The organism is Amphritea atlantica (assembly GCF_018860855.1).
Taxonomy (GTDB): Bacteria; Pseudomonadota; Gammaproteobacteria; order Pseudomonadales; family Balneatricaceae; genus Amphritea; species Amphritea atlantica_A.
Map to the genome: position 1 here is coordinate 1 of NZ_JAHKQE010000038.1, position 57,671 is coordinate 57,671.

Annotated in this window: 45 protein-coding genes and 6 tRNA genes (1 of these 51 running past the window's edge); 15 read left to right on the forward strand and 36 right to left on the reverse strand. The window is 48.1% G+C overall.

Translation table 11 applies throughout. The features are described 5' to 3' along the window. The 5 genes from KO512_RS15945 to recQ all read right to left on the reverse strand — a co-directional run. Positions 1-255, reverse strand: a 255-nt coding sequence (locus tag KO512_RS15945) for a hypothetical protein (RefSeq protein WP_215953345.1), incomplete at its 3' end; no start/stop codon positions are given. Continuing rightward, entirely contained in the window at positions 221-1,432 is a 1,212-nt protein-coding gene (locus KO512_RS15950; RefSeq protein WP_215953346.1) for a retention module-containing protein, read from the reverse strand. The genes KO512_RS15945 and KO512_RS15950, both read right to left, overlap by 35 nt. Positions 1,433-1,900: 468 nt before the next feature. Next, complete coding sequence (locus KO512_RS15955; RefSeq protein WP_215953347.1) at positions 1,901-2,686, reverse strand: hypothetical protein; 786 nt, start codon at positions 2,684-2,686, stop codon at positions 1,901-1,903. Positions 2,687-2,777: 91 nt separating this feature from the next. Then, positions 2,778-3,137 carry a YqaA family protein gene (locus tag KO512_RS15960; RefSeq protein WP_215953348.1) on the reverse strand — a complete coding sequence of 120 codons (360 nt, stop codon included), beginning with the start codon at positions 3,135-3,137 and terminating at the stop codon, positions 2,778-2,780. 62 nt (positions 3,138-3,199) lie between these two features. Beyond that, the gene (gene recQ, locus KO512_RS15965; RefSeq protein ID WP_215953349.1) at positions 3,200-5,341 is read right to left on the reverse strand and encodes a DNA helicase RecQ; all 2,142 of its coding nucleotides are present in this window, start codon (positions 5,339-5,341) and stop codon (positions 3,200-3,202) included. Between the two features lie 128 nt (positions 5,342-5,469). On the opposite strand from recQ, the gene KO512_RS15970 reads away from it, so the two are divergent. Continuing rightward, entirely contained in the window at positions 5,470-6,063 is a 594-nt protein-coding gene (locus tag KO512_RS15970) for a YecA family protein (RefSeq protein ID WP_215953350.1), read from the forward strand. Positions 6,064-6,234: 171 nt separating this feature from the next. On the opposite strand, the gene KO512_RS15975 is transcribed toward KO512_RS15970, so the two are convergent. The 6 genes from KO512_RS15975 to KO512_RS16000 form a co-directional block, all read right to left on the reverse strand. Next, the gene (locus KO512_RS15975) at positions 6,235-6,696 is read right to left on the reverse strand and encodes a glycine zipper 2TM domain-containing protein (RefSeq protein ID WP_252735073.1); all 462 of its coding nucleotides are present in this window, start codon (positions 6,694-6,696) and stop codon (positions 6,235-6,237) included. A 133-nt stretch (positions 6,697-6,829) separates the two neighbouring features. Next, positions 6,830-7,954 carry a phospholipase D-like domain-containing protein gene (locus KO512_RS15980; protein WP_215953352.1) on the reverse strand — a complete coding sequence of 375 codons (1,125 nt, stop codon included), beginning with the start codon at positions 7,952-7,954 and terminating at the stop codon, positions 6,830-6,832. 35 nt (positions 7,955-7,989) lie between these two features. Next, positions 7,990-9,774, reverse strand: a complete 1,785-nt coding sequence (locus KO512_RS15985; RefSeq protein WP_215953353.1) for an ABC transporter ATP-binding protein — start codon at positions 9,772-9,774, stop codon at positions 7,990-7,992. Positions 9,775-9,847: 73 nt separating this feature from the next. Next, positions 9,848-10,165: a BolA family protein gene (locus tag KO512_RS15990; protein WP_215953354.1), complete on the reverse strand. Its 318-nt coding sequence runs from the start codon at positions 10,163-10,165 to the stop codon at positions 9,848-9,850. 17 nt (positions 10,166-10,182) lie between these two features. Next, positions 10,183-11,520 (reverse strand): DUF3422 family protein, encoded by a 1,338-nt coding sequence (locus tag KO512_RS15995; protein WP_215953355.1) that lies wholly within the window; start codon positions 11,518-11,520, stop codon positions 10,183-10,185. Between the two features lie 93 nt (positions 11,521-11,613). Next, the gene (locus tag KO512_RS16000; RefSeq protein ID WP_215953356.1) at positions 11,614-11,967 is read right to left on the reverse strand and encodes a hypothetical protein; all 354 of its coding nucleotides are present in this window, start codon (positions 11,965-11,967) and stop codon (positions 11,614-11,616) included. A 65-nt stretch (positions 11,968-12,032) separates the two neighbouring features. On the opposite strand from KO512_RS16000, the gene KO512_RS16005 reads away from it, so the two are divergent. Continuing rightward, positions 12,033-12,770: a hypothetical protein gene (locus KO512_RS16005; protein WP_215953357.1), complete on the forward strand. Its 738-nt coding sequence runs from the start codon at positions 12,033-12,035 to the stop codon at positions 12,768-12,770. A 48-nt stretch (positions 12,771-12,818) separates the two neighbouring features. Here the strand turns inward: KO512_RS16005 and KO512_RS16010 are convergent, their stop codons facing one another. From KO512_RS16010 to ycaO, 4 genes are all read right to left on the reverse strand, one after another. Then, a complete protein-coding gene (locus KO512_RS16010; RefSeq protein WP_215953358.1) occupies positions 12,819-16,253 on the reverse strand; it encodes an SbcC/MukB-like Walker B domain-containing protein in 3,435 nt (1,144 codons plus the stop codon). Further along, positions 16,250-17,080 (reverse strand): DUF4194 domain-containing protein, encoded by an 831-nt coding sequence (locus KO512_RS16015; protein WP_215953359.1) that lies wholly within the window; start codon positions 17,078-17,080, stop codon positions 16,250-16,252. The genes KO512_RS16010 and KO512_RS16015 overlap by 4 nt, the downstream gene beginning before the upstream one ends. Then, on the reverse strand, positions 17,080-18,486 hold the full coding sequence (locus tag KO512_RS16020) for a Wadjet anti-phage system protein JetA family protein (RefSeq protein WP_215953360.1): 1,407 nt from the start codon (positions 18,484-18,486) through the stop codon (positions 17,080-17,082). The genes KO512_RS16015 and KO512_RS16020 overlap by 1 nt, the downstream gene beginning before the upstream one ends. 218 nt (positions 18,487-18,704) lie before the next feature. After that, a complete protein-coding gene (gene ycaO, locus KO512_RS16025) occupies positions 18,705-20,432 on the reverse strand; it encodes a 30S ribosomal protein S12 methylthiotransferase accessory factor YcaO (RefSeq protein ID WP_215953361.1) in 1,728 nt (575 codons plus the stop codon). A 284-nt stretch (positions 20,433-20,716) separates the two neighbouring features. Here ycaO and KO512_RS16030 point away from each other — a divergent pair. From KO512_RS16030 to rnr, 8 genes are all read left to right on the forward strand, one after another. Beyond that, positions 20,717-20,792: transfer RNA gene (locus tag KO512_RS16030), tRNA-Asn, on the forward strand. Between the two features lie 25 nt (positions 20,793-20,817). Then, positions 20,818-20,893, forward strand: a tRNA-Asn gene (locus KO512_RS16035). A gap of 11 nt (positions 20,894-20,904) precedes the next feature. Next, a tRNA-Pro gene (locus tag KO512_RS16040) sits at positions 20,905-20,981 on the forward strand. A gap of 80 nt (positions 20,982-21,061) precedes the next feature. Beyond that, positions 21,062-21,138: transfer RNA gene (locus tag KO512_RS16045), tRNA-Pro, on the forward strand. 49 nt (positions 21,139-21,187) lie between these two features. After that, positions 21,188-21,264, forward strand: a tRNA-Pro gene (locus KO512_RS16050). A gap of 48 nt (positions 21,265-21,312) precedes the next feature. After that, positions 21,313-21,389, forward strand: a tRNA-Pro gene (locus tag KO512_RS16055). Positions 21,390-22,030: 641 nt separating this feature from the next. Next, a complete protein-coding gene (locus KO512_RS16060) occupies positions 22,031-23,173 on the forward strand; it encodes a GGDEF domain-containing protein (protein WP_215953362.1) in 1,143 nt (380 codons plus the stop codon). 794 nt (positions 23,174-23,967) lie between these two features. Further along, positions 23,968-26,316 carry a ribonuclease R gene (gene rnr, locus KO512_RS16065; RefSeq protein ID WP_215953363.1) on the forward strand — a complete coding sequence of 783 codons (2,349 nt, stop codon included), beginning with the start codon at positions 23,968-23,970 and terminating at the stop codon, positions 26,314-26,316. Between the two features lie 120 nt (positions 26,317-26,436). Here rnr and KO512_RS16070 read toward each other — a convergent pair whose 3' ends face one another. The 3 genes from KO512_RS16070 to KO512_RS16080 are packed head-to-tail and all read right to left on the reverse strand — an operon-like array spanning position 26,437 to position 30,314. Further along, positions 26,437-28,197, reverse strand: a complete 1,761-nt coding sequence (locus KO512_RS16070; protein ID WP_215953364.1) for a sugar phosphorylase — start codon at positions 28,195-28,197, stop codon at positions 26,437-26,439. 1 nt (position 28,198) lies between these two features. Then, positions 28,199-29,425, reverse strand: coding sequence for a glycosyl transferase (locus tag KO512_RS16075; RefSeq protein WP_215953365.1), 1,227 nt, complete (start codon positions 29,423-29,425; stop codon positions 28,199-28,201). Beyond that, positions 29,418-30,314: an HAD-IIB family hydrolase gene (locus KO512_RS16080; RefSeq protein WP_215953366.1), complete on the reverse strand. Its 897-nt coding sequence runs from the start codon at positions 30,312-30,314 to the stop codon at positions 29,418-29,420. Before KO512_RS16080 ends, KO512_RS16075 begins: the two co-directional genes overlap by 8 nt. A 771-nt stretch (positions 30,315-31,085) precedes the next feature. On the opposite strand from KO512_RS16080, the gene KO512_RS16085 reads away from it, so the two are divergent. The 4 genes from KO512_RS16085 (at position 31,086) to KO512_RS16100 (ending at position 35,709) form a co-directional block, all read left to right on the forward strand. Further along, entirely contained in the window at positions 31,086-32,186 is a 1,101-nt protein-coding gene (locus KO512_RS16085) for an ABC transporter ATP-binding protein (protein WP_215953367.1), read from the forward strand. 123 nt (positions 32,187-32,309) lie between these two features. Next, entirely contained in the window at positions 32,310-33,404 is a 1,095-nt protein-coding gene (locus KO512_RS16090) for an ABC transporter substrate-binding protein (RefSeq protein WP_215953368.1), read from the forward strand. A gap of 177 nt (positions 33,405-33,581) precedes the next feature. Next, positions 33,582-34,853, forward strand: a complete 1,272-nt coding sequence (locus KO512_RS16095; protein WP_215953369.1) for an ABC transporter permease — start codon at positions 33,582-33,584, stop codon at positions 34,851-34,853. A 4-nt stretch (positions 34,854-34,857) separates the two neighbouring features. Beyond that, positions 34,858-35,709: an ABC transporter permease gene (locus KO512_RS16100; protein WP_215953370.1), complete on the forward strand. Its 852-nt coding sequence runs from the start codon at positions 34,858-34,860 to the stop codon at positions 35,707-35,709. Positions 35,710-35,789: 80 nt separating this feature from the next. On the opposite strand, the gene KO512_RS16105 is transcribed toward KO512_RS16100, so the two are convergent. Continuing rightward, a complete protein-coding gene (locus KO512_RS16105; RefSeq protein ID WP_215953371.1) occupies positions 35,790-36,470 on the reverse strand; it encodes a type 1 glutamine amidotransferase domain-containing protein in 681 nt (226 codons plus the stop codon). Positions 36,471-36,559: 89 nt separating this feature from the next. After that, positions 36,560-37,570, reverse strand: a complete 1,011-nt coding sequence (locus tag KO512_RS16110; protein ID WP_215953372.1) for an NADP-dependent oxidoreductase — start codon at positions 37,568-37,570, stop codon at positions 36,560-36,562. A gap of 107 nt (positions 37,571-37,677) precedes the next feature. Between KO512_RS16110 and KO512_RS16115 the strand changes: the two genes are divergently transcribed. Further along, positions 37,678-38,616, forward strand: coding sequence for a LysR family transcriptional regulator (locus KO512_RS16115; protein ID WP_215953373.1), 939 nt, complete (start codon positions 37,678-37,680; stop codon positions 38,614-38,616). A 113-nt stretch (positions 38,617-38,729) separates the two neighbouring features. On the opposite strand, the gene KO512_RS16120 is transcribed toward KO512_RS16115, so the two are convergent. The 16 genes from KO512_RS16120 to KO512_RS16195 all read right to left on the reverse strand — a co-directional run. After that, complete coding sequence (locus tag KO512_RS16120) at positions 38,730-39,320, reverse strand: HupE/UreJ family protein (protein ID WP_215953374.1); 591 nt, start codon at positions 39,318-39,320, stop codon at positions 38,730-38,732. A 122-nt stretch (positions 39,321-39,442) separates the two neighbouring features. Then, positions 39,443-40,090, reverse strand: coding sequence for an urease accessory protein UreG (gene ureG, locus KO512_RS16125; protein ID WP_215953402.1), 648 nt, complete (start codon positions 40,088-40,090; stop codon positions 39,443-39,445). Positions 40,091-40,142: 52 nt separating this feature from the next. Continuing rightward, on the reverse strand, positions 40,143-40,823 hold the full coding sequence (locus KO512_RS16130) for an urease accessory protein UreF (protein ID WP_215953375.1): 681 nt from the start codon (positions 40,821-40,823) through the stop codon (positions 40,143-40,145). Further along, entirely contained in the window at positions 40,801-41,247 is a 447-nt protein-coding gene (gene ureE / locus KO512_RS16135; RefSeq protein WP_215953376.1) for an urease accessory protein UreE, read from the reverse strand. Before ureE ends, KO512_RS16130 begins: the two co-directional genes overlap by 23 nt. A gap of 43 nt (positions 41,248-41,290) precedes the next feature. Continuing rightward, the gene (gene ureC / locus KO512_RS16140; protein ID WP_215953377.1) at positions 41,291-42,997 is read right to left on the reverse strand and encodes an urease subunit alpha; all 1,707 of its coding nucleotides are present in this window, start codon (positions 42,995-42,997) and stop codon (positions 41,291-41,293) included. Continuing rightward, entirely contained in the window at positions 42,994-43,320 is a 327-nt protein-coding gene (locus tag KO512_RS16145) for an urease subunit beta (protein ID WP_215953403.1), read from the reverse strand. The genes ureC and KO512_RS16145 overlap by 4 nt, the downstream gene beginning before the upstream one ends. A gap of 12 nt (positions 43,321-43,332) precedes the next feature. Continuing rightward, a complete protein-coding gene (locus KO512_RS16150) occupies positions 43,333-43,635 on the reverse strand; it encodes an urease subunit gamma (protein WP_215953378.1) in 303 nt (100 codons plus the stop codon). A 53-nt stretch (positions 43,636-43,688) separates the two neighbouring features. Beyond that, entirely contained in the window at positions 43,689-44,594 is a 906-nt protein-coding gene (locus tag KO512_RS16155; RefSeq protein WP_252735074.1) for an urease accessory protein UreD, read from the reverse strand. After that, positions 44,595-45,290: an urea ABC transporter ATP-binding subunit UrtE gene (urtE, locus tag KO512_RS16160; protein ID WP_215953379.1), complete on the reverse strand. Its 696-nt coding sequence runs from the start codon at positions 45,288-45,290 to the stop codon at positions 44,595-44,597. Further along, entirely contained in the window at positions 45,287-46,120 is an 834-nt protein-coding gene (urtD, locus tag KO512_RS16165) for an urea ABC transporter ATP-binding protein UrtD (protein ID WP_215953380.1), read from the reverse strand. Before urtD ends, urtE begins: the two co-directional genes overlap by 4 nt. Next, positions 46,117-47,310, reverse strand: a complete 1,194-nt coding sequence (urtC, locus tag KO512_RS16170) for an urea ABC transporter permease subunit UrtC (protein ID WP_252735075.1) — start codon at positions 47,308-47,310, stop codon at positions 46,117-46,119. Before urtC ends, urtD begins: the two co-directional genes overlap by 4 nt. Beyond that, positions 47,307-48,902, reverse strand: coding sequence for an urea ABC transporter permease subunit UrtB (gene urtB, locus KO512_RS16175; RefSeq protein ID WP_215953406.1), 1,596 nt, complete (start codon positions 48,900-48,902; stop codon positions 47,307-47,309). Before urtB ends, urtC begins: the two co-directional genes overlap by 4 nt. Before the next feature lie 233 nt (positions 48,903-49,135). Then, complete coding sequence (urtA, locus tag KO512_RS16180) at positions 49,136-50,422, reverse strand: urea ABC transporter substrate-binding protein (RefSeq protein WP_215953381.1); 1,287 nt, start codon at positions 50,420-50,422, stop codon at positions 49,136-49,138. A 461-nt stretch (positions 50,423-50,883) separates the two neighbouring features. Continuing rightward, positions 50,884-53,196, reverse strand: coding sequence for an MSCRAMM family adhesin SdrC (locus tag KO512_RS16185; protein ID WP_215953382.1), 2,313 nt, complete (start codon positions 53,194-53,196; stop codon positions 50,884-50,886). A gap of 659 nt (positions 53,197-53,855) precedes the next feature. Then, positions 53,856-54,752 (reverse strand): response regulator transcription factor, encoded by an 897-nt coding sequence (locus tag KO512_RS16190; protein WP_215953407.1) that lies wholly within the window; start codon positions 54,750-54,752, stop codon positions 53,856-53,858. 68 nt (positions 54,753-54,820) lie between these two features. Further along, positions 54,821-57,671 carry the 3' portion of an ATP-binding protein gene (locus KO512_RS16195; RefSeq protein ID WP_215953383.1) on the reverse strand. Its footprint extends 590 nt past the window's final position, so the window shows 2,851 of its 3,441 coding nt (coding positions 591-3,441); the start codon falls outside the window, past its right edge — the gene reads right to left on this strand; it ends in the stop codon at positions 54,821-54,823.

Sequence of the window (57,671 nt, forward strand, 5' to 3'; positions counted from 1 at the left end):
GGGGAGGGTCAGCGTGGTGCCATCACTCGCACCGCCCACGACGGTCACGGTCATTGCATCGGTGTAGTCGGTGCCTGCGGTTGCAGAGACAGGGTTAGAGTCACTCAGTCCCAGATCCACATCGTAATCGATGGCAGAAGAGCCTGTCAGCGTCGCTTCAAAGGTCAGCGTGCTGCCCTCTTCCATGCTCGCATCGGCAATGCTGATCACTGGAATATCGTTATCCAGATCGGAGCCCTGGGCCGGTGCCATCATCCACGATGGTAGCAACCGCTTCCGCGTCAGAAATATTACTGCCAGCAGAATTATTTTCGAGAGTGACCGTAAACGTTTCACTACCTTCAAAAACATTATCCTGAGTCGTCTGTACCGTAAATGTTTTACTCGTCTCACCTGGAGCAAAGGTTAACGTACCAGATTCAGGTGTGAAATCATTAACTTCAGCACTATCCCCAGCTTCAATACTCGTCGAAAAATCAACGGACTGTGAACTTTCTGCATCACCGGTACGCGTCACGGTGAAGGTTATTAAGCCGCCTTCACTGACACTCATGTCACCAATACTGAAGCTAGTTGTGTCGTCGTCTGGATTCGAACCGGGGCCCGTGCCGTCATCAACGATGGTGCCAGTGGCTGTTCCATCGACAATCTCACCACCGTTACTCGGATCACTCAGATTAACACTAAAACTTTCTTCACCTTCAAAGACATCATCTTGCGTAGTCTGCACCGTGAAGGTTTTACTCACTTCACCTGCCGCAAAAGTTAATGTACCTGTTGAGTCTGTAAAGTCATTAGTCTCAGCATTATCACTCGATCCGATACTGGTTGAGAAATTAATGGTTTCTTCGCCGGTGCCGCCAGTACGAGTGACCGTAAAGGTCATCAGACCACCTTCACTAACACTGACATCAAAAACACTGTATTCAGAAGGAAGCACAAACAGCTCACCTTCGTCATCAACATAAGGTTCACGCTCCCAGTTTTCGGGATTTGTGTCGTATCCAGCACGAGCTAGTACTTCTTCAGCGGTACGATCGACTGCCTGAAATTCAGAAAAACCAGAACTGGTTGGGGGGGTGTTACCAGCGGCAGTTTCTTCCAGTATCTGGGTAGGATCCTGGCCCGCAAGGATAGCGGCCTGGATATCAGCAACATCCAGCGCTTCAGCATTAACAGAATGGAAAACGAGCGTAATTTCTCCGGTAGTCGGATCCACCTCAAGGATAGCGGTTGTATCCTCTGGCACAGTTTCTGGCTCAGCCTTACCTAGGTCTACTTCTGCTTGACTGTTCGCACGAACAATTAGCATATCACCAGGATTTACTTGCTCACCAGATTGCAAGGCGCGTTCAACACCTTCGCTATCAACGACTACGACTTCACCGGATACACTAACCACTGTTCCTTTGGCTGTCTCTACATTTTCCATAACTTCCCCCCAGAAGATGTTTTCCTGATCTTGAGTACTCTTTGAGCCTCATGCATCAAAAAATGATGTATTTATTGCCTGATGGGGTGGCGCATAACGCTTCTCGCCAACAAAACCACCAACACATAAACTTGTTTAAAATTTTTAAGATATTAGCACAACAACACTTAGCTAAATAGCCATGAAACAAGGTTTTATACCCATTATGGTTAAAAAACAAACATACTAAATATGTTTAAATTTCGACAATAGATAAGCTGAATATAACCTGACCCATTAACTGTTTAAGCTTACCATGACAACATGACAGTTAAAGTTTTAACGTTTTTGCCGTGCTAGAATAACCAGATACCACCCTATTAGTCTAGTGGGTATATCTATATCCAACCAATAACCATACTCATCTTGTGTATTTATTTTACTCTCTCAGTAATACACCACGGTCAGTCTAGATATAAAGTAACAAGCCTAGTGGGGAAACCAACCAATTTCCCTGGCTGTTTTTGGCCCGACAATGACATTGTCAAGAGTTTGCGGCATCAGCAGCCAGCTCGGTGATACTTTTATCCGCCCAGACATTACCTCAGCCCTAGTTTGTGGCAAGAGTGGTTTTTGCTGAGGATCGGCATAGCCATCAGGATAAATCGGCTCATTTGTCTCCAAGTCATACTTATCTGAAGCCCCAAAGGTGTGTAGCAACTCATGGGCAATGACAAAATTAGTCATCCCCCGGTAGTCAACACCAGCAAAACCATTAACCAGCCCTATCATCCCTTTTTGCAACCCTAAAGAATGGGACAACGGGCGATCTTCTTGGGGAGAAAAATAACGTAGATAAATCCTTACATCCGGTTCCAAACCCTGCCAACTATCATGTCGCCATGACCACCAACGCATATGAAGACTCCAGAACACTCTATCCAGTAATCCCGCCCCCACCTCAATTTCAGGCGGTTGTGCATAAAGCTCTGGCGCTAAATAAAACTCTGCTAAAGGATTCTGCTCAACGTGATAGCGAGATGCCTCTCGCTGTAAGAAAGCACCGATTTCGGTAAAGTGATCTACACGCAACGCATCGATGTAAGCCTCAGTATCTGTCCGCCCATCAGCATTAATCGGATACAGCACGACCCAGACCGGCCGCTCCCAGGCCTGTATTCGCACATCCGTTAACCAAGTATTCATGGCGACGACAAACAGCACAATCAGTAACAGGATAATCCGTAATAAACGAAAGCGAGACGATTTCAGCATAGTGCCTCCACTCTTAATGCTGACATTTACCCCCTACACATACATTTAACAACTTAGTGAATGGTGTAACTCGGGGCATAGGCCAATCATATTAGTGAATAGCTAAAACGATTAATAGGTAGCGCAGGGTTTTACCCATGACAATCAACAGCACCGATAGCCATAGACGACAACGAATCCAACCGGCCACAAGACAGAGAGGATCACCAATGAGAGGCAACCATGAAAACAACAGGGTAATGACCCCAAACCGCCTTAATACAGCCAACGCTCGCTGCTGGTTTCTTTTGTGCGGCGGAGGCGACCAGCGCCGACTGATCCACCACCCCATCAAGTAAGTCAGGACGCCACCTAGGCTATTTCCTAAGCTGGCCACCAGTAGCAACTGAATAGGCTGCGCATCCGGCTGAGTTAAAAGGTAACCCAACAATACTTCTGAGCCGCCCGGCATCAATGTTGAAGCAATAAAACTACTGAAGAACAATCCCCATATCGCAGGATCGATAAGCGCGATTAACGGTTCGATTCAAGACGCTCCATATCAGCCCGAATACAGCGCAGCACACCAAATTCATAAAGTCCGTCTAACGCCTCATGGACCGGCTTCAGAGATACACCAAAAGATGCCATACATTCACACATCACATTTTGCACCTGCTCTAGCTGTTCTGCCGTTAGCACTACCACATCCGTCAGCCCCAACTCCCCAGAAGCGATACCATCCGCCAAGTGGTTATAGATTACATTTTCAGACAGGTGCTGCTGTCTCGCCACTTGCGCAACCGTCATGCCGGAGCGATACAGGGCAACGGATTGCTGCACCTGTAGGTCTTTACTCTGTGGCTGCTGCTGTTCGGTTTGGTATTCACGGATAAGTTCCAAAAACTGATCACCGTAGAGCTCCAATTTACGCTCACCGATACCGTTCAACCGCCCCATCTGCTGATGCGTCAATGGGCGATACATCACCATTTCCATGAGGGTTGCATCATGAAAGATTACATAAGGCGGTACATCCTGCTCTTTCGACAACGCCATTCGCAGCGTTTTAAGCGCATTCCACAAGCCATAATCTTCAACATCAAGCTTTTGCTGGGGATCATTACGCTTACTGAACGATTCCTGCTTACGCTTATCTTGGCGCATCTCAATTTGTAACTGGCCTTTTAGTAAAGGTCGACAACTATCGGTCAGATAAAGTACACCGTGGCTATTCGCCGCCACACTAAGATAACCACGCGCCACTAGTTGACGAAAGACTGAACGCCATTGATTACGATCCAGCTCTTTACCAATACCGAAGGTGCTCAACTCATGATGCTTAAGCTCCTTCACCCGATCGCTGCTTTTACCCAAAAGCACCTCGATCACATGATTAACGCCAAAGCGCTGACCACAGCGATATACGGCCGACAACGCTTTACGAGCCGACTCAGTGGCATCCCATACCGGCACTGGTTCCAAACAGGTATCACAATTACCACAGGGCTCCGGCAGTGGCTCACCAAAATACGTCAATAATGTCTGTCGTCGACAACTAGTAATTTCGCACAACCCTAGCATCGCTTCGAGTTTTTGCCGTTCAATGCTTTTATGCAGCTCATCGGCCTGCGAGCTTTCGAGCATCTGCCGCAGGAAGATAACATCTTGCAGACCATAGACCATCCACGCATCAGCTGGCAGACCATCACGCCCCGCCCGCCCGGTCTCTTGATAATAGGCTTCGACGCTTTTTGGTAGATCGAGGTGGGCAACAAAACGCACATTTGGCTTATCGATCCCCATACCAAAAGCCACCGTTGCCACCATCATAATATTCTCTTCGGTTAAAAACCGATGCTGATTATGACGACGCAGCTCAGGATGCAAGCCTGCATGATAGGGCAAGGCATTAAACCCCTGCTCCTGCAGCCACTGAGCCGTGTCTTCGACTTTTTTACGCGATAGACAATAAACAATGCCTGAGTCGGTGGCATGTTCCGCTTTCAGAAATTTCAGTAACTGCTCTTTAGCACGGTGCTTTTGGCCGATGCGATAACGAATATTGGGCCGATCAAACCCTTGAATAAATTTTCGTGCATTCTGCAGCCCTAACCGTTCGCAGATCTCATCCCGAGTGCGTTCATCGGCGGTCGCAGTCAAAGCAATGCGAGGCACCCCAGGAAAACATTCCTGCAGGTAGCTGAGCTGCAAATATTCAGGTCGGAAATCATGTCCCCACTGGGAAACGCAGTGGGCTTCATCAATCGCAAACAGCGCTAACTTGCATTCTGACAGCATTTTCAACGTGCGTGGTTGCAGCAAGCGTTCCGGCGCAACATAGAGTAGATCCAACGTGCCGCTGCGCAGTTGGTGTTCCACCTCCTGCGCCATACTGTAATCCATGGATGAGTTCAGATAGCCCGCACTAATACCCCATTGAGACAATGCCTGCACCTGATCCTGCATCAATGCAATCAGCGGTGATACCACGATGGCAACCCCGGGACGAATCAATGCCGGCAGTTGATAACAGAGCGATTTACCGCCCCCAGTTGGCATCACGACCAGTGCATCACCATCACCAAGCAACGTCTCAATCACGTCTTGCTGCGGATGCCGAAACTGGTCATAACCAAAGATTTGTTTTAAGAGTTGTTGCGCCTTTTCTATCATGCTCGGCATTATCCGGCATGAATTGCAGACTGTCATCCAGATTTATAAGATTCGGGCAGATTAACACTACGATCAAAGCCCTTTCACTGATAGAATCGGCTCACACTTTATTAGCCGGACCCGAACCTATGCAAAATGCGATGCTGAATACACCACTCACCGATGAGGAACTGGATGAGCTTGAAGCGTTTTTGTTCTCAGAAACTGTGTCTGAGGATGCTTTGGATCTGATAGGGACTCATGGCTATTTTTGTGCACTGAACATCAGCCCCGTTAAAATCACTGAGAAACAGTGGCTACAAGAACTGTTTGACGGCACCCCTGAATACCGATCAGAAACAGAAAAAGCACGTATTGAAGGCCTGCTGCGTCGACTCTATTTTAGCATCGGCAGCGACCTCTATAACGATCAAGATATGCTGCTGCCTTGCGATCTGACCCTCGTAGCCGAGGATGACGAAGAACAAAGCGCCCTGACAACCTGGTCACAAGCCTTTATGGAAGGTGTTTTCCTAAAAGAAGACGAATGGTTTAATCATCAGGCCGAAGAGGAAGTCGCTGAGCTGATGCTACCGATCATGATCGCGTCGGAACTATTTGATGATGAAGAGTTCGTTAAAATGCGCGCCGATACACCGCTATGCGATGAGATGTGCCGTACTATCCCAGATCTACTGGTAGATCTGTATTTGCTGTTCCACGCGCCTGCCGATAAAAAATAATCGCCAAAGCAGACGACGCCTCAACATCAAATAAACATATTTAGCGACAACGTCAAAAAAGCCCGCAATCGATTCCTCGACTGCGGGCTTTTTACATTCTAATCCAGATGCTTAATCCAATAAACAGATCACTTTACGCACTTAAACCACAACCGTTAGCCATCGATTTGATTAACGGACGACACGGGCGGTTGAACCTTGGCGCAACACACGTACCCGTTCGCCTGGCTGGAAGAAACCATCACTATCGACTTCTTGAACAACAGAGATCGTCCGCCCATTTTCCAGCGTCACGGTCACTTCCTGCCCCTGTTTGCGGGTAGAATTCTCTTCCACTTTCTGGCCCACAATACCACCGGCAATAGCACCTACCACAGCCGCAATACTGCTACCTTTACCACCACCCACTGTACTACCGGCAATACCACCGACGATGGCACCCGCACCAGCACCTAACGGGCTGTCTGAGCGCCCCTCAATGACAACCGGCTTCACCGCATCAACCCAGGCATATTCAACATTTTGAACCTTTCGAGCCTCGCCTCGAGAATAGGTATCGCCCGACAATGAAGAAGCGCAACCCTGAAGCATCAGCATTGCCGCCGTAAATACAATAATGGTCATTCTGTTCATATCATTCATCCTAAACTTTCGTTGAAAATATTAAATGCAGGTTGCTTATCAACGTCTATCACCACGCACAGCACTATCACTCGAAAACAGCCCAAAACCCGACGTACTAAACAAAAACATAGCAGCTATCAGCTTAACGTATCTTTAACAGTAACTGACAGACTAGCGACCAGCTCACCTCTCGGAGTTTTTGATACCACGGTCGTTGAGACCATTGATCATAACAAATCTCGCAACTTCGTTGCATATCGCTCATCAGCAGCTGTTCGACCGCCGCTGTTAACTTCGGTTCCACTACTTCGAGGTTGGCTTCAAGATTCCAACGCAGATTCCAGTGATCCAAGTTACAAGAGCCAACCGAGACCCATTGGTCACACAAACCGAGCTTGGTATGCAAAAAAGAGGTCTGATACTCATAAATCTTTACCCCAGCCTGCAGTAATCGTCGGTAATAGCGTTTAGAGGCATGATAGACCCAAGGATGATCCGTATTGGGACCTGCAACAATCAAGCGTACATCAATACCCCGCAAAGCGGCCTGCCGCAAACTACGACGCACCGACAGAGCCGGTAGAAAGTACGCGGTTTCCATCCAAACCCGCTCACTTGCGCGATTAACATGATGCACAAAACTGCGTTTAATCTGCTGTATTTTCAGCCCTTCGACTTCGGTAATCCTTGCCAACGCATCCCCGTGACGCACCGAATCAGGAAAGCTAATAGCAGGCATGACGCCGCCACTTTTAAACCATTGCCGAGAAAACAGCTGTACCATATCCGCCACGACCGCGCCATGTACCTGTAACATCACTTCATGCCAAGCAAGCGCGCCATGAACAGGAACGCTCCGAAGGTATTCGTCACTGATCCCCGTGCCGCCAATAAAACCGGTGCGCTGATCGGCAATCATCAATTTGCGATGATCTCTGGCTAAATTACCATCCAGCTTAAATAACCGAATGGGGTTATAGCGCAATACCTGAACCCCTGCCTGTTTTAATCTTTCGCTGTCTTGTTTTTTAAATCGACGACCACCAAAATCATCGATCAGCCAACAAACCTTCACTCCTCGCCGTGCCGCGCCGATTAACGCGGCGATAAACTGATCGGCAACCGCACCAGAGCTAACCATATAAAACTCCAGCAGCAGCGTTTCACGCGCATCATCAATGGCTTGCAACATGCGGGGGAAGAAATGCTCGCCCTGAACCAGTAGCTCAACCCGATTACCACCGGACCAACGATATCGCCCCCTCATAGGTTACTCCCTTTATACCAACATTAGCGCAAACATCAGTGTTGATGCTGGCCATATAACCGAGCGTATAATCCATTCTGCTGTAACAACTCAGCGTGATCGCCCTGCTCAGCCACCTGACCATCTTCAAAAACATACACATGGTCAGCCTGCTTCACGGCGCTTAATCGATGGGCAACGATAATGGTCGTTCGCCCCTGTAAGAAGTGCGCTAAATCTCGGTGTAAGTGATATTCAGTTTCAGCATCTAGGGCTGAGGTCGCCTCATCCAAAATCACCACCTTAGGATCGGTCAACACCATCCGTGCGATCGCTAAACGCTGTCGCTGACCACCGGATAACCTCACGCCTTGGCGACCCACCATGGTATCTAGCCCCTCATCTAACTGACGGACAAAAGGCTCCAACTGCGCCACCTCGAGTGCTTGCCACAGTTGTTGGTCGCTGAAGTCACGCCCAAGTGTCAGGTTGCCCCGAATTGAATCATTAAACAGTGCGGGATGCTGCAAAACGGTGGCGACATTTTCCCGCACCCGGTCAAGGCCGATCTGTTCCACCGGTACATCATTAAATAGCACCTGCCCGCGTTCCGCCTGATAAAGCCCCAGCAACACCTGCACCAATGTCGACTTACCCCCACCGCTCGCGCCAACTAAAGCAATCTTCTGCCCTGCGGGAATTTTAAGCGATAGACCTTTGAGTATTTCCTGCCCGTCAATATAACTAAAATGAATATTTTGTAGCTCGATGGACACCGATGCAGAATCAGAGAAAGGATTTTTCTGGTGCGGATAATCGGGTTCTTCATCCAGCTCCGTCAACCGGTTGATACGCTGCAAGGCCGCTTTCGCGCCATAAAAAGCATACTGGATACCCAACACCTCTTGTACTGGCCCCATCATAAACCAGAGATAGCCAAATACCGCCATCATCTGACCGATACTAAGATCGGAAAACACCACCATCCCCATTGATAGCGCTCGAAAGAGATCAAACCCGACCAAAAACACCATAAAACTAAAGCGGTTGGCCGCCTCACTGCGCCATTCAAAACGGGTTGAGTGATCACGTAACGAGCGAGCATCACCGATTAATCGTTGCAGATAATGGTTTTCTCGATTAGCCGCTCGAATCTGATAGATCGACTCTAACACTTCGGTTAAGCCACCCTGAAATTGCTCGTAGGCACGGTTTTCACGTTTTTTAAGCTCTTTCACCTGCTTGCCGATCAGCATCGTTAGCCAAACCACCAGCGGATTTAACAATAAAATAAACAACGCCAGTTGCCAGTTCATCCAGATTAAGACGATGGCCGTACCAATAATGGTTAACAATGCGATTAATAGCCGACTAACCGATGCCCCCACAAAGCGATCAACGGTATCCAAGTCGGTAATAAAATGAGAACTCACCGAGCCACTGCCCAAGGATTCATATTCAGCCATGGAGATTCGTTTGAGCCGTTGCAACAAACCCGCCCTGATGCGAAAGATAACCTCCTTGGAAATAATCGAAAATTGTCGCCCCTGCCAGACATTAAAAATCAGCGCCGCACCGCGTAGAATAATCGTCAACAACAGCACTGCGCTGATATATAACACCGGCCCGGCCCAATCATCGGGAAACAGTTGGAGACATAAACGCACCAAAGCTCCGGGCTTATCCAGCAACACTTCATCAACCAACAACGGCATAAGCAGCGGCAACGGCACGCTAGCACAGGTAGCAAGCAGCGCAATCACATTGGCCTTAATCAATAACGGGCGGTATTCCAGCGCTACACTGAAAATATACTTCCAATTATAGGTCGGCTGATTCATGCAGGGTCATATCCCTTGGCAGTGTGACGGAGGTAACTATCGATGGATGCGGGCAATGATTTTAAGCATGCCATCAATGGTCGCTTTTCGAGCCACCCATACAGCTAGGCGACTGAGGAATATCGCCATTTTTTTCCTGCCACTCTGCCACGGTATACAGATGCAGCGCCAGCGCATGAATAGGGTTATTCATCAATTCTGACAGCAACCCATAAATCATCTGATGCCGAGCGACAGCCCGCTTCCCCTCAAAATCATCCGCCACCACGGCCAATTTAAAGTGACTTTCGGTGGCAGGCCCACTGTGCATATGGCTTTCATTTTCAATCACAAGATGCTGTAACCCTAACCCCTGGCTCAAACGTTGCTCAATCGCGGTTGCAATACTCATATCGATCCTGATCTGGTTTATTTGGTTTTATCCGCCGAATCGGCAGCTAATTTGCTAAATTTGGAATGAATTCGCCGGGTAAGCAGCGCCACCGTCACAATGACTAGCGGCATGGAGATCCCCAGCGAGAGGCTTTTGTTAATATGCAGCCCCTGATCATATAACACGTCAATGAAGATTTTCACCAGCCCGATAGTGTAATAACTGATTGCCGCGACGGACAGTCCTTCAACGGTATGCTGCATCATTAATTGAATCCGCGAACGACGATCCATCGAACTAAGCAGCTCTTGGTTTTGCCCCTGAATCGACAGTTCGACCTGGGTGCGCAGCATATCACTCACCCGGTCGATACGGCGTGACAGATCTTCTAAACGGTCGGCGGTGGCTTTACAGGTACGTACAGCGGGAATCATCCGCCGCGTGATAAACTCTTGCAATGTCAGGTGACCCGACACCTCGTCTTCACGTAGGTCAGCCAAACGCTGCATCACTAAATCCTGATAGGCATTGGTGGCATTAAAGCGAAAGGTGGAACGGGCACGGTAGGCCTCGACGCGTGAAGCTAAGTGAATCAAGCGACCCAACAGTTCCCGCTCATCCCGACACTTTTCATCATCATATTCCTCGACCGACAAAATCTGTGTTAACTCAGCCAACTGCTGATCCATCAACTGTAGCTGTGGGCCGATGGAACGTGCCATCGGCAATCCCAGCAAGGTCATCAGACGATAGGATTCAATCTCCAGCAAACGTTGAATCAAACGCCCTAGCTGACTGTCACTCATCTCCCGGTTGTAAATCAGAAACCGACCGTAGCCATCCTCATGCATCCGGTATGTCGTCCACACCTGAGCCGCCCCTTGGGATGGCTGGCTACCCACCAGACGCATAGACTCGAAATGTTTTTTGACTTCAGGAATCGCCGGTTCGCCACACCCTCGAACATCTTCAATAGACATATGAAATGCAGCCACCACCTCGCCACTAATCCCTTCTAGCCACCCCTCAGGAAGATGACTAATACCGGTTTCAGCAAAGGGATCACTCGACTTCCCGCCCAACCAGATAAAGGTATAGGAGACAAACTCCATGTGCTTTTCCCAGCGAACCTGAAGATCACCAAACTGATGCTGAAAACAGGGCAGATCCTCCTTAGGAACAGCACCACCCAGAATCCGGCACAACTGTTGTAAATGAGTAAACTGCTCAGCCTTTTGCTGTTCGCTACAAACAACTGAAAGATGGGAAATGCGCGCCGGACTGGGGATAACCTGGAAAGGCCGTGAGTGCATCTCTTCATACAGCGACTCGCGCAATGGATGCATATTAAGCTGATGAGAACTTGTCGACATCGAACTACCTGTTAACCATTAACAAAACACTATTCTCAGGGATTCGCGCGTATTAAAGCAACCATCCTGAAGACCTACATCTAAAAGGTGATATTAATCCACCAAAGGTGCCAGCAGTAATGGCTCCTGTAACAGATCAACCGCTATCACTTGAGGGATAACCTCAAACCATTGGTGAAACAGGCCGAGAGTACGCTGCTCAGGCCAATGATCACCAAACTCATCCCACGCGGCCAACTCATTCTCAAAGATACTGCCATAATGCTGGGCCAGTTGCTCAGTGATATCGCCCTCACTCTGAAACTCTCCCGCTAAATAAACACTACCCTCAGCGCGATGATCGGCAAGGCTCATGACCTGATTCAATTCATCTTGCTGCTGGTTAGCCCAATCGACAAACGGCTGACGTGGCAGCACCGCAAATCCCGAACGGTTAATTAGTTTCATAGAGGCTTCTCCCGACTTCAGCTAAACTAGAGGCCAGCATTATAACCCCAGCCTTTGAGATGTGAATGAATATCCGCTGCCTGCCCCATCTGAATACCAAACAAGCGTGGCTTAACTTCTGTAAAAGAGAGACTTCCTGCTGTTTTACCGAACAGCCCGAGGCGATGGTCGACTTTCAAACCACCTATCTGATGATCACCGTACTGGAACGAAACACCCGACACGGCAAACAGGCGATAAAATATAGCCTTGGTTCTCGCTCCTCGATGGCCCCCGCGTGGAAGTTTATTCAGGCCTGTGACTTTAATCTCGAAATGATGATCGACGGGTTAGCGCAAATCAACTTTGATGGCAATGTGCGTGACAACTCATTATTGAAAGCCCATACCGACCTCACGGTGCGCAAGTTTTTTTCCCGCGACCGCTCAATCATCTCACCGGGCAATCTTGGCCGACTCACGCCGCTGACTGAAGCACCATCGCACTGGGAACTGCGCCACCTAGCTTGTCTGCTGGCCAATCAGCAATACCAAGATATGCGCACCGAGCAACTAGCGCTGCCGGGTAACGATCAGTTTATGGTTGAATTTAGAGGAATACCCACACCGGAAGTGCAGGGAATGTTAGTTGAAATTATTAATCAACCGGACATATGGGCTGTTCGACCGCACCCAAACGACTCTACCCGTCTGATTATTTTGCGCCAAGACACGCCACTGTGTAGCTTCGAGCCAAGTTTTCGCCCCCCAAAACCAAAAATTGCCCAACGGGGAACCCGCTGGACAACATCGACGAACACTTAACCCATCACTAATGAAAATGACAAATCAAAAAAACCTACTAGCTGTGCATTAAGCAGGCATTAAATCATCCTCTTCGCCCTCAGTTTTTTCGATCAACCGATAAGGGTTATCAGAATTGAGTAGCTCCTTGCCGTTGGTGGTTGGGAACTCCACATCAATATCCACAATCCGGCCATCTCGGCAGACATTGATAATGGTATCCATGGTGGTCGCCATCAGCGAATACTTATCATCCGGCGCCGCAATCAGCGTCTGCAAGCCTAAATCGCTCATAAAGCCCAGTGAAGTCACGGTGTTTTCTGCATCCAATTTATTGAAGGCTTCATCGAAAACCGACAGGCTAATACCGCCCAACGTGACACCATCTGCGCTATCCCGAAGACGATAGGTCGCCCCCATTGCAGCGGCAATTGCCACATAAAATGGCACCTGGTGCTCACCACCAGAACCGGTTTTAATCCGCTGAGACAGGGTTGTTTTGCGGTTACCGTCTAGGTCTTTAACCACCAATTCAAAGTTGTAGAAGTTACGGTAATCCTGCAGCAAACTGCTTTCACCCTCATCCTTCAACACTTCATGAATCTTAGCCAGCGCGTCTTGGTGCGGACGTTTTTCATCATATTTGAAGTCAAACAGTGAACCGACATTCGCCTGATCCATGCGGGTATAGGCTTCAACCAACTCAAGAATGTCTTTCAATTCAGGGTTAGGCATCATTTCAAAACTATACATCTCGCGATGGAATGGACGGTTTTTAAGGTGCGCATTCAGTTCGCGAATCAGCTCTTTAATCTTATCGATCTGATCTTTAAGGTGCGCCACAAAGTCTGAACGGAATGAAGTTTCAGCCTCTAGCCTAGCGCGCTCAGCTTTTTCGGTGTATTCCGCCAGTTCACTATCACGCAACGACTGAATCGTGTCATCAACAAACTGTGCTAACTGCTCATGGGATGAATCTTCACTCACTTTATCCAAGTCCTGATGACTCAGGCCTGAACCATGGTAGCGAGCCTTATACTGAGCCACACCATCACGGACAATATTCTTTTTACGTTCTACCAAGGCCAGCTCGGATTGCGCTTTCTTGGCCGACTCGAAGATAATCCGGTCCAAATCGCCAGAGCAGGACTCGTCCATATAGTCGCGTTTTTCTTGGGCCGACTGGGCATCAAAGTTTGCATCCGCTTCGCATCGAGTACGCGCGTTTGCATGCTCACCCAGCTCATTATCCAACACCTCAAGAGAGGCATTGTCTTTAATCAAACTAGTGCGGGTAGACTGTAGCTGATCCATCAGTTTTTTCTGGGCAAGCTGGGTAGCTTTTTGTGCCTCGACCAGATCACCAATCCGCTTCTGGATACCGCTGTCATCTTGGTTACGCAGGTCGGTAATACCTTGACGATAACCTTCGATCTCGGTTTGCAGCATCTCCCGCTGATTTACTAGATCAAAGGTGCGCTCGGTCACACCGGTCAGTGCAGCGGTCATGCGGATCAAGTTTTCTCGCAGGCTATCCAGCGCTTCATGATCTTTATTCAACGCACTGAACTCAGCCATCATCTGATCAACTTGACGATCCTGCTGCTGCAACTGGTGCTGACGTCGACCGCCACCACTGCCCATCATCGGCGCCTCTTCACGGATCGAAGTGGTGGTGCCTTCGGTTTGCAGCATGCAATCGTAGGTTAAGGCACGCTCTTGCTTCAGCAGCTGGCTTTCGGTTTCAACCGCCATCACCCCGCCCAACGCACGGTTCATATAGGCCAGGGCATCGTCGCTCTGACAATCAACAAACTGCGCTAACGAGCCAGGCTTAGAACGGTTAAGCCACTCATGGGACTTAGTGGTATTAACGACTCGACAACCTTTCAGATGACGACCCTTGCGACGATAGAGAGTGATCGCTTCTTTTACTCGATCAGGATCTACAATCAATGCTTCACGTCGCGCCCCAAGAAAACTTTCGATCGCAATGCGCCATTTCTCATCATTGATATCGACCAACTCACAGATAGGCGTGGAATCGATGCCATAATCTTTTAACAGCTGCATCAATTCACGGGTATTACGGCGCAAAGGCGCGCGCCCCTCTTTTAGCTGTTCAACGGCACTTTTCTGATTCTGAATCTCACTGCGCAGCTCATTCATACGAATTACCGAGGATTCAAAACGGCGCGCAATCTCTCGCCGCACGGAGTCCACCGAGGCTTTCAGCTGGTTCAGATTGTTATCCACATCCACCGGTGCCTGAGGCCAGGTTTCGGCCATCATATCTTCACCGGAGCGCCATAGCTCAACCGAATCTTTAACCACCGGAATAAAACTATCCGGCAGGTATTGCTCATAGTTAGCAAAACTCACAGCCGAGCGCAGCAATGAATACACATGCTGGACTTTCTCTTTCACCACATTCAGCTCATGCTGACGCGCATCGATGGAGTTTTCCAGCGCTTTGACTTTATGCGCACTGTCGGTGTTATTCAGTTCGGCACGAGTATTCGCCAGCGACTGCATAATCTCGTTGAGCTCTTCACTCTTCGTTTCAAGATTGGTTTGCAGCGTGGTCTCTTTGACCTGATTAACCTCAAGCCGCTCTTGCGCTTCCTCTTTTTTCAGATCGGCGTGTTCAAAGCGGGTTTCATGCACCACCCATTCATACTCGACCGAGTTCTTAACGTTACGATCGATCCCTTTACACTGCTCCTGAACCTTCTCCAGTTCATCAATGCGATTTGAGACTTCGCGGGTTTTCTGCTCCATCGCTCGATATTCATCCAGCGATTTGCGAAAGCCGCCTACATGGACAATATTTTCATCGAGGACAAATTCGCGAATAAATCGAGTAGGGCTGTTGATCGGTATAAATTTCAACGCATTACGAAAGTTTTTCACAAACTTTTCATCATCGTTGGGCATCTGCTGATCGTAACTAAGTTCTGTCACCAGCTCGCGAATAAACCGGTTAGCCCGTTTCTCTAACTTCATCTCGGGGCACTGTTTCAGCAGACTTTCTTTAACCACCGGCCACTCTTTCGGCAAGCGACCACCATCCTGCTTAACGGTAAAATCTTCGAGGCTGACGGAAAAGTCAGGCAGAATAAAACGCCCTAAAATATCTTCTTCAGGAGAAGATAGCGATGCACTGATCGCCAAGCCTACGCAGGTCTCTTTACCGGTTTCGGTATCGAAGAAACTGAGTGCCAGATAACTAACGGAATCCTGCCGAGCATTCTCTTTTTTACCCAGGTCATCCATAAAGCCAAGACAGTAGGTACGCAGGCTACGCTCACTCTTCTCACCGGCACTGGCGTTAAAGCTAAGAAACTTTTTGTTGCCGCCCATCAACACCGTCTGGATCGCATCCAACAATGAGGATTTACCCGAACCGTTCGGGCCAATCACCGCCACATTGCCCTTAATCGGAATTTCGACGGCGCCCAGTACATACCAGTTCACCAGCACCATTCTATTGAGCTGTTTCATGAGCGGTTCTCCTCGGCGGCCGTATCGGTATGATTGACTTCGGTTGCCGTTTCTTCAGCGGCGCTGTCGGCATTTTCATTTGCTTCAGCGACATGGTTTTCAGCGGCATGGGTTTCAGCAACAGGCTCAATCTCAGGCGTTGGCGCGTCTGCATCATCAGTCGCGCTATCAACCGCAGTATCGGTTTGCACCTCTGGCTGCGTTTGATCATCCTCTGTTGCCGTTTTTGCGGGTAACTCATCATCCCGCTCTTCGCACAGTGCTTCGAGCTGCCCGATAAAGTCCTCCACCACTACCTGACGAATAGATGGATTAATGGTTAACGGAATATTCTTAGGATCGGTTTCATGCGGCTTGCCCCGCTCAATCACCCCGTGCCGGCTAAACAGCGACAACAGTTCTTTTAACCGCGTCTCATTAGGGATTTCACGCCCAGTGAGGTTTTCATATAGCGTCAGCAAATCATTGGTGGTGATATAAGCTCGACCGGCTTCTACATCAAAGGCTTCCAGTTTTTGCTCATACTGTTGACGCAAGCACAGCAGAAACAGAGACTCATCCAACTTCAAACGCATAAAGCGCTCTTCACCTTTAGGCAGGATGCCTAAATAGGCTTCATCCGGTTGATAAATCAATGACCAGCCAATTGCCGCAAACAGATTAGTAAAGTAATCGATATGGGACGCCACAAGGAAATAGCTATCGCGATGCCCAGAGCGTTCAGAATAGAGGAACTGATTTACCAGCAGCATATTGGCCGCATGGACGAAATCTTCTTCCTGGTACTGATCGCTACGACCGATGATTTTCTGCAGATCACCCAGCATTATACTTTCCTCTGAATACTGAAATCGCGACACTCAACCATATCCGCGACATTGACATAATTATCTTCAAACTTAATTTCATACTTATTGGCCGTGCCCCGCCCTTTCTTACCCAGCGAGCGCATATGCCGCAGATAACTGAAGCAGATGTAATCCTCAATACACTCAATGGTGAAATCGGTAGCGCAGATCACTTTTCTATCTAAAAGATGGCGCTCGACATAGAGCTCGATATTTTCCGGCTTCACTTCGCGACGCGCTTTATACTCTTTAAACAGCTGGCGCATCTCCAGCACCCGCGGATCGATCTCTACGGGGCGAATCACCCGTGGCTTAGTTTCAACCCGACGCTTAATCGGTGAACGCACACTACCCGGTGCCAAGAACGCCACACCGTCAAGCGTATCAACATGCGGTATGACACGATCATCGAGCTTAGATACATCGGAGATCAGCCGCGACAGCCGTGAACTCATGCCCGGTGTAGTCTTATCCATATAACGAACCGTATCCGCCACTCGCTTCTCGAGACGGTAACGGAAATCATCGATCGTGGCTAAACGCTGATCGACCGACTCAAAAATACGGATAATCCGATTGATATGGCTATGCACCATCGCTTCGGCATCGACAAAGTTCAGTTCAAACTGTTCCTGATAATGCTTAGTGAGCTTCTCGACCTTGAGCGGATCAAATTGCAGATCCCGCAGCATAGAGAGGATCTGCCGCCGAAAACGGAACGGGTTGTTCTTGGTTTTCAGGGTTTTGTAGTCAGATACCAATATGTGGGCAACAAAGCGATCGAAGAAACTGCGGACGATCTCCTGTGGATTCGAGGTCGCCGCCAAACTGATCTTTAGCTCTCGTAAACCCAGCATCATATCGGTCAGGTGAGCGCTGAAATCAGCCGCGGTTTGGGCCGCTTCCTGCAAGGTAATACCACGCCCCGAGGGGTCGCTGATCGCAGATTCCAGAGAGCTCAAAACGTTGAGAACCGCCCCACCATAACTGCGTTTTTCCAGCTCATTAATGCCGACTAGCGTCCGTAGCAGATAACTAATCGCTGGCGACAGCAGCACAAAGGTGCGATAGATCCGCTGCTCCTCTTCAAGCCAGCCGGTATCCACCAACCGGCGATAAATACGGTTGGTATATTCCGCCGTTGAGCGAGGAAGCTCTTGCCGTTCCGCCTCGGACTCGCCCTCTTCTGGCTCCCAGCGCCGCACGCCAAGGCGCACTACGGTATCCTCGATACAGGAACGAATCAGATCTTTAGGCACGAACGGATCAACCAGATCTTCATCGAAGAACTGATCAGCAAGATCCAGAAGAACCGCCTCGTAGATATGTTTATTTTGCCCCGATAAAGGAACAAATATTGTTTCGGGAAGCTTTTTAAAAAGCATCTCAGCTAAAATCTCCGGGCACGCTGTCGGGGAAGGTAGAAATAAGTCCAAATGAGTTCTTTACGGACCACTTCCTTAATAAGGTTACCGATGATAGCGGAAATAGCCACACTGACCAAGTGGCAAAAAAGGCTGCTCAGCAGGAGTCAGCCTTTTTTTAAAAACTGCTTTTAAAAGTCCTTTTAAATCAAAAAGATAAAATACTGATTAATGTTTAATCAAGCGCTTTTATTAACATTATGTAAGTGAGTGTAAACCGACACCATAGCCAAGTGTGCCTTAAAAGCCTCCAGCGCTAGTGTGGATGAGGTGAATCCAGCAAAGACATCCTGACCATCAATCATCTCCAGCACCTGAGTGACCCGCTCAACACCATAAATCTGATTCAGTAGGCCATGGTATTGCTCTAATGACCGTTCAGCATCAAGACGGAACATCAAACACTGATGCAAACAGCGGTATAAAGACTCAAGATCCTGATCTTTTGGCCTGCATTGCTGTATCCACTCACTCCAGATCAGCGCTTCATCAAGTTCACCTAACCGTAGGTTTAATAAGCATTTAAGCTCGCCGACCCGCAGACATCCCCAAGCACTATCCTCGTCAGGCAAAATGCCGATGATCTCAACGACCCGCTGCCCATCATCAAAACCGCCTTCTTCAAGTGCTACTAACAATCTCTCGATTTGCTCATCACTCAGAGATGACAGGTTCAATAATGGCTCGCGTAGTTCAGCGCCCGCATTATGATTATCTCGAATCAATACATCCACAGGGCATATCTCAGACATACCCGGAACAATAATACGACAACTGGGCACACCTAAATGATCGTAATCGGCAATGTAGATATCCATATCCACTTTATGGATCAAATAACACAGGCGCTCAAATTCCGCCTGCGCATCACCGTCGATATTCCACTCGGTAAAATCATAATCGGTTTCGGTAGCAAACAGATCCCACGCCACTGAACCACTCGAATTCATCCAATGTGCATCTAAATTATGCTGATCGGCTACCTCAGCTAGATCAAATGACGGCAGTGAAAACCCAGACAGGTCATCTAGGCTGCGCCCCTGTAGCAGCTCCGCCACCGCCCGCTCAAAGGCTCTTTCAAATTTTGGATGTGCACCAAAAGCAGCACAGCAGCCACCATCAAGAGGGTTAATTAGCGTGACATTGACTAACGGAAACTGCCCACCCAAAGAAGCATCCTTAACCATCACAACCAAACCATGATGACGAAGGCAATCTATCGCTTCCATCATCGCGGGATAACGGTTGAGCACTGAATCGGGAATATCCGGCAAACTAATCCCAGATGAAATAATGGTGTTTTTAATATGTCGCTGAAATATCTCTGACAACGCGAGAACCCGCGCCTCGTAAAGGCAATTTCCCGCGGCCATACCACTATTTGCATATAAGTTGCTGATGATATTAACGGGAATCCACACCTGATCACCACTACGCTGACGCTCAAATGGAATAGCACAAATCGCATGTTGCCGATGAGCCGCATAAATCTCCATCAGCATAGACGGTTTCAACTCACCCGTCATGTTGTATTGCAGCCTCGTTGGCTCATCCAACAGGGCATCCGGTAAAGCATCATCGCTGACGGAAAACCACTGCTCATTCGGATAATAAATATACGGCTGGGTCGCAACCTTCTGTCCAAGATAGTACTCAGCAAAAAAATAGTTATTACTTAAGCGCGCAAAAAAAGCAGTGAGTGCACTCGCTTGCGCCGCCTCCCGAGAGGTGCCATGACCCTGCGCACAAAAAGCAGCATAACAACGATCCTGTAACCTCACTGACCAAATATGCGGCACCGGATTTAACCAATTAACCTCAATCTCAAAACCTAACGCCTGTAACTGAGCATACATCAGAGTGATCGTATCCTGCAGAGAGCTATCTTTAGTGGGAATCATAGTCATAGGGAGAAGGATCCTTGCTACCCATCTTTAGAATAAAAACAGCGGCATCCAGAGAAATAAACCTGCCATCCGACAGGTACCGCACAATTATAAGGCCTGTGATATCGACAACACGAAACAGGCAAAAACATAATGGTCTGCATTATCGCGCCATAGGCAAAAAAAAGAAAAGCGAAATACAACAGATCGTTATTTAAGCACTTAATAAAACAGTAAAATATTTATCTTACCCACTTGACGCATACCCACCTCATCATTAATATACGCCGCCACGGTTGAGACGTTCCTTGATAGCTCAGTTGGTAGAGCAGTAGACTGTTAATCTATTGGTCGCTGGTTCGAGTCCAGCTCGAGGAGCCAACCTTTTAACCGTACTGAATGACATTCCTTGATAGCTCAGTTGGTAGAGCAGTAGACTGTTAATCTATTGGTCGCTGGTTCGAGTCCAGCTCGAGGAGCCATTCACTCAGAACGGGGCATAGCGCAGCCTGGTAGCGCATCTGGTTTGGGACCAGAGGGTCGTAGGTTCGAATCCTGCTGCCCCGACCACTTTAAAGTTACCCTAAAACTTTAAGTGGTTAGATTCTGAGACACGCTTGAACATTTCGTGTATAAATACCGTTCTTCGTCGGGGCATAGCGCAGCCTGGTAGCGCATCTGGTTTGGGACCAGAGGGTCGTAGGTTCGAATCCTGCTGCCCCGACCATCTTTCTAACACTTATGAACGTAGTGTCTAATCAATGTTCACCCTTCGTCGGGGCATAGCGCAGCCTGGTAGCGCATCTGGTTTGGGACCAGAGGGTCGTAGGTTCGAATCCTGCTGCCCCGACCACCTTTCCAACACTTATGAACGTAGTGTCTAATTAATGTTCACCCTAGTCGGGGCATAGCGCAGCCTGGTAGCGCATCTGGTTTGGGACCAGAGGGTCGTAGGTTCGAATCCTGCTGCCCCGACCATTTATATGATGCAATTCATGTGCAAGATCTAGGTCATTCATTTCGATTTATCTATCTCGACCCATATCTGAATCACATTATTTTTCTTTTGTATGATCTATTCATACGGACAACACTGTTTTTCAGCACCTCCCCTTCGCTGAACCTTAACGAAGTTATTTCGTTATTCACCGGGGTATACATTACCGTCTGTTTTATCATGTATACAGCTGCTCCGGATTTTTTCTTCCTAACGCCTCAAACCTTCAATTCAGCGCCCTATCCGTAACCTTATCGATCAACACCTGACCATACTGTCTAAAGTTTTAAACTACTTATTATCGACAAGACTAAATCCAACCTTCCCAATAAGACTATCCAAGCACTCAGTATCATCAGATAACAAAAAAGAGGGGAAGATTGAAATGCATATGATAAAATTTAACACTTAGTTGACCATTTCCTATCACGCTGCAGAAACAATACCACTAGGGCTTTCGGCTTTTTTTGAGTCATTACAATGCTGTCGCAAACCGATGAAGTAAACACTTTGACACAACAATGCTGATGATAAAGACGTTTGCACACTTTATACGGACGTTACAAAACGGTAAATCTGCTCAGGTAACGATTGCCCTTCCAAATGCTATAACGGAGTATAGATGACGACTGAGCAGAACTACTTCCTGACCGTCGCGATTATCAATCTAATTTTGGCTTTCTCAGGCACAAGAATTAAAGACCCAAAGGGAAAACAGAAGTGTACTGCGTTCTTCATTGCTGCTGTTTCAGCAAACTGCCTTAGCTGGTTTTTATATGTGTTTGATATCGGTGTCATATTAAAAATCATATCGGCGATACTATCGGCTACCTTCATTTGGGGCATGGTCGTTTTCAGCTATCGCCGCTGCGAACAGCCATTACCCATTACCCCTATATCCCTTATTTTCACACTCAACTGCTTGGCATTGGGATATTTCACTTATACGAGCCACCCCAATAAAGCGCTTCACGTTAGCGCGTTTTTTGTCCCTTTAGCATTATTTATGATTGCTTATCTATTTCTTAAAAAGAAACAAGACAAAAACCCATCGGATCTCATCTTTGCTTACGCCTGCTGCGTGATGGCGATTGTTGTCGTTGTCCGTTCACTATTATTGGAGATGTCCCCTAATATATTTAGCGTCACTATCGTTTCTTCACAAATCATCTGGCCCGCATTCAGCGTTATCTCCGGTGTGTTTACCCTGTTAAGTTTTACCGAGGAGATCCAATTCAAGTTACAAAAAGAATCTAACACCGATCAACTCACCGGCTTAGCGAATCGGCGCAGCATGGACTACCTGCTACAACAGGAATGGGCCAAAGCTGATCGCCACCAACGAACCTTAGCCTTAGTTATGCTCGACATTGATTTTTTCAAGAATTATAACGATCACTATGGCCACCAAGCTGGCGATGACACACTCAAGAAAGTGGCACAAGTACTCCTCGACTCAGTACAACGTGCTGGAGATGTCGCCGCACGCTACGGAGGGGAAGAGTTTCTACTTATCCTACCTGACACTGATGCCTTAGCGGCCCAGAGCATTGCCACTAAGATATGTCAATCCGTTGCAGCGCTAGATATAACACATCAAAGCTCGCCCTTCGAAACGGTTACCGTGAGTGCCGGTATCGCTGTGTTCAAGCAGCAAAATTACAGCACCGTAAGGGATCTACTGATGGCCACTGACGCAGCCCTTTATCAAGCCAAAAACAATGGCCGCAATCAGGTTCAAGTTATTCCGCTCGAGACAAAATAAAATAGATTACCCGACGGTCATACACTATAAATGGGCGCGTCCTAATGATGCGTAATTTTAGCCTACTACCGAAAGGAACTTGTTCAAGATCAGAGCGATACCCAATATCGCATCAATAACCGAGCAGTCCCAAGCAGACACTAAGGACCACAAAGGATTCATTGACAAAGCCTCAAAACTCTATATAGTGATATTTAGCTTAGAAAAAGTCTATTCTTTAACCATTTGTTGTCGTTGTATTACTATCGTTAGTTTATTTAAGTATTCTCGTCCCACTGTTTTAAATTCCAGTCTTATTTTTCGCTATCAGGACAAACCTGCCCTGCATTTGAGCATCAGTCGTACGTCTGCCACTGAATCAACTTCGAATACAGCCGTTTCAATTCTAAAGCCAGAGTTGTCCCGATCATTACTTGCGGCGTAATATCGCTACTATATCCGTAAGTATTGAGTGTTCCCGATGTAACGTCATCGGATCACAAATTAAAGTAGTCCGCTGACGCGAGTACTGACAGTACTGCACAGCAATACATAGTTTTGTCATCTGTCAGAGATAGTATGTAAACAATCTCTGCATGACTTTTTTGGTTATCAGGCGGAAGTTGTAACGACTCAGTTTCAACCTCGCGCTAAATATTCGGCTAAACAGAGCCGTTCTGACAACCAGCCCAATTTAATTCACTCAACAGAAATGAGTGATACCCGTTATATACCTTCCCGGTAATATCCGAGCTGCCATAGCAGTGAGTTGATGTGTTCAGGGACAGCCAAGCGCGGGTCTATTTGAGAAAAGAATGAGTAATAATATTAAAACAGCTATCAATGCCGCCGATTTTGAAAAATACAGCAACCCTATCCCTGGCCGGGAATACATTATGGGCCTGTTCGATGAACCTGGAAAATACCTCAATCGCGAGCAACTGGGCAAAACCCTCAAGTTGTTTGAAGATGATGAGAAAGAAGCACTCCGCCGCCGTTTGCGCGCGATGGAGCGAGATGGACAACTCAATTTTGATCCACGTAAAGGCTACAGCTTACTCACCGAAGACGATCTAATTGAAGGTACGGTTATCGGTCATCCCGATGGCTTTGGTTTCCTATCGATAGACGGTCCTGGCGATGATCTATATCTACACGAAAGTCAGATGCTGAAAGCCTTCCCCGGTGACCGAGTACAGGCACGCATCAGCGGTGTCGACCGTCGTGGACGCCAAGAAGCCCAGATCATAAAAGTGCTTGAACAAAATATGACTGAGGTGGTTGGCCGCCTGAGAGTTGATGATGGCGAATACTTTTTACAGCCTGAAAACAGCCGCATGCGCAATGAGATCGACATTCCCGATGACCAGTTGAATGGTGCAGAAGCGGGCCAATATGTCACCGTTGAAATCACTGAGTACCCTTGCAATCGCTTTAATGCCGAAGGCAAAGTTATTGAACTATTGGGCGACTCTATGGCACCGGGTATGGAGATCGATGTTGCCATTCGTAACCATGACATCCCTCACAAGTGGCCTCAAGATGCACTTAACGCCGCCGAAGCCTTAGGTGATGAAGTCACCGCTTCCGATAAACAGCACCGTGCGGATCTTCGTACACTCCCCTTCGTCACCATTGATGGTGAAGATGCACGAGATTTCGATGATGCGGTCTATTGTGAAAAGCGTAAATCTGGCGGATGGCGTTTGTTTGTCGCGATTGCCGATGTATCCCATTACGTGATCCCCGGCAGCCCCTTAGATGTCGAAGCCGCTGAACGAGGCACCTCGGTTTACTTCCCTGGTCATGTGGTACCCATGTTGCCTGAAGCACTGTCCAATGGTCTGTGCTCATTGAACCCCAATGTCGACCGCCTAGTCATGGTCTGCGAAATGTCGATCAATAATGCCGGCAAGATGACCAGCTATACCTTTTCGGAAGGGATTATTCACTCCCATGCCCGCCTAACCTATACCCAAGTTGGCGCATTGGTATCCTCGTCTGAAACTGAACTCGGTAAAACCGTCGCTCACCAGCATGCCGATGTCGTACCTCATCTACATGCCCTGCACCATCTATATGCGGTGCTAAGAAAAGCGCGCACGAAACGCGGTTCAATTGATTTTGAAAAACAGGAAGTACAGTTTAAATTTACCGAAGATCGTAAGATCGATAAGATCGTGCCGGTTGTACGTAACGATGCACACAAGATGATTGAAGAGTTTATGCTTTGCGCTAACGTGGCAACAGCTCAATTCCTCGAAAAGATTAATTTACCAGCCCTCTATCGTATCCATGAAGGTCCGGTCGAGAAGAAGCTAACTAATCTACGGGCATTCCTCAGTGAAAGAGGCTTAAACCTAGCGGGCGGTGATAAACCCACACCAGCTCATTACGACCGTTTATTGAAGAGCCTTGGCGACCGTCCGGATGCGCAGATTATCCGTACAATGATGCTTCGCTCACTGAGCCAAGCAGAGTATAGTTCTGACAACCAGGGCCACTTCGGCTTGGCTTACCCTGCCTATGCGCATTTTACTTCACCGATTCGTCGTTACCCTGACCTACTGGTTCACCGAGCTATTCGTTCGGTTATTCGCCGCAGTGAAACAGGTAGCATTCTAAGCCGAACACTGAAAAAGATTACCGGTGCAACTGACTCGGTTCACCGCGTAAAAAGCGCCGCGCCGCTTGAGCAAACAAAAAGCTACCCTTACGATCTGACCGCAATGAAAAACCTTGCAGAGCATTGCTCGCTGGTATCTCGTCGCGCCGATAAAGCCGGCTGGGATGTTGAAGCTTGGCTGAAGTGCGAATACATGCAAGATCACGTCGGTGATGTCTTTAGTGGTGTAATCAGTACCGTAACTAACTTCGGTCTATTTATTGAACTCGATGACACTCAAGTTGAAGGTCTGGTGCATGTCACTGCCCTAAACAACGACTACTACCAATTCGATGCGGCACAGCAACGCTTAGTAGGCGAGCGCACCCGCGTTAATTTCGGTATTGGCGACAAGATCGAAATCCGTGTGGTACGCGTCGATATGGATCAACGTAAGATCGAATTTGAACTAGCCTATAAAGATGATGCCGCTGCATCCACAAAACCTAAAGCCCGTAAAGGCCGCGGTAAAGGTAATCGCAAATACAGCAAGAAGTAATTCAATTCTGCTAAGGAGGTCTATTTAGGCTTCCACCGCTCATACTTAGCGATGCAAGGCTGGTATGACCTTATCGGGTGCGACCTACAACAGCAACATTACTGCAGTAGGTCGCCCTGATCATGATGCCCCATTCGATAACCAAACACTCTGGTACGGGGCTAATTCGATCATTCCCTGCAGATCCTTATAGTGTTGACCACTGAGTAGATCTGACCAATCTTGGGTACTAATCAAGTTCAGGTCGGATAATGACAAGCTCGTCGGCTCGGCACTAATATTATTCAAACAGAATATATTTTGTGTCCGATCAATACTCTGCCGCCAAAAACCAAAGATTTGCTCACCCAGATGCAGGGTGAACTGCGTAGCATTAGGATGAAACGCTTTCTGTTTAATACGAATAGCGATTAAATGCTTCAGCTTACTAAATACCCGGTAATGATGACTTGTTTCATCGGTTAATAACGACTCTAGGGCGGTGTAATCCCACTGGTGCCGATTGATCGAGCGAAACTGTCCGGTCATCTCTACCCTTTCATGATCATTCAAGGTACCGAGCAAGCTATGCAGATAGATCCCCGGAATGCCTTCCAATGCCAACATAATACTGTGCGCACAGAGAAAACGCGCCTCTCCCCAGCTATCTTTACCCTCTGTCGTCCCCTGCAGCGCCTCGAACAGGGCGATATTAATCTCGTAAGGTTTTTTGCCGCCATCATCAAGCGCACGCCAAGAGACATGACCACCAAAGTTTTGCATCGTCTCGATTATCAGGTCCACTTCACTATCAGGTAAAATCCCCTCCACCGGTCGTAAACCAATACCATCATGTGAAGCGATAAAGTTGAAAAAAGAGGTGCCATCCTGTGCTGGCGGCATACTCATCATCCACTGTTTCAGATAAAAATTCTGACCGGTAATCAGAGCGTGTAACAACAACGGGGGCAGCGAAAAGTTATACACACAGTGAGCTTCATTAGCATTACCGAAATAGGAGAGGTTCTCCCGACTAGGAATATTCGTTTCAGTAATGATCATCGCATTCGGGCAAGCATATTCAATCAGAGTTCTAAAGAGACGCACCACCTCGTGAGTCTGATCGAGATTTAGGCAGCGGCTACCCGCTTCTTTCCACAGAAACGCCACCGCATCTAGGCGAAAAATATTCACGCCTTGATCCAAATAAAAACGGAAGATCTGAACAAACTCTTTCAACACAGCCGTATTACGAAAATCAAAATCAACCTGATCATGACTAAACGTACACCACACATGTTTCAGTCCATCCGCCGTTTCAACCTCGCGTAGCAGTGGGCTGGTACGGGGCCGGACAACCTGAGAAATATCATCATCAGGGCTCGCGGTGAAATAATAATCATGGCCGATGCCTTCGCCTTTAACAAAGTTTTCAAACCAAGCACTTTCACCCGAACCATGATTAATGACTAGGTCGGACATCAGGCGATATTCCGAAGAAAGCCGCTGAATATCCTGCCACTCACCGACCGATTCACGCACCTGATAATAGTCGCTTACCGCAAAACCATCATCAGAGCTATATGGGAAGAACGGCAGCACATGTACACCGCTGATAACCCCATCACACTGTTCGTTGAGAAAGTGATGTAGGGTACTCATCGCCCGCTCATCCGAACGATACAAGCTATCACCATAGGTGATCATAATAATATCTTGCTGACTCCAATGATTCTTATACGGTGTGGGTAACTGCTCTACACTCCCCAGACGCATAATCGAAATAAGATCGGAGACCAGTTGGGTGACCTCCTCCGTTTCAAACGAGCAGTAGATATTATGTAGGTGGTTTTCAATCTGGCTGGCTAGCTGCGCGCTAGCGTCATTTAAAACACTATCCATATTATTCCGCCATAAACTCTTGGTGATCCAGCTCAACCGCCTCGATTAAGCGATCAAACACATCGGGCATCGCACTGGAAACACGACTCCAGCTCGGGATAAACGGCGTTTCCATTGGATTATTCAAAAACTGCTCACCGGCGGTAATAATATTGCGAGAGAACATCTCAACCGCCATCTCTTCAGCATGAATATCCAATTGCAGACCATTCATCACCGCATCGTTGTGATAGGTTTCAACAAAATCCAGAGCAATGCGGTAATAGGTCGCCTTAACCGAACGGAAAGTTTCAGTATTAAAGGTATGCCCTTGAGTGGCTAATTTACGGAATAACGATTTAGTGATATCGATCGACATCTTCGACAAGCCCGCCTGCATATCATCGAGTGAGAGGTCTTGATGTTTATGATCATACTGATCGGCAATATCTACCTGACAGAGTCGGTTGTTGGCATAATTACGGTGCATCTCTGATAGCACCCCAATCTCTAAGCCCCAATCACTCGGTATACGGATATCGGTTAGCACATCACGTCGAAAGGAGAACTCGCCCGCTAAGGGGTAACGAAAGCTATCAAGAAACTGTAAATATTCGATTTCACCAAAGACCTTCTTCAGCGCTCGCAGCAGCGGCGTCACCAGTAAACGGCTCACACGGCCATTAATCTTACCTTCCGATACCCGGGCATAAAAACCTTTACAAAACTCATAGTTAAACTGTGGATTAGCCACCGGATAGATCAACCGAGCCAACATCTCTCGGCTATAAGTGGTGACATCACAATCATGTAACGCCACAGACTCAGCCCGACCAGAAGCTAGAATATAACCCATGCAATACCAAACATTGCGACCCTTCCCTGCCTCTTTAGGTGCTAACTTAAGTGCTTGTAGCTCTGCATCCAAAGCTTTTAGCCGTGGGCCATCATTCCAAAGAATACGATGATGCTGCGGCAGCTTGCTGAAAAACTGACGGGCATAGCGAAACTGCTCTTCATTGGCTCGATCCAGCCCGATTACTATTTCAGATAGGTAAGGCACCTGACTAATCTCATCAATAATATGACTCAGTGCTGGCCCTTCAAGCTCAGAAAACAGCGAGGGAAGAATCAATGCCAACGGCCTCTTACGGCCAAAACGGGTTAACTCCTCTTCGACCTCTTCGATCGGCCGGTCTGCAAGATGATGCAAAGTCGTAATAATTCCATTCTGATAAAAATCACCCATAAAAATTACTCCTTAGCTTCTTCCGAAGGTATTCAATTGAATTCATCTCTAGCGGACGCTCAGCGGCACCTAAAAACCAGCTAACCCCCTCAACCCAGCCATCCGGGCCGGTTTGCTGAGTCCGATAGATGTTCTCATGCTCGATTTTCAGCGGCTCATGTACCGGTGAGCGGATCACTACAGCACAATCAGCCACCTGCAACATATCCACATCGTTATCTCCATCACCGGCAGCAATCGTTAAAAAACGGCCACTTTTACCCTCACTAGGGGTTAAGTTCTGATACTGTTCATACAACCACTGCAACGCCTTACCCTTATTACAAGCACCCGTAATATGCAGAAACCGTCCGCCCTGAAGCACCGTAGCCCCTGCCTGCCTTAGCTTTTGCACGAATAATAGTTTGCGGCTATCCGAACCACGCCATTTAACCGGCTCACTAAATTCGCGAATATTCGCCAACTGTGCAGCGTCATCTGAGAGTCCGGTACAGGCTTTTATGCCCTCAACCCCTAAGGAGGTGAAGCTTTCAAACTCACCATCAAACTCAACGCGTAGTTCTGCTAACAGTGTTAGCCAATGATCGCGAGATAGTGAAAATTGAGCACAATAATAATTATCGACGCTTATACAACCTGACGGAGGGGTCGCAAAGTAATCTTCAGGGACAAAAACAGCAGCGCCATTTTCAACCACAAAAGGTTCATCGCTATCCAACTCCCGACGTAAAACAGACAACTCCGCTCGGGTTTTACTGGTGACCGGAATAACCGGAATATTCATCTCTTTTAGTAGCGCCAATAACGGCTTTGCTTTATCAAAGCTATAGCTAAAATGATCCAGTAATGAGCCATCAAGATCTGTAAAAATTAAAACCTTTGTCGTCATCGCATAATCCTCTTAGCAGCAACGGTGCAGCCCGATCGAAGCAACAATAAAAATGCACCAAAATCGATCACACAACAACCTTTTAAGCAAAATACTTTATCCATATACCGGATACTGCAGGAAACATACCGATTTATAAAAACCAACGAATAGAGTGCAATTATAAAAACGCTGTCTATGCTATATCTACGTCAATAAACAATTTAATCATCGCTACAGCCCAGTTTCACAGATGAATAAGACTGTCATATCAGCTTGATGACCATTAATCATCAAAAAAACAACCAAAAAATAATGGGTTACAGCAACAGAGTAAAAAAGCCGAACAATATTGCGACTGACGTGAAATAGAGCTCTAGACACCAGGGTAGGATTAAGCGCTCATCAGTGGGGAAGAAAGCCACCTCAGATTAAACCAGAATGGGGCACAGATTTTGCGTAAACAAATAAGAAAGATAAGAAATGGACGGTAGACTTAATGATACGCACTGAATTAAAGCACGTTGAATTTGACTACTTTGAAGTGATTAGCGAAAAACTGAATCAGTGAAATGTCGCAAATAGTCAATAATCGTAGATAAATTGACGATTTTTAAACATCAAAACAGAGCAAAAATACTTAATCCTCAGTTTTGAAAGGTAATGTTTGCACTCACGCTTCAAATTATCGTAGGGTATAAACAGACACGAAACAGTAACTAAGCAATAACAAACGACAGATTTTAAACTTGCGGATCACAACCCATAAATTGTAGAGAGGCATAAGAACAAATGGAAAATTCAGCTTCCAGTGAGGCTTTTGTACGGTTTGACGGAGTTCAGAAAAGCTACGATGGCAAGGTTCTCGTAGTCAAAGACTTGAATATTGATGTCCCACGCGGTGAATTTTTAACCATGCTTGGGCCATCCGGCTCAGGAAAGACCACATCGCTGATGATGTTGGCCGGTTTTGAAACAGCGACCCATGGTGATATCTATCTGGATGGCCGTTCAATCAACAACGTAGCACCACACAAACGCGGCATCGGCATGGTGTTTCAAAACTATGCACTCTTTCCCCATATGACTGTGGCGGAAAACCTCGCCTTTCCTCTTAAAGTTCGCAACATGGGTAAATCAGAAACCGAAGAGCGCGTTAATAAAGCCTTGGATATGGTTGAACTCGGTAGCTTCGGCGATCGTCGTCCGGCACAGTTATCCGGTGGTCAGCAACAACGAGTCGCCGTTGCTCGGGCACTGGTATTTGAGCCCGATTTGATTCTGATGGACGAACCACTTGGCGCACTGGATAAGAATCTGCGGGAGCAGATGCAATACGAAATCAAACATATCCATGAACGCCTAGGTGTTACCGTTGTTTATGTTACCCATGACCAATCTGAAGCATTAACGATGTCGAATCGAATCGCCGTTTTTAACGACGGTATCATTCAGCAACTGGCCCCTCCAACCGAACTCTACGAAAAACCAACTAACTCATTTGTTGCCCAGTTTATTGGCGAAAACAATAAGTTATCCGGCATTCTACAATCAACACAAGACGGTATCTGCACCGTTCGACTGCCTAGCGGTGAGCTAGTGACCGCCCTTGATATCAACACCGACGATATCGGTAAAGAGAGCACTCTGTCACTACGACCTGAGCGAGTCTTTCTTGATCCCGTTGAAGGCCAATGCGACAACGTATTCACAGGAAAAGTTGAGGAGGTTATCTACCTAGGAGATCATAAACGGGTCCGTATGAATGTCTGCGGCCACGATGAATTCATCGTTAAAGTACCGAATTCTACAGACCATAAAGGATTACAAGTCGGAGGCACAGCGCCTATCGGCTGGTCATCTAAAGACTGCAGAGCCTTGGATACGATCTGATCAGGATCAAAATGTCATTGCTACTGAAAAACAATAAAGGCTACATCATAAAGATGATGAGCGAATAAACAGCGTCTTCATGAAGAAGATGTCATGTCATTAAAGCCCGAGAGGAAATGCCAAATGAAGAAATTTTCCAAATTATCATCTGTCCTAGCACTAGGTGCTGCTGTCTGCGTGGGCTCTGCAACTGCAGCCGAGCCACTCACGGTCGTATCATGGGGTGGAGCGTACACAAAATCCCAACGGATGGCCTACAGTGATCCATTCACTGCAAAAACGGGCATTAAGATCGTCGATGAAGATAAATCAGGTAATGGTCTGGCTGGGCTTCGAGCTCAAACGGAAGCCGGTAACGTAACCTGGGATGTACTGGATATTCTGGAAGGTGATGCAATTCTGGCGTGTGATGAAGGTATTGCACAAGAACTGGATTATGAAAAAGATCTTAACCCAGGTGCTGACGGCACACCGGTAATGGAAGACTTCATTGAAGGTTCTCTTTCTGGTTGTTACGTTCCTACCATCGTTTATGCCACACTGTTCTCATTCAACGACAAAGCGTTCCCAGGCGAAAAACCTAAGACCATTGCTGATGTATTCGACGTCAAAAAATTCCCAGGTAAGCGTGCGTTTGAGAAAAAACCCGATGCTAACCTAGAGTGGGCTCTCGCTGCTGATGGCGTACCTTACGATGAAGTCTACGATGTCCTCGGCACACCTGAAGGTGTAGAACGTGCTTTCGCTAAGCTAGACACCATCAAAGATTCAATCATCTGGTGGGATGCTGGTGCTCAACCACCACAACTACTAGCTGACGGTGAAGTCGCCATTGCGTCTGCTTATAACGGTCGTATCTTTAACGCTCAAGTGGTCGAAAACCAGCCATTCACTATTATTTGGGACGGTCAGGTTTATGAGCTAGATGGTTATATCATTCCAAAAGGTGCTCCACATAAGAAAGCGGCCATGGACTACCTGCGTTTCGCCACAGACACGCAACGTCTAGCCGATCAAACTAAATACATCTCTTACGGTCCTGCGCGTAAATCTTCTGCACCACTGGTTGATAGCCACGCAGAAACAGGTGTAAAAATGGCGCCACATATGCCAACTACACCCGTTAACTTCAAGACACCTATTAAGAAAGATGCTGAATTCTGGGCCGATAACGGTGACGAACTACGTCAACGCTTTAACGCTTGGTTAGTACAATAAGTACGTAAATCTCGGGGGGCTGCCAAGCCCCCCTTTATGAGTTAAAGGCTGATTTACGAGTCATGATTTGATCGATCATCTAACAACACGATCAGATGATGATTCATCATTATTAACGGTAAGACGCACAATTAACCGCCATTTTAATTCATCTTCATAAAAGGGTTTGTATTCCTCATGATGGCAAATACTGTCGAGGCCGAAGGCCAATTAACCCCGGACGAACAGAAACGACTTACCTCGGATATGCATCGCTCACTGCGCCGCAAAAAATTCCGCGCTCTGTTTCTGGTAGCACCACTGCTTATTTTTATCATGGTCACCTTTGTTTCACCTATCGCAACCATGCTATTCCGTTCGATAGATAACCCTCAGGTCTCCGAGTATATGCCGAACACCACAGCAGCATTAGCTGACTGGGATGGCGATAACAACGAACTACCAGATGAAGCAACCTATGCCGCACTGGTTGAAGACTTGGTAGTGGGACGTAAAAACCATACCATTGGTAAAGCGGCTACCCGACTTAACTATGAAAAAAGCCAGATGCGAAGCCTCTTAACAGGCACCGCACGCAAAGCTGGCAGACTTAAACCGCCTTACAAAGATCAACTGATTAAAATCAACAAAGGTTGGGGTGATATTGATAACTGGCGTGTCATTAAACGCGAGTCAAAACCCTATACTGCCTCCTATTACATTGCTGCATTTGATATGGAAACAACGCCCGAGGGCGAGATCAAAATGCTGCCGGAGAATCAGCGTGTCTACCTGAAGATGCTCTGGCGTACTGTCTGGATGTCCGTGGTCATCACATTATTGACCCTGCTCTTGGGCTATCCGGTGTCCTATCTACTGGCATCACTGCCCATGCGCGTAGCCAATACTCTGATGATCTTAGTGTTACTACCCTTCTGGACATCTTTGCTGGTACGAACCTCATCCTGGATCGCGTTACTTCAGGGGCAAGGTGTCATTAATGACATTCTCGTCTGGTTCGGTCTGGTTAATGATGAGAGCCGTCTCAGCATGATTTACAACGCCACCGGCACCGTCATCGCCATGACTCATATACTACTGCCGTTTATGATTCTGCCGCTTTATTCGGTGATGAAGACGATTCCGCCAAGCTATATGCGGGCCGCCCGCTCCCTTGGTGCAACACCCTTTACCGCATTCGTTAAGGTTTACCTACCTCAATCAGTGCCCGGTATTTCTGCTGGCGCCATCCTAGTCTTTATTCTAGCGATCGGTTACTACATCACCCCAGCATTGGTGGGTGGTCAAACCGGACAGTTTATCGGCAATATGATTGCGTACCATATGCAAAGCTCGCTTAACTGGGGTCTTGCTGCCGCACTCGGTGTGGTATTGCTAGCACTCGTCTTAGGTATCTATGCCCTTTACAGCCGTCTCTTTGGCGGAAACAATCAGATGACGTTGAGGTAAGATTATGGCTCTTCCATCATATGCCGGCCCCTTAGAAACATTCTGGTACTATGCGTTTCGTGTTTTTTGCGGCATGGTGTTTATTTTTCTGATCACGCCGCTGCTGATCATTATCCCATTGTCATTCAATATCGAGCCCTACTTCAGTTTTACTGAAGGGATGCTGGCGTTCGATCCAGATGCCTACTCGTTACGTTGGTATGAGGAGTTTTTTGGCAGTGAACGTTGGATGGCTGCGATCAAGAACACCTTTATTGTGGCGATCTGCTCGACCTTCCTCTCAATGGTGCTAGGTACCTTAGCAGCATTAGGCTTGAGTCGTTCAGAACTACCCTTTAAAGGTCTGATCATGGGATTGCTGATCTCCCCTATGATCGTACCGCTGATTATTTCAGCGGCAGGTATGTTCTTTTTCTACTCATCGATGGGTGTATCACAGAGCTATCTGGGCTTAATCCTCGCTCATACAGCACTAGGTACTCCTTTTGTGGTGATTACGGTGACAGCGACGCTAAGCGGCTTTGACTATAACTTAGTCAGAGCAGCTAACAGCCTTGGTGCTTCTCCAACCTATGCGTTCTTTAAAATCACTGTGCCACTGATTATGACCGGTGTTATTTCAGGCGGCTTGTTCGCCCTGATGACTTCGGTTGATGAGGTGGTGGTTGCGATCTTTATTGCGGGCGCTGAACAGCGAACTGTACCGATGCAGATGTGGGCAGGTATTCGTGAGCAGATTAGCCCAACGATCTTGGCTGTTGCAACCTTGCTGGTTTGTATGTCTATCTTGCTGCTAAGCACCGTTGAATACCTACGTCGTCGCTCCGAAGCGATTCGCGGTATCAGCGCGCATTAATCACTGATTTCAGCTTGAACCAAAAAAGTCACTGGCAGCTCTCGCTCCCAGTGACTTTTTTATGTCACCTTCTTAAATGACTATTTCGTCAAACGCGCTAACACAGCCTTTGCCACTAGCGTCGAAGATGCTGGGTTCTGGCCGGTAATCAATAAACCATCTTCAACCAGATAGGGCCCCCAGTCTGGTCCCTGAGAATAAACACCACCGCGCTGCTTCAGCTCGTCTTCCAACAGGAATGGCACAACCTCAGTTAAGCCTACCGCCGCTTCTTCAGTATTCGTAAAGCCTGTAACCTTCTTGTTCTTAACCAGCGGTTCGCCCGCTTCATCTTTGGTGTTTAACAAAACACTCGGTGCATGACAGACTGCTGACACTGGCTTACCCTGACGAGCAAAGGTTTCAATCAAAGCAATAGAAGTTTTATTCTGAGTCAGATCCCACATTGGGCCATGCCCACCGGGGTAAAAGATTGCATCGTAATCATCGGCAGATACACTGCTTAATGGCAGCGTATTGGCCAGCTTTTGTTGTAGCTCAGTATCTTGATCAAAACGACGAGTATCCTCTGTCTGAAAGTCTTCCAGCGCACTTTTAGGATCGATCGGTGGTTGACCACCTGCAGGTGAAGCCAACGTAATATTAACGCCAGCGTCCGCTAGAACGTAATAAGGCGCAGCGAATTCCTCAACCCAGAACCCCGTTTTCTCACCGGTATTACCCAGCTCATCATGTGAGGTCAGTACAAATAAAATATTCATCGTAATCTTTCCTTTCTGTCGGGTGCTCAAACTTCATCTCAACCCGCACTTTAATTAATCATCGAATGCTCAATTGAGCCACTGTCTGCCTAAGCGAGTTTTACCAACATCTTGCCGGTATTCTCACCCTTAAATAGGCCAATAAACGCATCGGGCGCTTGTTCAATACCGTTATAAACCGTTTCTTTCCAAGTGATTTTTCCGGCTTCGATCCACTGCATCATCTGCTCAACAAACGCGGGATAACCATCCCAATGTTCAAACACAATGAAGCCCTGAACTTTGAGTTTTTTAATAATCAGCTGAGATAGATTTGCCGGGCCCGCCTGCGGCGTCGTAGCATTGTACTGATCGATCATGCCGCAAACAGCGATACGGCCATGATCATTCATAAGATTTAAAACCGCCTCTAAGTGGGCGCCACCGACATTCTCAAAATAAACATCGATCCCTTCTGGGCAAGCCTTAGCAATACTCCCCTGCAGATCGTCAGTCGTTTTATAGTTGACCACCGCATCGACACCCAATTCATCAAGCAGATAACGGGCTTTAGCCTCTGAGCCTACACTGCCAGCAACATAACAACCTTTCAGTTTAGCGATCTGACACACCATTGCACCGACAGCCCCAGACGCCGCTGAAACAAAGACTCGATCCCCTGCTTTGAGTTCGGCAATCTTAGTTAATCCGGTAAATGCTGTCATACCCGTCATCCCCAGCACACTCAGAAAAGCCTGATCCGCTATCTCAGTTTGCGGCAACAACTGAATATCATCACCTGGGGAGGTGAAATATTCCCGCCAGCCATTCATGCTAGACACCTTACGGCCCACAGGAAAATCAGCGTTACGAGATTCAACAATTTCACCTACCGCACCACCACCGAGTGCAGTATTCAGGGCGAAAGGTTCGATATAGCTTGCACGCTCCATCATCCGGCCACGCATATAAGGGTCGACTGACAGCCATAGATTCTTAACCAACACTTCACCCTCTTTTAACTCGGGTACTGGGTGGCTAACGAGTTGAAAATCATCCTTAGTCGGCATACCGACGGGACGACGAACAAGTTGGATTTCACGATTAGATTCAATATACATTTAGCACCTTACGTAGAGCATTGTCTGATAATGCTAATTAGTCTATGCTCCCTAGCTACATGCATCCAATGCATTAGGTAAATACCTAACATAAACAGAAATCATGAATGAATATAAACAACCTAACCACCACCGACCTCAATCTTCTGCCTGTTTTTCAAGTGCTCCTTGAAGAACGCAGTGTCACTCGAGCGGCAGGCCGATTAAATCTGACCCAACCCGCTATCAGTCGCAACCTAGCGCGGCTGCGAACACTCTTTAACGATCCGTTATTTACCCGTACTCCAAAAGGCTTAATCCCAACACCCCGCGCAGAGATGCTCGCATTGCAATTACGCCAATCGTTACAAGACCTCAGTCATCTAATCAGCCCCGCCGTTTTCACCCCTGAGAGCGCGACCAAAAATTTCAGATTAGCCACCACCGATTACGGCGCACAGGTGCTTTTACCACCGGTCATAAAACGGCTGCGCACTGAGGCACCGGGGGTCAATTTAGAAATTGTGCCCTGGCAAGAGAGTCTGTTACAGGAACTGGATCAACACGATATTGATCTGGCCACCTGCACCGTTGAAGATGCACCGGCCGCGATTCATGGCCGTGGTGTGGGAAATGATCGGTTTGTCTGTGTCGTGCGAGACAGTCATCCAGCCGCTGAACAACCTCTGGATTTAGAACGTTACGCTAACTACCCCCATGCCTTAATCACCATGGGCGGAGCACGCAAAGGCGCTATCGATTATCTATTGGAGGAACGAGGACTAAAACGGCGTATCGCCCTGCGGGTGCCACACTTTGTCGCGGCGCTAGCCATCATTTCACAAAGCGACATGATCCTCACCGTGCCCTACGGCTTAGCGATCAGCTTCGCCAAGCAATATCAGTTAAAAATACTACCCTTTCCGATGCCGCAAAAAGGTTTTACCTATTCGATTATCTGGCATGAGCGCTACATCAAAGATCCAGCGCATATGTGGTTAAGAAATTTGGTTTTTGAAGAGCTAACCCACACTTTAGAAACCCTCAATGTTGGGTTTAGAATCTAATGCATGAAATGTAGGATTTAGAGCTTACTAAACAAGCAAGCGAGGAGCCAAACGTTTATTGCACAGCGTAAAATCATTTACTCCCCGCTAGAAGCGGGGAGTAAATCAACTGATTAGAGCGCTGCTAACACACCAAAAGCGGCCATGCCGATACCCGCTAGACGGGTCAGCATTCCCATACGGTAGTGATCAGCCAGCTGCCCTAAACGAGTGCCCACAAATAGCAATGCAGAGGTGCTGATCAGGAAGCCGGCAATATAAGCGAATGGGCTGGCAGCCAACGGCAGCTCCGCACCATGTGCCAACCCATGAAACAGCGCGAAGCCTGCCGCAACGGCGATGCCGGTCGTTAACGAAAGGCGCACGGCAAGGCTTAACAAGATACCACCCGCGATGACAGAGACGAGGATTCCCTGCTCGACTAAAGGTACCGCAACGCCGGCCAGCGCCAGCAAGGTTCCACCCACCATCGCTAACAGAAACGCGCCGGCAATCGCCATACCGGCGCGGTTATGGGTCAGGCGAGTGCGACCTGCCGCCAGCAAACCAACCGCTAACATGACCAACAGATGATCAGCGCCAGTCAGAGGGTGCAGCATGCCCTGTACAAAACCAGACACTTCATGGCCGGTATGCGCCATCGCAGACAAAGGTACTAGACCAGCAGCCAAGGTTAACAGACGTAACTGATTGCGTTTATTCATGATGTGATCCTTAAACTTTTGAGTAACAATTAAACTTTTTAGTAATAATTAAACATTCTAATAACAATCAAACTGGCTGATATCAACCAAGTTTTCTACTACAGTTAAGCTTTCTAATGCAATCAAACAACCGCCTTAACCGGTGGTAAGGGTTTCGAATCGAGCATCCCTTCGGAGACGATAAACTCTATGATTTGTTGCAGCCCTTCGGCTTTTTTAAGATTGGAGAACACAAAGGGACGCTCACCGCGCATCCGTTTCGCATCCACATCCATCACCTCAAGTGACGCACCCACCAGCGGTGCTAGATCCGTTTTATTGATAATCAGCAGATCTGAACGGGTAATACCTGGGCCACCTTTACGGGGAATCTTATCACCGGCAGACACATCGATAACATAGATCGTCAGATCCGACAGTTCTGGGCTAAAGGTTGCGCTGAGATTATCCCCACCGCTCTCAACAAACACCACATCGAGTTCGCCATGGCGTGCGATCAGCTGGTCAATCGCGGCAAGATTCATCGAGGCATCTTCACGAATCGCTGTATGTGGACAACCACCGGTTTCGACACCGATAATCCGATCCGCATCGAGCGCTTCATGTTCGGTCAAAAACTTAGCATCTTCTTGAGTATAAATATCGTTGGTCACCACGGCGATATCATAATGCTCACGCATCGCCGAACAGAGTGAACGTAACAATGCGGTTTTACCCGAACCGACCGGGCCGCCAACGCCCACCCGCAAAGTTTGTTTTGGTGTCGCTATCTGTGTGCTCACTGTCACTCTCCTGAATTTCACCACTCGCCCTGCGTTTCGATCAGGAACGAAATAATCTTGAATACTGTGTTTCATGGCCCGCACTGGCAATTGCCAATGCCTGTAGCCCATTACCTATATCATCATCGACGATCAGCGCCGCCTGACTCACCGCTTGGGGTAGCAGTGGCTGTAACTCAACTAATAACTGCTGCGCCTGCGTCTGACCGAGTGGCACTAGCTTCGTGGCCGCCGCCACCTGGTTTTCCAACCATGACCAAAGAAACCCTAAGGCGGTGGTTGGATAATCTATCTGCCAATTTTGCGCCGCCACACCAAACAGCACCACAAAGCTGACATCTTCTGCGGTGGGAAGTGGCTGAGGTTGGCCGAGACTAACGAGTAAGCGGTTCATCGCCTCACCCATCGCGCTATCGGTCAACCGCAGTTCACGGGTTTCTCGACATGCCAAGGCTAGATCATTACACCATTGCAACCGTTGATAATCCTGCTGCTCAGTCGCCAACATCGCCCGTTGTAACAGCGGCAGATCGGTTTGCGCTACCGAATAAAGTAACTGCTGCTCTAACCATTCAGACACCTGCGCGGCTTTACGAATCCAGCCACGTTCAATGGCGAATTCCAGCCCTTGTGAAAAAGCATAACCCCCCACCGGCAGACTGACACTGCTTAGCTGCATCAGCCGTAACAGCGATGTATCAGTGGTGGTGATGGCCGCCATGACTATAGGCCCCCGACTCGGGTACAAACACCGCTTGTTGATGGGTCAATTTAAGTCCCAACAATACCAGCATCTCTTCCAATACATGATCGGGCTGCATCTTTAACCAGCGATCGCCCACCTGCAATTTCACATGGCGATTACCTAAGTGATAACAGGCCCGAGCGAAGGTCTGCCAATCGTCACACTCCGCATAGGTGACCGCCTCCACCGCGCCCTCCACTTGGATATATTTACCACAGCTGGTTTTTAAATATTCGCCCACCTGTAACGGCTTGCCCCGTTCCAAAAACAACCGAATTTCTTCGCCATTCTCACCGGTCAACTTCAGCCGACCACGATCACGTTGCTCTTGACTCAATATCACGGTGGTATACACCACACCATGACAGTGATCGCCTAAACGCTCATATACTTCAAGCATCCGATCTCCTTACTGCTAATTCGCTTAAAAACGGTATTCATCATTAAAACAGGTTATATAGCTGGGCCAACGGCAACTCGTCGGCAGGTTCACAGGTGAGTAACTCACCGTCCGCGCGAACCTCATAGGTTTGCGGATCAACGGTAATGGTCGGCATCCAACTATTGTGAATCATATCTTTCTTACCGATATTGCGGGTGTTACAACAGGCCACCAGCCGACGACTCAAGCCCAACTGCGTACCAATATCCCGTTCCAATGCAGCACCCGATACAAAGGTGACTGAGATTTTCGCCGGTGCCTGTCCATAGGAACCAAACATCGGCCGGTAATGTACCGGCTGAGGGGTTGGAATCGATGCATTAGGGTCGCCCATCGGTGCTGCAGCAATCATACCCCCTTTAATAATCAACGAGGGCTTCACACCAAAGAAAGCCGGTTTCCATAGCACCAGATCCGCGAGTTTACCCGGTTCAATAGAGCCGACTTCATGGGAAATACCGTGGGCAATCGCCGGATTAATGGTGTATTTAGCAATATAGCGACGCGCGCGAAAGTTATCACAGCCCCGCTCTTCATCTTCGGGTAACAAACCAAACTGGGTTTTCATCTTATGGGCTGTTTGCCAAGTACGGGTCACGACCTCACCCACGCGTCCCATCGCCTGCGAGTCCGAGGAGATCATGCTAAACGCACCGCGATCATGGAATAGATCTTCAGCGGCGATGGTTTCTTTACGAATACGGGAATCGGCAAAGGCCACATCTTCGGGGATATTACTGTCTAAATGGTGACACACCATCAGCATGTCGAGATGTTCATCGACGGTATTTCGGGTAAAGGGCCGGGTTGGGTTAGTCGATGACGGCAGCACATTAGGGTAGGCGCAGGCACGGATAATATCCGGTGCATGACCACCGCCCGCCCCTTCGGTGTGATAGGTGTGGATAACTCGGTTTTTAAAGGCCGCCAAGGTATCATCTACAAAGCCTGACTCGTTCAGGGTATCGGTATGAATCGCCACCTGAACATCATATTTATCGGCCACCGATAGGCAGTTGTCGATCGAGGCCGGCGTGGTGCCCCAGTCTTCATGGAGCTTCAAACCACAGGCACCCGCTTCCAACTGATCTTCCAGTGGTTTTGGTAAACTACCATTACCCTTACCAAGAAAACCAAAGTTCATTGGCATCGAATCAGTTGCCTGTAACATCTTGCCGATATTCCAAGGCCCCGGCGTACAGGTCGTCGCATTTGTGCCGGTCGCTGGGCCAGTACCGCCACCGAGCATAGTGGTAACACCGGACATCAATGCCTCATCGATCTGTTGTGGACAGATAAAATGAATATGGGCATCGATACCGCCGGCGGTGAGAATACTACCTTCTCCAGCGATCACTTCGGTGCCTGGGCCAATCACAATATCGACGTTGTCCTGAGTATCCGGATTACCCGCTTTACCGACTTTAAAAATACGGCCTTCACGAATACCGACATCGCCTTTAACGATGCCCCAGTGATCCAGCACCAGCGCGTTAGTGATAACTAGATCGACGCAGATATCATTACAAAACTGGCTCTGCCCCTGCCCGTCTCGAATCACCTTACCGCCGCCAAACTTAACCTCATCACCATAGGTCGTGAAATCTTTCTCGACCTCTATCCACAGTTCGGTATCCCCAAGTCGCACTCGGTCACCGGTGGTAGGGCCAAACATCTGTGCATAAGCCGCCCGATCAATCTTAGTCATACCTCTGTCTCCTCGGCATCCAGCTTACCCATCACTTCACCACGAAAGCCATAGATCGTGCGGCTACCCGCATATTCGACGAGCTCGACATTGCGTCCCTGCCCCGGTTCAAAGCGTACCGCGGTGCCGGAGGCAATATTGAGACGAAAGCCTCGAGCCTTAGAACGGTCAAACTCCAATGCGGGGTTGACCTCAAAAAAATGATAGTGAGAGCCGATCTGCACCGGACGGTCACCGCGGTTTTCGACCCGCAGAGACACTGTTTTACGCCCCTCATTAAGCTGAATATCGCCTTTAACAGACTGAATTTCACCGGGAATCATCATATTCTCCTATCAGCAGATCGGGTTGTGTACGGTCACCAACTTGGTACCGTCGGGAAAGGTCGCTTCCACCTGAACTTCATGGATCAACTCCACCACGCCGGGCATCACCTGGTCAGCGGTCAGTAGCGTTTTGCCATACCCCATCAACTCGGCAACGGTTTTACCATCCCGCGCGCCTTCTATGATTTCCATGGTCAGATAAGCCATCGCTTCGGGGTAGTTTAATTTCAACCCCCGGTTCAGACGCCGTTCGGCCAGCAATGCCGCGGTAAAGACCAGCAGTTTATCTTTCTCTCTTGGAAGCAGTTCCATAATCTATCCTTTTTAACCTATCTCATTGATGGCGCAACTAACGTCTCTTGCATTCAGGTTGCCCAGATACGGGGTTCACACGCCTCACGCCCGAGCAGTAACGGCCTGATTACCTGCCAGCAATGAATAAACAGTTGCATCGCCTGATCGGTTTGCTGTCCCAAATAACGAACCGTTATAAACTCACCGGTCAAACTGACGGACGCCAATGCACCGCAATCGCTCACAATCTGACGTAACTTATCCACCAACGCACTTATTTGGGTATTTTCCGCCTGTATACCTGCCATTTCAAAAGGCCCAGCAACCACCAAACCATTCACAGGGTGCCCGCGCAGCCCTGCTGGGCCCTCTAATAGGGCACGATTATGATCGTCGATCTGAAGTCGCTCACGCAACAGAATTCGTTCACCTCGATTAATCTGCAACGTTTGCGCCAAGTTACCGGTGCTAAACGGCTGATCACGGTTGGGCATACCTAAACTGGTGACCTCCCAGCCAATATAGTGGGCGTTGTCAGCCAGATTGACATGGGTATCTAGTCGCGTGCAGGCATCGGGATAAAGAATCGTTTCCATCGGCAGCCACTCGATCGAGCCGCCGGCACTCACATTGAGGGTATTGGTTTGATGTTGCAGGCTGCGGTCAGGCCTAGCCCGATAAACCCGCCCCGCCCCCGGCGTGGTTAACAGTGCGTGACTGTCCGCGGTACACTCAACCGTGACCTGTAAACGATCGCCGGAGACCATACCGCCCGGTGGATGGAGTAGATAAACTTGCGCCAGATCTGGCCCTTCGGGATAAAACGCTTTTTGTACATAGAGCGGCCCCTGATGTTCGGCCCGCTGTAGCACCGTGCCTCGGACTGTGCGTGCAAACTGCAGAAATAGTTCGGCGTTCCAAGCAGAGGCGGAGCCTGGTGCTTCAATCTCGGTTATCGGTTGTGCCAAGGTCATCATCTACACCGCCAAATATTGACGGATTAACGCCTCGCTGAGGTTGTCCATCCGATCACTGGCGACCACCCGTCCCCGCTCCATGAGTCGAAACTCTTCACCTACGCGGCGGGCAAAGCCCAATTTTTGCTCAATAAGTATCACGGTCAAGCCCTCTTCTTTATTGAGCTTTAGAATAACATCGCCGATCTGTTTAACAATATTTGGTTGTATCCCTTCATTGGGTTCATCCAAAATAAGAACTTTGGGATCAATCACGAGTGCCCGACCAATAGCCAACTGTTGTTGCTGACCACCGGAAAGATCACCGCCGCGACGCTGCAGCATCTCTTGCAACACCGGAAACAACTCAAAGATCTTATCCGGAATCTCTTTCGCACCATCTTTGCGCACTGGCAAACCGACCTTTAGGTTTTCCTCCACGGTCAGCAGCGGAAAGATATCCCGCCCTTGCGGTACATAACCGATCCCCGCCGGTGCTCGGTATTCCGCTTTTTTGCTTTGCAATGGTTCGCCCTGCAACAAAATTTCACCGCTACTGACCGGCAACAACCCCATCAAACACTTCAACAGGGTGGTTTTACCCACGCCGTTACGACCCATAATGCAGGTGCACGAGCCCGCTTTAATCTCTAGGTTAAGATCCCAGAGTATCTGCGTGCCACCGTAAAACTGATTAACGTTCTTAATGCTGATCATGGTGCTTCTCCCAGATACACTTCAATAACATCGGGATTATTCTGAATCTCATCCATACTACCCTCCGCCAGTACCGAGCCTTGATGTAACACCGTCACGGTGCGGGCGATACTGCGCACAAACTCCATATCATGTTCTACTACCACAACGGTGCGCTCGCCGGCCAAGGAGGTTAACAGCTCGGCGGTGCGCTCACCTTCCTGCACTGTCATGCCCGCCACCGGCTCATCCACCAGCAATAAGCGCGGATTAGCCATCAGCAGCATACCGATCTCCAACCACTGTTTCTGACCGTGAGATAGTGAGCCGGCCAACATCATCCGTTCACCTTTCAAGCCAATCGTTTCGAGTACCTGATCCATCTGGTCATACTCTTCACCGGTCAGGGTGGCCAGCAGAGTCGGGATCACCGATTTATTACTTTTCAGGGATAACTCAAGATTGTCCATCACCGTATGGGCTTCAAACACCGTCGGTTTCTGAAACTTACGGCCAATACCCAGCTGTGCGATCTCCGCCTCATCTTTTTCCAGTAAGTTAAGTGATTGACCAAAATACACCGTGCCACTATCGCACTGGGTTTTGCCGGTAATCACATCCATCAGGGTGGTTTTACCGGCACCGTTAGCGCCGATTAAACAGCGCAGTTCGCCATCATTGATATACAGGTTCAGGTCATTCAGGGCTTTAAAGCCATCAAAGCTCAGATTTAAGCCTTCGACATAGAGCAAGACCTGATGGGAGATATCCACCGTGGCGGTATCGTCCTGTAAAAATGGCCAAACCTGATCTCGGCGCATCACTTCACGGGTGGTATCGAGTAAGCTCATGCGCGGCCCTCCTCTGGGTTATGACTTGCCGACGTTTCATTCGGCGGATTAACCGGTGTCGGCGCGACAGCTTGCTCACCTTTAAACTGCGACCACAGTCCCATCAACCCTTTGGGTAGATAGAGCGTCACCAGTACAAACATCGCCCCCAGTGCAAACAACCAACCATCGGGCATGATGGCGGTAAATTTCGTCTTGGCGTAGTTCACCAAAATCGCACCGATGACCGCGCCAACCAAGGTGCCACGCCCACCCACCGCGACCCAAATCACGATCTCGATCGAGTTAATCGGGGAGAACTCACCGGGGTTGATAATACCCACCTGAGGAACATAGAGCGCTCCGGCGATACCGGCAATCATGGCGGAATAGACAAACAACCAGACTTTATAGTTTTCCGTACGATAGCCAATAAAGCGAGCTCGGCTTTCACCATCACGGATTGCCACAACTACCTTGCCGAAGCGGGTCTGCATGATTTTTTTACTCAACACCAGCAAGCCAGACAACATTAACGCGGTGATAATAAACAGCGTCACTCGGGTGTTATCCGATTGCAAATCAAAGCCAAGAATATCTTTAAAGTCGGTTAAGCCATTGTTGCCACCAAAACCCATCTCATTACGGAAGAAAGACAGCAACAGCGCATAGGTTAGCGCTTGAGTCATGATCGACAGATACACCCCAGTGACCCGAGAGCGAAACGCCAACCAGCCAAACACATAGGCTAATAATCCAGGCACCAGTAATACCATCAGCATCGCCAGCCAAAATTGATCCATCCCCTGCCAGAACCACGGCAGCTCATTCCAACTCAGAAACACCATAAAGTCGGGCAGTTCCGGGTTGCCATAGACACCCCGATCACCGATCTGACGCATCAGATACATCCCCATGGCATAGCCGCCTAAAGCGAAGAAAGCGCCGTGGCCCAAGCTGAGAATGCCGCAGAAGCCCCAAATTACATCCACCGCCAGCGCTAACATGGCATAGCAGAGATATTTACCTAACAGGGTGATGGTGTAGGTGGAAACATAAAAGATAGAATCCTGCGGCAGCAACAGGTTACAGGCCGATGCCAGCACAGTGACCACCAGCAGCAACACCACAAAGGGCGCCACCTTACTTTCGCCGTTAAGCCGGGCAAAGCCCTTGGCGTTGCCGAATACATTTTGCAACAAGGTGCTCATTCTGCAGCCCTCCCTTTTTGTGGAAACAGCCCTTTAGGCCGTTTCTGAATAAACAGAATGATAAACACCAACACCAGAATACTGGCCAGCACAGCACCGGTAACCGGTTCCAAAAACTTGTTTGCGATCCCAAGGGTAAAGGCTGCCACCAGCGTGCCCCATAAATTACCTACCCCACCAAAGACCACCACCATAAAGGAATCTATGATGTACGCCTGTCCTAGGTTTGGCCCCACATTGGTGAGCTGGCTTAACGCCACACCAGCGATACCCGCAATACCCGAGCCCAGCCCGAAGGTCATCGCATCCACACGATCGGTGCGAATTCCCATCGCTTTTGCCATATTTCGGTTTTGCGACACCGCCCGCACATTCAGCCCTAGCGAGGTTTTCTTTAACACCAGCAGCAACAACATAAACACCAGTAGCGCAAAGGCAATGATATATAAACGGTTGAGGGTAAGGCTGAGCAATGGATTAATCTCGATAGAACCACTCATCCACTCGGGCGTTGCCACCTGACGATTCAGCGGCGAGAACACGGTGCGCACTAACTGTTGCAAGATCAGGCTAATACCAAAGGTAGCCAACAGCGTTTCTAAAGGACGTCCATGTAGATGACGAATCACTAAGCGTTCCAGCAGCACACCGGCAAGTCCGGACACCAAGAAAGCCAGCGGTACCGAGATCCATAGGGAATACTCAATCATCTCCGGCAACAACAGCTGCACCACATAGGTGGTATAGGCGCCCAGCATAATCATCTCGCCGTGGGCCATATTGATCACGCCCATCACGCCAAAGGTGATCGCCAAGCCGATCGCCGCCAGCAGCAACACAGAACCGAGACTCAGACCAAAAAACAGTTGATTGATAAAGCCATACATTTCAGCTTGTTGAGCAATTTTATCCAAGCCTTTTTGCGCCGCTTTACGGACACTACGGGCCGGATCATTCGCCACCAACAGTGTTAACTGATTGCGCACCTCAGGCTCTAGGCTACCTTGCAGCGCATTCACGCCTTCTAAACGTTCGGTGGCGTCTTCGGCATGTTTAACGCGATACAGTGCCAGCGCCACATCCATCACCGCCTGCACCGAACGGCTCTGCTCATCTAGCCTAGCAGTGCGAATTAACTCAATGGTCGGCTTATCAAGATCAGAGAACAGTGAACGCACCGCCTCGACACGCACTTCTGGGTCGGTGTGATGCAGTTGCATCCGCGCAATAGATTCACGCAGATACCCCCGCAGTTTGTTATTCACCTTGATCTTCTTAACCTGCTTTTTACTCAGGTCATGCCGCGGTTCCGCCGAGAACAGATCGCTATAGCGCGTCTCGCCCGCCTCTTTAGAAACCACGATCAGGCTGCGGTCCTCTTTCACATAGTACAGTTTACCGGCCAACATCGTCTTGAACAGAACCATCATATCGGCGCCGGTTGATGTTTCCAGTTGCTGCAAAACCGGTAACGCTTTGCTCAGTTTTACCTCTGTCAGTTGCATCAGTAGAGGCTGCTGAGCCGTGGATGGCGGCTCGGCCAGCGTACTGGTACTCACCAGTAAGCTGAACAAAAAGCCACCGATGGCCATTAAATATCTCACAGGCGTTCTCCGTTCACATTAAAGCGGATAAGCACTCACAGTGCTTGAGTCCGTTCTGACTTTTGCTCATTAAAAGCGCTTATAAAAAAGGCTGTTAACCCACATCAAAGGCAGCGCCATTCATCTAGGTCAGCTTTTTTTATAAGCTCTGTTGATTCACGCTTGAAAAAGAGCAGGCTTCTATCACGAAGCCTGCGGATGAAGACGTTTAGCGCTAAAAATTAATAGGTCTGACCTGAACAGGTCTTAGTAACAACATTGTAGTTACCGCAAGAGATCGGTGCGGTCCAATCAGCCATAAGATCTTTAGAGCCCGGCAGAAAGTCAGACCAAGCATCACCGGCCACTAAGCCTTCGGTTTCCCAAACCACTTCAAACTGACCATCTTCCTGAATCTCACCAATCAATACTGGCTTGCTCAGATGGTGGTTTTTGTTCATATAAGCCATACCACCGGTGAGGTTTTCCGTTTCCTGACCGATCATCGCTTGCTCAACTGAATCAACATCAGTCGTGCCAGCTTTCTCGACCGCTTGAGTCCACATTTTGAAACCGATATAAGTGGCTTCCATAGGATCGTTAGTCACGCGTTTAGGATTACCCGTGAACGCTTTCCACTTAGCGATAAAGTCAGTATTGGCATCGCTTTCAACACTTTGGAAATAGTTCCATGCCGCTAGATGACCGACCAAAGGCTTGGTGTCTAGGCCGGATAGTTCCTCTTCACCCACCGAGAATGCAACCACGGGAATGTCTTCTGCCGAGATACCCTGGTTACCCAGCTCTTTGTAAAAGGGAATGTTTGCGTCACCGTTGATGGTTGAAACAACCGCTGTTTTCTTACCTTCGCTACCGAATTTTTTAATATCCGAAACGATCGACTGCCAATCAGAATGACCAAACGGTGTGTAGTTGATCATGATATCTTCTTCAGCCACACCATTGGCTTTCAGATAGGCTTCTAAGATTTTGTTGGTGGTACGCGGATAAACATAATCGGTACCTGCTAACACCCAACGCTCAACCCCAAGGTCATCTTTTAGATAGTTAACCGCAGGAATCGCTTGTTGGTTTGGCGCCGCACCGGTATAAAATACATTTTTAGAGGATTCTTCACCTTCATACTGCACCGGGTAGAACATCAAACCGTTTAGTTCTTCTAATACCGGTAAAACCGATTTACGGGAAACCGATGTCCAGCTACCAAAAATGACGTCTACTTTTTCTTGGGTTAAAAGCTCACGGCCCTTCTCAGCAAACAGAGGCCAGTTAGAGGCAGGGTCAACCACCACCGCTTCCAACTTTTTACCCAGCAGACCGCCTTTTTTATTCTGCTCTTCAACCATCATCAGAACTGTATCTTTCAGTGTCGTTTCACTGATCGCCATGGTGCCGGACAGTGAGTGCAACACACCCACTTTGATCGTATCTGCCGCGATAGCGCTGACACTGAATACCGTTGCACCCATCGATAAAGCAATACCCGTAACCAGATGTTTGATCTTCATATCCACTTCCCTTATTAAGAGTTGTCATTCTTATTGCCGAGCTAAACTCAAGCCCCGAGCATCTTTGAAGCCACGGAACCATTATTGAGAATTACGGCAGAATTAGGTATGGGGTGATTGACGCACCCCTATATGTCAAATGACACACCCCTATACGTCAAATGACGTATAGGGGTTGGATTCGTCATTCAAGGCACGTGACTGGACGCTTCGCTTGCTAGAAAAGGCACGTGACTGGACGCTTCGCTTGCTAGAAAAAGTAAAGCCGATTTTTTGGGGGAGAATCCAGATAACACAGGTAAGTGCTTTTTATAGAATTATTGAATGAAACCGTCATCCGCGGGGAGATACAGCCTCCGAAAATATTTAAGAGGCTGTGTGAGTCGTCATAGAAGCATTGCACCCTATGCTGAATTAGTTACAAGATCCTATTTACAGGGTCAGGATCTCATAACCCCACTCTAGTCTCCAAAAAGTTCGGAGAACAGATCGATAATCTCATTGATCTGATATGCATCACCGCCGACATCAGGTGGAGACATATTATCGCCTTCGCCATTCTCATCGCCATCTTTAGATTCAAACTCTGAATCAAAATTATCATCGACAGTGCTAGCATCGCCGCTATTGTCATCTTTACTTTCAAACTCTGAATCAAAATTATCATCGACAGTGCTAGCATCGCTGCTATTGTCGTCTTTACTTTCAAACTCTGAATCAAAATTATCATCGACAGTGCTAGCATCGTTACTATTGTCGTCTTTACTCTCAAACTCTGAATCAAAATTATCATCGACAGTGCTAGCATCGTTACTATTGTCGTCTTTACTCTCAAACTCTGAATCAAAATCGTCATTAGCGCTGTCACAACTGCCCGTATCCTCACAGGCCTCACTCTCTGGAAACGCTTCACGAATAAACTTGATGACCAGTTTTTCTCCAGTATCTCTAGTGAGCGTAAATTGAGTACCTTTCCCTTCCGTTAAGGCTTTGATAACAGCATCAGGGATAACCGTGAGTTTAAACTGACTAAAGTGAGATTCACCGTAATCAAGAGGTGTGTTGGGGTTAACCCAAAAAGTTGACTCGGCCGACTTATTCGTTGGTGCTACTGGGCTATGAGGCATTCCGCCGTTTACGCCGGGAGGAAGATCAACCATCTTAAAGTAACACTCAATAGGTACACTTAATTCTAAATGGTGCCCGCGTGGAATTGACTTAAAAGGAGGTATTTTTTGCGGTTTATCCCTATAGATCAAACTCAACCACGGCTCTTCGTACAACGAACAACCATTCGTTGTATAGGGTCCGGTAGTGATTGATTTAAGCTCTGAGTTAACGACATCATCCAGAAACATGGCTTCACCCCATATAATCTCCGAATATGGAGCGCCAGGATAGGCGGTCTTAAATGGAACGGTTATAGGGTAGCCTTCAGTATCGATAGGAAATTGATCGTCACCGAACTGACCGGCAAAAAGCACCCACTTGTCATTTTCGACAGGATCAATGGTAACGTGCTTCCACTGCACATGGGCAGCACTGAGAAATAAGTGGTTGGGGCTGCTATATCTAACATCAACGGTGTAAATTGGATCGAGTTCAATCTCTATATCGCCAACATCCATCGCGGTACTAGCGGCTTCACAATTTAAAACAGATTTAAGTTTTAGATCCCGGTGAAATATTTCGTAACCACCTTTAGGTACATCCTTGAACTCAAAATGACCATCACTGTCCGTTTTGACTTTTTCAACTTGCCCCATGCATTCATCAGCATCTTCACAAGCAGGTTTAAGCATCAGTTCAGTATTTTCAACAGGAAAGAGCTCTCCAGAAAGATTGCGGGCAACAAGCCGACCTTCTACTGTCGCCTCAACGAGTTCAGGAAGTTGAAATATAGCCTTGTTACTGCCTTCACCTTTATAGGTATCAACAACATGGTCATCATTAAGAATATAGGAGCAGCCACAAAAGGCATTGGATAGCTTAACAAGGTAATCACCCGTGATAATATCGGTTATTTCATCGACACCTTTATTTTCGATAATTGGAAGGACGATGTTAATATCGGTTTGACCAACACCTGGCCCTAGTCTATCTAAAGTTAGCTCTCCCGATGTCACTCGATTATCACTAGAAGTCACTTTGATCTCGTGAAGAGTCTCAAGCTTTGTACGAATATACGAGTAAATTGTGAAATGGACTGTTCCATTAATATTAAGATAATATTTACCTCGTTGAACATTTTTATTAATAGGAATTCGATCACCAATTAATTCACTATTAATTGGGTCATAGGGTTCATCCTTGGTTGTACCTATATATGCTCTAAAGCCTTTTACATTCGGTGATATCTTCGATCGAATAGATGTTTTCAAACTGTATTTAAAGGGGATTTTAAAAAGTTCGGTTCCAGCCTGCTCAACTTCGCTTCTAAAGTTGCTATAAGGAAAATCTTGATTCAACACCTTGGTACACAGATGAGCAGTGTGATAGGGCGGATTAGGGTTTCGTACTTTCTCGCATTTATCAATTGAGTATTTCCCTTGAAAGACAAACCCAACTTCTCCGCCCGTTAAATATTTAGCCATATTATCGTTCAGATAGCTTAACGCGACAGCATCCCCAGCCTTACTGACCGCGGCTCCGATTTCGACAAGCGCTATCTCCTTGAGTTCTTTTACTTCGGGTGCTTCGGGTGCTTCGGGTGCTTCGGCAAAGGAAGGTAGTGGTAAAAAAATAATTAATAAAACTAAAATCTTTTTAAACATAAACTTCTCCATATCGGGGAAAAGAGGCTGTAAAAATTGAGACTTCAAATTCTTCAATGTGAGTTAAATATGTAGCGAAGGGAACCCGAACAACGGTTTACAGCTTCCTACTTCAAATCCTTTTATGTTTTAGTTACCACATAGCAGAAATTTTATTAGTAGGAGCCTTATCTTTTAATGCTTGTGCTTTAATTTTCACATTAAAATTTGAAAGTCTTGATTTTAGTTTGAACAAACACGGCAGGATGTCGTCGACCTGAAGAGCACCTTTGAAGTGAATATTAATAAGATTCATTCTCATTATTAATCCGTAGTTTTGTAATATCTATCCCTTAATACCCATATTCACATAGAACTCCTTTCTATGGAATACTGTTTATAAAAACAGCAAAAGAATATGCGGCATTACTGACTAGTGATAACCGTCAGCGGCGCCCCCTAGGATGTGCCCTTTGGGTATTAGTTAATGTTATATCACCATACACTCTTCATTTTTTAAAAGCTTGTGACGCGGCACTAAGCCTGATCAGTCTATGAGAACAGTCTGTTACTCATCTAATAATAGCCGTTGAGTTGTTTTTCCTGCTCGGTGTTGGACAATAGAGTGATTCAGATACCCAGCTTTGGCATGCTCAACATCTCTTTCGAGCGACTACTTGTTACTCATGACTGGCAATCAACCGCAACGCCACGCCCGCCGCGGCGGTGCGGTTTTCAACACCGAGTTTAGGGAATATCTGCTCTAGATGTTTGTTAATCGTGCGCGGCCTGATCTCAAGGATCTCGGCGATCTCGCGATTGGTTTTACCGTTTGCTAACCAGAAGAGAACCTCTGCTTCCCGCTCGGTCAGTTCAAGCTCTTGCTTTAACAGTTCGGCGCCCGTGGGCTTTCGCCCATCGATTAGCTGCATCAGCACTTCACCGCTACTTTGATAACCAATCAACTTGAGCGTTAAGGGGTAGTCTAAGTCACGCAACTTCATGCGTTCTTGCTCTACGGGGTTATGATCCAGCCAACGGTTAATCTGAGGCAGCAAACACGCTGCCTGAACCGCTTCCGTCACTTCAGCCCGATGCAGCAGTGAATAGGCTCTGGGGGTTGCCCAGCGAATCTGACCATTACCGACGGTGAGCAAATGTTGGCCGGTACTATCCAAGGCGCTGTGGACACTGCTGGTCTGGCGAGCATTACCTAAATGCACCCGAATACGAGCCAACAATTCATTGGGACTGATCGGTTTGGTGAGATAATCCACCCCGCCACTATCCAGTCCTCGAACAATATCATCGGTGTCGGTCAGGCCGGTCATAAACACCACCGGAATGGTGGCCAGATTGGGATCGGCTTTCAGCGCCCGACAGGTTTCAAAACCATCCATCACCGGCATCACCGCATCCATCAAGATAATATCTGGGCGAATTCGTTTACAGATGGTGAGCGCTTGCCGACCTTCGAGGGCGACCAAAATATCTAACCCAGCCCCCTCTAGTGCATCATTAATCAGGCTCAACGCATTGGGTGAATCATCCACCACTAACACCACATCGTTACGCATGGATGCTTTTTCTCCGTTTATGTCATCAGGTTTATCCGCGGCGCTAGCGCCCGCCTTGTCACTCATCTTCATTGATTCTGAGTCTCCAAACAGCTGACAAGTTTATCAAACAGGAAGTTATCACTCAGTTGTCGCAGATGATTCAGCGCCCCTAGCGATAGAATATCCAATCCTTCGATCTCATTAAGACACTGTATCACCCCTTTACGATAACCAAGCTCGGCGCAGTTTTTTAATTCCAGTATCAAGGGATGGTCCGGCTGCATGATCATAATACTATGATCTATCGCAGTGACCGTCGATTCAGTGACTGCTGTGTCGGCCTTAGGTTGTGGTTCAGATTCACCCCGGTAGATCCATTTCAGTTCTAGATGACGGCCCAAGGTTTCTAGTAAGCGACGATTTGCCACCGGCTTAACCAGATAGTCATCATAACTATCGTGCCCCTCAGCGCCAGCGGATAGCTCTCGCGCATCCGCCGATAACATCACAATACGCCCCCCAACATTGCGTTGGCGAAGCAGTGCAGCCAGCTCTAAACCCGACATTCCCGGCATGGAGATATCCAGCAGAAAGAGGTCCGGCTCACTGTGCTGCAACAGCTCTAAACAGGCCTCGGCATCCTGCGCTTCGAGAATGGCAAACCCTAACGGCACCAGAATATCCGCCAGCAAACCGCGCAATACCGGATCATCATCCACCAAGCACAGCGTGCGCTGATAACCTTCAAAACCGATAATCCGCTGTTCCTGTAATATCGGCGTTAGTGCTTCGCTGCTAACCCAAGGCAGCATCATCGAGACACGAAAACAACTACCCTGCCCTGGGTGACTGTCCACCTGCAGATCGCCGCCCATAATCTCGGTAAGCAGTTTAACGATAGTGAGCCCCAATCCAGTACCCGGCAGGTGTGCGGTATCGCGGTTACGGATGCGTTCAAAGGGTGAGAAGATACGCTGCATCTGATATTCATCGATTCCCGGTCCAGTATCTCGAATCGAAAACTCGGCCACCTGATTACGATAACGAATATCAAAATCCACCTGCCCGTTAGGCGTGTATTTCACCGCATTGGAGAGCAAGTTAATCAGAATTTGCCGTAAGCGTTTTTCATCCGTGACGATTCGTTGCGGCAGCGGATCGGCAATATGACAGTTAAACAGGATACCTTTTTGTAACGCCTGCAAGCGGAACATCTCGGCTAACTGCTCAATCAGCTCCGGCAGATTAACCTGATTGCGATAGAGGTCTAACCGCCCCGCCTCGATCTTCGATATATCCAACAAACCCTCGATCAGATCAGTTAGATAGCGACCGCTGCGATGAATAATATCCAGCCCCCGCTGCTGATCTTCCTGTAGATCCGAACGTTCTCGCAGCAGTTGGGCATAGCCCAGAATCGACTGTAACGGTGTGCGCAGTTCGTGGCTGATACCGGATAAATAACGGCTCTTAGCGGCATTCGCCCGCTCGGCCAGTTCTTTTGCCTCCTGTAACTCCAGATCGGTTTGTTCGTGCGCTTCGATCTCACGGGTGAGTTTCATCGTTTGCCGGTTGGATTCTTGCTGCGCCACCAAACGGCTCTCATGGGTGAGCAAAAATAACCAGGTCACCACCCCTGAGGCGATAAAGAGGGTAAAAAACAGTGTCCAGATGGTCTGCAAGACTAACGCAGTTTCTTCAGGGGTTGCCGGTGCTAACTGACGATAGATAACCGCCAACAAAGCCCCCAATACCAAATTCACCACCAACAAAAGGGCGATAAACTTACCCAAACGGGAACTGACTAGCTTAACCCCGCGGCGCGGTAAGAACAGGTGCAACATCTCCATCACCTGACGGGACATCCGCGCCTTCGGCTTACAGCTATCGAGACAGCGCACATCTAACGAGCAACAGAGGGAGCAGATCGGCAGATCATAAGCAGGACAGTAACTCATATCCTCCCGCTCAAAATCATTTTCACAGATACCGCAGTTCACCACCGAAACATTACGCGCCTGACCCGACACCGGCACCAAGCGAATATACTGATTCACCTCTTCATTGGTGCGGGCGATATAGTAGCGCCCACCCGTTAGCCAAGCGATCAGCGGCACACAGACAAAGCAACTGGCCAAACTGACAAAATGGCAGAGATTACGCGCCACCTCACCGAACAGTCCGAGATAACTGAGCATTCCCAAGCCAGTAGAGATCACCATCGATCCCATCCCCACCGGATTGATGTCGTATAGATGACCCCGTTTAAATTCGATCTCCGGTGGGCTTAACCCTAGTGGTTTATTGATCAACAGATCCGCCGACAGGGAGGCCAACCAACTGATAGCGATAATGGCAAAGATCCCCAAAATCGCTTCCAATGCCTGATAGATACCCAACTCCATCAGAATCAACGCAATGGTGACATTGAACACCAGCCAAACAACCCGACCAGGGTGACTGTGGGTTAGACGGGAGAAGAAGTTCGACCAGGCGATCGAGCCCGCATAGGCATTGGTGACATTGATCTTCATCTGACACACCACCACCATCAATGCCGCCAAGAGCAAGGCGATCTCTGGCGAGCCGGTCAGCCGCTGAAACACCCGCTGATACATATAGGTAGGGTCAGAGGCTTCCTGTAGGCTCATCCCTTGGGTAATCGCCAGATAGGCCAAAAACGAGCCCAATAGCATCTTAATCAGACCGGTAAACACCCAGCCCGGGCCCGCCAGAATCAACCAAAACCACCATTGGCGCTTATTCTCTTCGGTTTTTTCTGGCATAAAGCGCAGATAATCCACCTGCTCACCGATCTGGGCAAACAGTGCAAAAAACACCGACACCGCCGCGCCAAACATAATGATGTCGAACTCGCCGCTGGCCGTTGCCGCCATACCCGGACTAAACTCGCTCCAGCCTTCGAGGCTATCAAAC

Bases quoted from the DNA above. Each gene is read 5' to 3' on its own strand.
- KO512_RS16110 (WP_215953372.1), bottom strand. From the start codon at position 37,570: ATGTATATTGAATCTAATCGTGAAATCCAACTTGTTCGTCGTCCCGTC.
- KO512_RS15980 (WP_215953352.1), bottom strand. From the start codon at position 7,954: ATGAGGGGGCGATATCGTTGGTCCGGTGGTAATCGGGTTGAGCTACTG.
- KO512_RS16100 (WP_215953370.1), top strand. From the start codon at position 34,858: ATGGCTCTTCCATCATATGCCGGCCCCTTAGAAACATTCTGGTACTAT.
- KO512_RS16000 (WP_215953356.1), bottom strand. From the start codon at position 11,967: ATGAAACTAATTAACCGTTCGGGATTTGCGGTGCTGCCACGTCAGCCG.
- ycaO (WP_215953361.1), bottom strand. From the start codon at position 20,432: ATGACTATGATTCCCACTAAAGATAGCTCTCTGCAGGATACGATCACT.
- KO512_RS16085 (WP_215953367.1), top strand. From the start codon at position 31,086: ATGGAAAATTCAGCTTCCAGTGAGGCTTTTGTACGGTTTGACGGAGTT.
- KO512_RS15960 (WP_215953348.1), bottom strand. From the start codon at position 3,137: ATGCCGGGCGGCTCAGAAGTATTGTTGGGTTACCTTTTAACTCAGCCG.
- KO512_RS15975 (WP_252735073.1), bottom strand. From the start codon at position 6,696: ATGAACAGAATGACCATTATTGTATTTACGGCGGCAATGCTGATGCTT.
- urtC (WP_252735075.1), bottom strand. From the start codon at position 47,310: ATGAGCACCTTGTTGCAAAATGTATTCGGCAACGCCAAGGGCTTTGCC.
- KO512_RS16015 (WP_215953359.1), bottom strand. From the start codon at position 17,080: ATGCTGGGTGATCTGCAGAAAATCATCGGTCGTAGCGATCAGTACCAG.
- KO512_RS16155 (WP_252735074.1), bottom strand. From the start codon at position 44,594: ATGATGACCTTGGCACAACCGATAACCGAGATTGAAGCACCAGGCTCC.
- rnr (WP_215953363.1), top strand. From the start codon at position 23,968: ATGAGTAATAATATTAAAACAGCTATCAATGCCGCCGATTTTGAAAAA.
- KO512_RS15955 (WP_215953347.1), bottom strand. From the start codon at position 2,686: ATGCTGAAATCGTCTCGCTTTCGTTTATTACGGATTATCCTGTTACTG.
- KO512_RS15985 (WP_215953353.1), bottom strand. From the start codon at position 9,774: ATGAATCAGCCGACCTATAATTGGAAGTATATTTTCAGTGTAGCGCTG.
- KO512_RS16145 (WP_215953403.1), bottom strand. From the start codon at position 43,320: ATGATTCCCGGTGAAATTCAGTCTGTTAAAGGCGATATTCAGCTTAAT.
- ureC (WP_215953377.1), bottom strand. From the start codon at position 42,997: ATGACTAAGATTGATCGGGCGGCTTATGCACAGATGTTTGGCCCTACC.
- KO512_RS16070 (WP_215953364.1), bottom strand. From the start codon at position 28,197: ATGGATAGTGTTTTAAATGACGCTAGCGCGCAGCTAGCCAGCCAGATT.
- KO512_RS15950 (WP_215953346.1), bottom strand. From the start codon at position 1,432: ATGGAAAATGTAGAGACAGCCAAAGGAACAGTGGTTAGTGTATCCGGT.
- KO512_RS16080 (WP_215953366.1), bottom strand. From the start codon at position 30,314: ATGACGACAAAGGTTTTAATTTTTACAGATCTTGATGGCTCATTACTG.
- KO512_RS16105 (WP_215953371.1), bottom strand. From the start codon at position 36,470: ATGAATATTTTATTTGTACTGACCTCACATGATGAGCTGGGTAATACC.
- KO512_RS16060 (WP_215953362.1), top strand. From the start codon at position 22,031: ATGACGACTGAGCAGAACTACTTCCTGACCGTCGCGATTATCAATCTA.
- recQ (WP_215953349.1), bottom strand. From the start codon at position 5,341: ATGATAGAAAAGGCGCAACAACTCTTAAAACAAATCTTTGGTTATGAC.
- urtB (WP_215953406.1), bottom strand. From the start codon at position 48,902: ATGGCCATCGGTGGCTTTTTGTTCAGCTTACTGGTGAGTACCAGTACG.
- KO512_RS16185 (WP_215953382.1), bottom strand. From the start codon at position 53,196: ATGTTTAAAAAGATTTTAGTTTTATTAATTATTTTTTTACCACTACCT.
- KO512_RS16010 (WP_215953358.1), bottom strand. From the start codon at position 16,253: ATGAAACAGCTCAATAGAATGGTGCTGGTGAACTGGTATGTACTGGGC.
- KO512_RS15990 (WP_215953354.1), bottom strand. From the start codon at position 10,165: ATGAGTATTGCAACCGCGATTGAGCAACGTTTGAGCCAGGGGTTAGGG.
- KO512_RS15970 (WP_215953350.1), top strand. From the start codon at position 5,470: ATGCAAAATGCGATGCTGAATACACCACTCACCGATGAGGAACTGGAT.
- KO512_RS16075 (WP_215953365.1), bottom strand. From the start codon at position 29,425: ATGGGTGATTTTTATCAGAATGGAATTATTACGACTTTGCATCATCTT.
- urtA (WP_215953381.1), bottom strand. From the start codon at position 50,422: ATGAAGATCAAACATCTGGTTACGGGTATTGCTTTATCGATGGGTGCA.
- urtD (WP_215953380.1), bottom strand. From the start codon at position 46,120: ATGAGCTTACTCGATACCACCCGTGAAGTGATGCGCCGAGATCAGGTT.
- KO512_RS16190 (WP_215953407.1), bottom strand. From the start codon at position 54,752: ATGCGTAACGATGTGGTGTTAGTGGTGGATGATTCACCCAATGCGTTG.
- urtE (WP_215953379.1), bottom strand. From the start codon at position 45,290: ATGATCAGCATTAAGAACGTTAATCAGTTTTACGGTGGCACGCAGATA.
- KO512_RS16020 (WP_215953360.1), bottom strand. From the start codon at position 18,486: ATGCTTTTTAAAAAGCTTCCCGAAACAATATTTGTTCCTTTATCGGGG.
- KO512_RS16150 (WP_215953378.1), bottom strand. From the start codon at position 43,635: ATGGAACTGCTTCCAAGAGAGAAAGATAAACTGCTGGTCTTTACCGCG.
- KO512_RS16115 (WP_215953373.1), top strand. From the start codon at position 37,678: ATGAATATAAACAACCTAACCACCACCGACCTCAATCTTCTGCCTGTT.
- KO512_RS15995 (WP_215953355.1), bottom strand. From the start codon at position 11,520: ATGTCGACAAGTTCTCATCAGCTTAATATGCATCCATTGCGCGAGTCG.
- KO512_RS16095 (WP_215953369.1), top strand. From the start codon at position 33,582: ATGATGGCAAATACTGTCGAGGCCGAAGGCCAATTAACCCCGGACGAA.
- KO512_RS16090 (WP_215953368.1), top strand. From the start codon at position 32,310: ATGAAGAAATTTTCCAAATTATCATCTGTCCTAGCACTAGGTGCTGCT.
- KO512_RS16120 (WP_215953374.1), bottom strand. From the start codon at position 39,320: ATGAATAAACGCAATCAGTTACGTCTGTTAACCTTGGCTGCTGGTCTA.
- ureE (WP_215953376.1), bottom strand. From the start codon at position 41,247: ATGCTTGAAGTATATGAGCGTTTAGGCGATCACTGTCATGGTGTGGTG.
- KO512_RS16130 (WP_215953375.1), bottom strand. From the start codon at position 40,823: ATGGCGGCCATCACCACCACTGATACATCGCTGTTACGGCTGATGCAG.
- KO512_RS16005 (WP_215953357.1), top strand. From the start codon at position 12,033: ATGAATATCCGCTGCCTGCCCCATCTGAATACCAAACAAGCGTGGCTT.